Origin of the sequence: Streptomyces sp. HUAS 31, from assembly GCF_028198125.1 — a bacterium.
GTDB classification, from domain to species: domain Bacteria; phylum Actinomycetota; class Actinomycetes; order Streptomycetales; family Streptomycetaceae; genus Streptomyces; species Streptomyces chartreusis.
Window position 1 is genome coordinate 8,555,004 of the sequence record NZ_CP116353.1, and the last position, 57,671, is coordinate 8,612,674.

25 protein-coding genes and 1 pseudogene (2 of these 26 cut by a window edge) are annotated in these 57,671 nt (G+C 72.5%); 8 read left to right on the forward strand and 18 right to left on the reverse strand.

What is annotated here, in order from left to right; all coding sequences use genetic code 11:
* The 3 genes from PGH47_RS37895 to PGH47_RS37905 form a co-directional block, all read right to left on the reverse strand.
* On the reverse strand, positions 1 to 138 hold the beginning of the coding sequence (locus PGH47_RS37895) for an SPFH domain-containing protein (protein WP_126898971.1). 1,332 nt of this gene lie to the left of the window's left edge; 138 of the gene's 1,470 nt are visible here — the first part of the coding sequence; it begins with the start codon at positions 136 to 138; the stop codon falls past the left edge of the window.
* Positions 139 to 272: 134 nt separating this feature from the next.
* The gene (locus tag PGH47_RS37900) at positions 273 to 491 is read right to left on the reverse strand and encodes a hypothetical protein (RefSeq protein ID WP_030961567.1); all 219 of its coding nucleotides are present in this window, start codon (positions 489 to 491) and stop codon (positions 273 to 275) included.
* Positions 492 to 531: 40 nt separating this feature from the next.
* Entirely contained in the window at positions 532 to 1,956 is a 1,425-nt protein-coding gene (locus PGH47_RS37905) for an amidase (protein ID WP_271667196.1), read from the reverse strand.
* 258 nt (positions 1,957 to 2,214) lie between these two features.
* Between PGH47_RS37905 and PGH47_RS37910 the strand changes: the two genes are divergently transcribed.
* Entirely contained in the window at positions 2,215 to 3,603 is a 1,389-nt protein-coding gene (locus PGH47_RS37910; protein ID WP_271667197.1) for a glycoside hydrolase family 43 protein, read from the forward strand.
* Between the two features lie 32 nt (positions 3,604 to 3,635).
* On the opposite strand, the gene PGH47_RS37915 is transcribed toward PGH47_RS37910, so the two are convergent.
* The gene (locus PGH47_RS37915; RefSeq protein ID WP_271667198.1) at positions 3,636 to 4,637 is read right to left on the reverse strand and encodes an AraC family transcriptional regulator; all 1,002 of its coding nucleotides are present in this window, start codon (positions 4,635 to 4,637) and stop codon (positions 3,636 to 3,638) included.
* A 217-nt stretch (positions 4,638 to 4,854) separates the two neighbouring features.
* On the opposite strand from PGH47_RS37915, the gene PGH47_RS37920 reads away from it, so the two are divergent.
* From PGH47_RS37920 to PGH47_RS37930, 3 genes are all read left to right on the forward strand, one after another.
* The gene (locus PGH47_RS37920; RefSeq protein ID WP_271667199.1) at positions 4,855 to 5,688 is read left to right on the forward strand and encodes an oxidoreductase; all 834 of its coding nucleotides are present in this window, start codon (positions 4,855 to 4,857) and stop codon (positions 5,686 to 5,688) included.
* A gap of 193 nt (positions 5,689 to 5,881) precedes the next feature.
* Positions 5,882 to 7,552 (forward strand): stealth family protein, encoded by a 1,671-nt coding sequence (locus tag PGH47_RS37925; protein WP_271667200.1) that lies wholly within the window; start codon positions 5,882 to 5,884, stop codon positions 7,550 to 7,552.
* 30 nt (positions 7,553 to 7,582) lie between these two features.
* Entirely contained in the window at positions 7,583 to 9,379 is a 1,797-nt protein-coding gene (locus tag PGH47_RS37930; protein ID WP_271667201.1) for a stealth family protein, read from the forward strand.
* 20 nt (positions 9,380 to 9,399) lie between these two features.
* On the opposite strand, the gene PGH47_RS37935 is transcribed toward PGH47_RS37930, so the two are convergent.
* Positions 9,400 to 10,116: a sigma factor gene (locus PGH47_RS37935; RefSeq protein WP_271667202.1), complete on the reverse strand. Its 717-nt coding sequence runs from the start codon at positions 10,114 to 10,116 to the stop codon at positions 9,400 to 9,402.
* A gap of 204 nt (positions 10,117 to 10,320) precedes the next feature.
* Here PGH47_RS37935 and PGH47_RS37940 point away from each other — a divergent pair, with 204 nt between their 5' ends.
* Positions 10,321 to 10,584 carry a WhiB family transcriptional regulator gene (locus PGH47_RS37940; RefSeq protein WP_271667203.1) on the forward strand — a complete coding sequence of 88 codons (264 nt, stop codon included), beginning with the start codon at positions 10,321 to 10,323 and terminating at the stop codon, positions 10,582 to 10,584.
* A 91-nt stretch (positions 10,585 to 10,675) separates the two neighbouring features.
* Entirely contained in the window at positions 10,676 to 11,350 is a 675-nt protein-coding gene (locus tag PGH47_RS37945; protein ID WP_271667204.1) for a sigma-70 family RNA polymerase sigma factor, read from the forward strand.
* A 92-nt stretch (positions 11,351 to 11,442) separates the two neighbouring features.
* Here the strand turns inward: PGH47_RS37945 and PGH47_RS37950 are convergent, their stop codons facing one another.
* The 6 genes from PGH47_RS37950 to PGH47_RS37975 form a co-directional block, all read right to left on the reverse strand.
* Positions 11,443 to 12,189, reverse strand: coding sequence for an SDR family oxidoreductase (locus PGH47_RS37950; protein ID WP_271667205.1), 747 nt, complete (start codon positions 12,187 to 12,189; stop codon positions 11,443 to 11,445).
* A gap of 114 nt (positions 12,190 to 12,303) precedes the next feature.
* Positions 12,304 to 14,004 (reverse strand): FAD-dependent oxidoreductase, encoded by a 1,701-nt coding sequence (locus PGH47_RS37955; protein WP_271668248.1) that lies wholly within the window; start codon positions 14,002 to 14,004, stop codon positions 12,304 to 12,306.
* 131 nt (positions 14,005 to 14,135) lie between these two features.
* Complete coding sequence (locus tag PGH47_RS37960; RefSeq protein WP_271668249.1) at positions 14,136 to 15,377, reverse strand: NAD(P)/FAD-dependent oxidoreductase; 1,242 nt, start codon at positions 15,375 to 15,377, stop codon at positions 14,136 to 14,138.
* A 95-nt stretch (positions 15,378 to 15,472) separates the two neighbouring features.
* On the reverse strand, positions 15,473 to 15,967 hold the full coding sequence (locus tag PGH47_RS37965; protein ID WP_271667206.1) for an Ohr family peroxiredoxin: 495 nt from the start codon (positions 15,965 to 15,967) through the stop codon (positions 15,473 to 15,475).
* Between the two features lie 159 nt (positions 15,968 to 16,126).
* Complete coding sequence (locus PGH47_RS37970; protein ID WP_271667207.1) at positions 16,127 to 17,023, reverse strand: RNA polymerase sigma-70 factor; 897 nt, start codon at positions 17,021 to 17,023, stop codon at positions 16,127 to 16,129.
* A gap of 83 nt (positions 17,024 to 17,106) precedes the next feature.
* Positions 17,107 to 17,874: a class I SAM-dependent methyltransferase gene (locus PGH47_RS37975; protein WP_271667208.1), complete on the reverse strand. Its 768-nt coding sequence runs from the start codon at positions 17,872 to 17,874 to the stop codon at positions 17,107 to 17,109.
* A 147-nt stretch (positions 17,875 to 18,021) separates the two neighbouring features.
* Between PGH47_RS37975 and PGH47_RS37980 the strand changes: the two genes are divergently transcribed.
* Positions 18,022 to 18,921, forward strand: a complete 900-nt coding sequence (locus PGH47_RS37980; protein WP_107908724.1) for a UTP--glucose-1-phosphate uridylyltransferase — start codon at positions 18,022 to 18,024, stop codon at positions 18,919 to 18,921.
* Between the two features lie 8 nt (positions 18,922 to 18,929).
* Here the strand turns inward: PGH47_RS37980 and PGH47_RS37985 are convergent, their stop codons facing one another.
* The 7 genes and pseudogenes from PGH47_RS37985 to PGH47_RS38015 form a co-directional block, all read right to left on the reverse strand.
* On the reverse strand, positions 18,930 to 19,868 hold the full coding sequence (locus PGH47_RS37985; RefSeq protein WP_271667209.1) for a hypothetical protein: 939 nt from the start codon (positions 19,866 to 19,868) through the stop codon (positions 18,930 to 18,932).
* Entirely contained in the window at positions 19,865 to 20,350 is a 486-nt protein-coding gene (locus tag PGH47_RS37990; protein ID WP_271667210.1) for a hypothetical protein, read from the reverse strand. Before PGH47_RS37990 ends, PGH47_RS37985 begins: the two co-directional genes overlap by 4 nt.
* 3 nt (positions 20,351 to 20,353) lie before the next feature.
* Positions 20,354 to 21,577 (reverse strand): macrolide family glycosyltransferase, encoded by a 1,224-nt coding sequence (locus tag PGH47_RS37995; RefSeq protein ID WP_271667211.1) that lies wholly within the window; start codon positions 21,575 to 21,577, stop codon positions 20,354 to 20,356.
* A gap of 22 nt (positions 21,578 to 21,599) precedes the next feature.
* Positions 21,600 to 22,082, reverse strand: a complete 483-nt coding sequence (locus tag PGH47_RS38000) for a cupin domain-containing protein (protein WP_271667212.1) — start codon at positions 22,080 to 22,082, stop codon at positions 21,600 to 21,602.
* A 36-nt stretch (positions 22,083 to 22,118) separates the two neighbouring features.
* Positions 22,119 to 22,592, reverse strand: coding sequence for a carboxymuconolactone decarboxylase family protein (locus PGH47_RS38005; protein ID WP_107908714.1), 474 nt, complete (start codon positions 22,590 to 22,592; stop codon positions 22,119 to 22,121).
* Positions 22,593 to 22,684: 92 nt separating this feature from the next.
* Positions 22,685 to 22,942, reverse strand: a complete 258-nt coding sequence (locus PGH47_RS38010) for an MmyB family transcriptional regulator (protein WP_271668250.1) — start codon at positions 22,940 to 22,942, stop codon at positions 22,685 to 22,687.
* Positions 22,922 to 23,341, reverse strand: a pseudogene (locus tag PGH47_RS38015) (SDR family NAD(P)-dependent oxidoreductase); the annotation flags it as partial. The pseudogene PGH47_RS38015 and the gene PGH47_RS38010, both read right to left, overlap by 21 nt.
* Positions 23,342 to 23,811: 470 nt before the next feature.
* On the opposite strand from PGH47_RS38015, the gene PGH47_RS38020 reads away from it, so the two are divergent.
* Positions 23,812 to 57,671, forward strand: the 5' portion of a protein-coding gene (locus PGH47_RS38020; protein WP_271667213.1) for a type I polyketide synthase. Its footprint extends 5,122 nt past the window's final position; only the first 33,860 of its 38,982 coding nucleotides appear in the window; it begins with the start codon at positions 23,812 to 23,814; the stop codon falls past the right edge of the window.

Genomic DNA, 57,671 nt, shown 5'->3' on the forward strand with positions numbered 1-57,671 from the left:
CTCCGTGCGGTGCTTGGAACCGGAGATGACCAGAGCCTCGTTGGGTTCGGCGACCCGCCACATCATCTTGAACAGACCGATCAGAACGAGAACGGCGGCAACCGCCACCCCCGCCACGACGCCGACAACCATCGGCATACGCCCCCTTTGCATGGTGCCCTTTCGGCACCGAACGAATGGGAGTGTGCGCCTGCGCGGAGCGGAGGTACAGCCGTTGACGGATCCTTGTCGCAACCTTGACACACAGGTCTCTCACCTGCGACGGAGCGAGCTCAACTGTCGTATGCCGCCTGGACGTAGACCGTGCGCGGCGGCTGGTACTCCACCACCATCACCACCGTGCCGCGCTCGATCCGCTCGGTGCCGGTGGCCGGATAGGCGAGGAAGTGCTCGGCGCCGCCGCGCACGCGCACGATCACCTCGCCGACGAGTCCCGGCCCGACCGTCCCCGTGACCCGCCCCATGAGCCCGACCATCGACGCGTCGTCCATGGTCACAGAGTAGGGCCTCGGGGCCGGGACCTGTCCGGCCTCAGGCGACCGCGCTGGGCGCCGTCTCGTCCTGCTGCGGCGGCCACAGCTCGTGCCACCGCAGCTCCGTCTCCAGCTGCGCGGCCAGCGAGATCAGCAGCGGCTCGCTGTTCGCGGGCCCGAGCAACTGGCCGCCCACGGGCAGCCCGTCCGCGAATCCCGCGGGGACGTTGACGCCGGGCCAGCCCAGCACGTTCCACGGCCAGGCGTACGGGCAGGCGGCGATCATCGCCCGGTCGGTGGCGAAGCCGCCGAGGCCGAGCATCGCGCCGATCCGGGGCGGGGGAGCGGCCGTCGTGGGCGCGAGGACGACGTCGTACGACTCGTAGAACCTGCCGATACGGCGGTGCAGGACCGCCTCCGCGCGCCGGGCCGCCCGCAGCGGGGGCCCGCCGAGGAGACGGCCCAAGCGGGCGGCGCTCCTGGTGCGCGGGTCGAGCAGCGCGGGGGAGGGCACCTCGGCGGCCCACTCGGCGATTCCGGCCGTGGCGCGCGGGATGAACGTCAGCCCGATCTGGCCGTAGGGCGGGTCGGCCTCCTCGACGTGGTGTCCCAACGCGCTGAGTTTCTCGCCGAGTTCGACGATCCTGGCCCGCACCCGGGGGTCGAGCCGGGCGGGCAGGGCGGTGAACGGCGGCTTGAGGGCGAGCGCGATGCGCAGCCGGCCAGGGTCGCGGCCGACGGCCCGGGCGGCGTCGATGGACGGCGGCCGGTGCGGGTCGAGCTCGTGGTTGCCGGCGGCGGCGTCCAGCAGCAGGGCCGCGTCGGCGACCGTGCGGGCGAGGGTGCCGTTGACGGTGATGCCCTTGAAGGACTCGCCGCGCGGCCAGGTGGAGACCCGGCCGCGCTGTGGCTTGATGCCGATCAGGTTGGTCCACGACGCCGGGATCCGCACCGAGCCGGCGCCGTCCGAGCCGAGGGCCGCGGGGACGAGCCCGGCGGCGACGGCGGCGGCCGAACCGCCGGACGAGCCGCCCGGCGTGTGGTCCCGGTGCCAGGGGTTGCGGGTCGCGCCGAAGGCGGGCCCCTCGGTGAACGGCCACTGCCCGAGCTCGCAGGTGTTGGTCTTGCCGACGATCACGGCGCCGGCCGCGCGCAGCCGCCGTACCGCCTCGGCGTCCTTCGCGGCGGGCGGGAACTGGCCCGAACAGCCGAACGCCGTGGGCTCGCCCGCGACATCCGTGTCGTCCTTCACGGCGACCGGCACGCCGAGGAGCGGCAGGCGCACTCCGGTGGCCAGTTCCCGGTCGGCGGCCTCGGCCTCGGCGAGCGCGGCCTCGGCCCGCACCACCCGGAAGGCGTTGAGGGATCCCTGCGTCGCCTCGATCCGCGCGAGCGCCTCCTCGACCAGGGCCCTCGACGTCACCTCCCCGTCGGCCAGCGCACGGGCGGACTCGGCGAGGCCTGCGGCACGGTCGGGCGTCATTCGGGCACCTCCGGGACGACGTTGTCTACCGAACGGTAACCTCCGGTGGGCGGACGGCGGAACGTTTTCGCCCGGTGCGGCTCCGAGGTTCACCACAGGTTTCTCCCAGGTCCCGCCCCGGTGTGCGCAAACCATTGACGCGTCAGGACCCCACCCCTACCTTCTGATCGAATTTACGAACCACGTTCGAAATAGCGAACGTCATGGTGAGCATTCGTGGATTCGGAGTCGTCCCTTGAGCCGTAGGGAGAGCCGTACGTGACCAGACGCCCCCACACCCCGTCCCGCCGCACCCTGCTCCGCGCGATGACCGCCCTGCCCGCCTCGGCGCTCCTCCTGGGCGAGGTCCCCGGCCTGCTCGGCACGGCACTCGCGGCCGCGCCGCCGAGCGGCTCGGCGACCCGGTACACCATCGTGCCGTTCCTGAACAGCGACGACGGGACCGTGAACGTCTACCAGTCGGACGACGCGACCGACTTCCGCCTGGCCCGCGCCTCCGCCTACACACCGCCGAGCAACCGCATCCGCGACGCGAGCCTCTTCAAGCACACCAACGGCTACTACTACATCACCTATACGACCCACACCTGGCAGGACACCAGCACCACCATCGGCTTCGCGCGCAGCGCCGACCTGGTCAACTGGACGTTCCTGTACGACTACACAGTCCCGATCGCGGGCCTCTCCCGGGCCTGGGCGCCGGAGTGGTTCGTCGACAGCGACGGCAGCGTGAACGTGATCGTGTCCTGCTCCACCACCGACGACGAGTGGATCTTCACGCCGTACCTGCTGCGAGCCACCAACTCCGCGCTGAGCACCTGGAGTTCACCGGTCGCGCTGTCCGGCATCGGGAAGAACCACATCGACACGTTCCTCGTGAAAACCGGCTCCACCTACCACGCCTTCACCAAGAACGAGACGACGAAGTACATCGAGTACGCGACGGCCACTTCCCTGACCGGCCCCTACGCGATCTCCAGGACCGGCGACTGGGCGGGCTGGGGCAGCTACCGTGAGGGCCCCGCCCTCATCCAGCTCGACAACGGCGGCTGGCGGATCTTCTTCGACGGCTACGGCGACGGCACCTACTACTACAGCGACAGCCACGACACCTTCGCCACGTGGTCCGCCCCGGCCGCCCTGCCCGCCGTCTCCGGAACGGCCCGCCACTTCACGGTCGTCAAGGAGACCGTCTCCGGCGGTCCGACCCTGGCGAAGAACGTCACCCGCTCATTCCGGTCCGGCAACTACACCACCCGCTACTGGCAGACCCAGTCCTCCCTGCTCAACCTCCCCGTGGTGAGCGGCTCCAGCACCACGGCCGAGAAGCAGGCGTCGACCTTCACCGTCGTGGCCGGCCTCGCCGACGCGAACGGCCACTCCTTCCGCGACTCGTCCGGGAAGTACCTGCGCCACTACGACTTCCGCGCCCGCTTCGACACCGACGACGGCACGTCGACGTTCGCCAAGGACGCCACGTTCATCGCGCGCACGGGCACGACGACCGGCTCGATCCGCTGGGAGTCGTACAACTACCCCGGCCACTACCTGCGGCACTACAACTACCAACTACGGGTGGAGCGGGCGGACGGCACGGATCTGTTCCGGCAGGACAGTTCGTTCGTGCCGGTGACCTCCTGGGCGTGACCCGCACCGAACCGGGAGCGTCGGCGTTCCGGTCATGCAGGAGTGGGGTGGCCCTCGTTGCGTGCGGCTTCGGGGGTGAGTCCGGTCCAGCGGCGGAAGGCCCGGTAGAAGGAGTTGGTGTCGTCGTAGGCGAGGAGATAGGCGACCTGGGAGGTGGGCAGGGACCGGTCCGCGAGATAGCGGCGTGCCAGCTTTTCCCTGGTGTCGCTGAGGACGGCCTGGTAGTTGGTGTCCTCTGCCTGAAGCTGCCGCTGGAGAGTGCGGGGGCTGAGCATGAGCTGGCCGGCGATGGCGTTGATCGAGCTCTCGCCGGCGGGCAGGCGCTCGTGGAGTGCGGCACGCACCCGGTCGGTAGTGGTGGCGGAGGCTTCGAGTTCGGACAGGCGGCGGCGCAGTTCCGGTGCGAAGAACTTCCACATGGACTCGTCCTCGGTGAGAAACGGCAGCGAGGCGTCCTCGGCGGAGAAGGTGAGGGCGTCGGTCCCGCCCTCGCGGATCCGGGTGCCGAAGTAGGAGGCCGCCTCGGGTGTGGGCTGCGGAGGCCGGCGCATGGTGACGCGGGTCGGGTGCACCTCGCGCCGTGTGCCCATGCGTGCCAGCGCCGCCCAGAACGCGAGTTCGGCGGAGACCAGCAGCGGTGGCGGCGTCGGCCCCTCCGGCCAGTGGAACGCGATCGTCAGCCCGGTGCGGTCGTCCGTGATGTCGAGGTTCACCGGGCCGATGAGCGGCTTGAACGCGGCGATGCGCTCGGCCGCGGTGCGCAGGTCCGCGCTGCACAGTGCCGCGAAGATCGGCGGGTTGAACACCTCGACGGACAGGGCCCGCCCGATCCGCACCGCCAGGTCGGGATCCGCGGCCTCGGCGTCCAGCGCCTCCCAGAACCGGTAGTACTCCTCGGTCGTCATCGTGACCGCGCCATGGGCGAAGAGGCCGGCCGGGAGCTGCGCCCGCCGCAGTACGCGGGCGACGGAGATGCCGAGGTCGTGCAGGAGCGCACGGGCACCCGGGTCGAGGGTGAACTCCTTTGATGCCATCACTTCAGACTAGTTCCCCGCACGGGGCGGCGGGGATGCCGTATGCGCCATTCGACACGCAGAAGACGCCACCCCCCGATGGCGTGAACGGCAAGAAGGCAGGCGTCTTTCGCTAGTTCCCTGGCGGGATTCCCCACCTAGCGTGGAAGCCACGGCGCCACCGCTGCGGTGGACACGGTACCGACGGGACCCACCCCGTCCGACGATGAGGAATCCCATGACCACCACCAAGACCGCCCTCGTGACCGGAGCCTCCTCCGGCATCGGCGAGGCGACCGCCCTCAAACTGATCAGCCTCGGCTACACCGTCTACGGAGCGGCCCGCCGCACCGACCGGCTGCAGAAGCTCGCCGAACGCGGCCTGCGCCCGCTGGCGATGGACGTCACCGACGACGACTCCATGCGCAACGGCGTCGACCGCGTGGTCTCCGAGACCGGCCGCATCGACGTCCTCGTCAACAACGCCGGATACGGCTCGTACGGCGCCCTGGAGGACGTCTCGCAGGAAGAGGCCCGCCGCCAGTTCGACGTCAACGTCTTCGGCGCCGTCCGCCTGACCCAGATCGTCCTGCCCCACATGCGGGCCCGACGCGGCGGGACGGTCGTCAACATCACCTCCATGGGCGGGAAGATCTACACCCCGCTGGGCGGCTGGTACCACGGCACCAAGTTCGCACTCGAAGCCCTCAGCGACTGCCTGCGCATGGAGGTCAAGCCCTTCGGCATCGATGTCGTCGTCATCGAACCCGGCGGCATCCGCACCGAGTGGAGCGGCATCGCCGCCGACAACCTGGAGAAGTCCTCCGCCGCGGGCGCCTACACCGGCCAGGCCAAGGCCGTCGCCGCCTCGCTGCGTTCCGAGACCATGGCCAGGCGCATGTCCCCGCCCACCGTCATCGCCGACGCCATCGGCAAGGCCGTCACGGCGCGCCGGCCCAGGACCCGCTACGCCACCGGCTTCAGCGCACGTCCTCTCATCGGCCTGCGGCGCTTCCTGCCCGACCGTGCCTTCGACGCCCTGATCTCCCGGTCGATGGGCCTTCCCCGCTGAACCCCGCGCTACTTGACCGCGGCGCTACCACACGCAGATGTCGGGCTGTCGTGTCAACGGTCCTTCGATCGTTAATTCTCGGAGAACTCTTCTACAACCTTCTGTCGCATGCGTCTGTCTGGCTAACGCAGGGATGTTCAGGGGTTGATGAAGAGGAGCTCAGAACGTGACCGTGCGTTCCTTTGCCCGGCGGATGAGACCGCGAGTCGAGCGGAGAGCCGCCGAACAGGTCTGGCAACTGCGCACCATGCGGCGGCGCCGCAGGGCCGCGATCACGGACCCGGTGCTCCGCCCCGTGGCGGTACGCGGCCAGCAGCTCTACGGCCGGGTCGTGACCCGGTTCAGCGCCGCCGAGGCCGCCGCCGCCAACCTCGGCCTGGTCGTCGCCGCCCTGGAGCAGGCAGGCGTCCCGTACTTCCTGGTACCGGCCTCGCGCATCCGCCACACCGTCGGCGTGAACACCGTCGACCGGGAGCGCCTGCTCGCCACCCTGGAGGAACAGAACGCCGGCAGGGCGGTGTTCATCGGCAGACCGCTGCCCGGCGGCAAGCTCAAGAACCCCGCCCTGTTCATGGACGGCGTACTGCCGACCCCGCTGCGCACGGCACCCGTACTGCGGATCGGTGAGAACCACCTGGGCCCCTCGGGCCAGTTGCTCGCCGGGCCGGAACTCGCCTGCGACGTCGAGTTCTGGGACGACGGGGCACACCTCCTCGCCTCCGACGACGGGCCCCGCCGACTGGCCAAGGTGCAGCCGCAGGCGTCCGAGGACGTCTTCGCCGAGTCCCTCGTCGCGCCGCGGAACAACGGCATCACGGACGTACTGCCGGCGGCCGAGCAGCAGCCGGTCGCGGTACGGGTCGGCGAGCGGGAGCTGCCGAGCTTCGCCCCGCTCACCCTGCCCACCGTGAACGACGTGACCTTCCCCGTCGACATCGTCTACACCTGGGTGGACGGTGAGGAACCGCGGATGCGGGCCAAGCGGGCCCGCTACCAGGAGAACGGCATCGCCGAGATCCTGGACAAAGAGACCAACGCCTCGCGCTACACCAGCCACGACGAGCTGAAGTACTCGCTGCGTTCGCTCGCCATGTACGCCGACTTCGTCCGGCACATCTACCTCGTGACCGACGGCCAGAAGCCGCACTGGCTCGACGACACCGCCCCGGGAATCACCGTCGTCGACCACCGGGACATCTTTCCCGACGGCGTCCTGCCGGTGTTCAACTCGCACGCCATCGAGACCCGGCTGCACCACATCCCGGGCCTGTCGGAGCACTATCTGTACTTCAACGACGACGTGTTCGTCGGCCGCCGGGTCACCGCGGAGCACTTCTTCCACGGCAGCGGCCTGATGAAGGTCCCGGTGTCCCCGCTCAAGATAGGCGTCGGCAAGCCGCACGCCGAGGAGACGGCCACCAACTCCGCGAACAAGAACGTCCGTCGGCTGCTGCTGGAGAAGTTCGGGCGGATGACGACGAACAACTTCATGCACACCCCGCTGCCGCAGCAGCGAGAGACGCTTCAGACCCTGGAAGAGCTCTTCCGCGAGGACATCGCCCGCACCACGGCGTCCCGCTTCCGCTCCCCGCAGGACCTGGCCATGACGGCTCCGCTGCTCTACCAGTACGCACTGATGACCGGCCACGGCGTAACGGGGAAGTACAGCTTCCGGTACGTGAACATCAGCCGCCCGGACGCCGAAGGACGCCTGGCGGACCTGCGCCGCAACCGCCGTTTCGACTTCTTCTGCCTCAACGACGTCGATGTGCCGCCCGAGGAACGGGAGCGGGTCGGTGTCCGGATGAACGAGTTCCTCGAGGACTACTTCCCCTTCGCGAGTCCGTTCGAGAAGCAGAAGTGACGGGGGCTGGGGGGCATGGACATGGGGGGCATGGACATCCGGCACCGCGCTGCCGCGCTCGGGGGCGTGCGGGCAGTGCGGAACACTCTGGTACGCCTGGGGCTCTGGCTGTCGGCCCGGCTGTGGGCGCTGCGCGCGGCCCGGCCCCGACGGCGCCTGCGGGCCGCCGACCCGGGACTGCGCCGGGTCACCTTCGGACCGATGCGGCTGTACGGCCGTACCGTCGCCGGTTACACCGCCGCGGACGCCGTTGAAGCCGATCTCGACCGGGTGTGCGCCCTGCTGGAGGAGCTCGGCGTCCCGTACTTCCTCGTCCCCGCCGACCTCGGGCAGGGCGGGCCGCGGCAGATCGTCGGCGTCGCGGAGACGTACCGCGGCATGGTCCTGACGCAGGCCGCCCGGCGCTTCGCCGGCACCGTCGGGTATGTCGCCGCCGTCGGCCCCGACGGAGCGGTGACGAACGCGGCACTGTGGGCGGACCGGAAGCTGCCGCGAGCGCTGAAGCGGGCCGCGGTGCTCCGCACCGGAGTGGTGCGCCTCGGCCCGGGGAAGCAGGTGCTCACCGGCCTCGAAACGGGGTGCGACATCGAGTTCTGGCGGCACGGCCGGGACTTCGGCACCGCCTCGGGGGACCCGTCCTGGCTCACCGTGCCCGGCAGCCGGCTGCCGGACACCTACGGCACGGCGCTCGTCGCACCGCGCCGCAACCCCGTGTCGGAGGTGCTGCCGGTGGCGGCGCAGCAGCCGGCAGCGGTGGCGTCCCACGGCCGCAGCGTGCCGACGTTCGCCCCGTTCGCCGAGCCGGGCATCGACGAGGTGCGCTTCCCCGTCGACGCCGTGTACACCTGGGTCGACGGGGACGACCCCGCGATGGCCGCGAAGCGGCGCGCCCACCAGGCGCTCTCCGACAACGTCATCGCCCCGCGCGAGACCGGCGCCTCCCGCTACACCGACCACGACGAACTGAGGTACGCGCTGCGCTCGTTGGAGATGTACGCCGGGTTCGTGCGGCACGTTTACCTCGTGACCGACTCCCAGCTCCCCGCCTGGCTGGACCCGGACGCGGCGGGCCTGACGGTGGTCGATCACCGGGAGATCCTCCCGGCCGACGCGCTCCCCGTGTTCAACTCGCATGCCATAGAGAGCAGGCTGCACCACATCCGTGGCCTGTCGGACCACTACCTCTACTTCAACGACGACGTCTTCATCAACCGCCCGGTTCGGGCCGAGCACTTCTTCCACGGCAACGGCATCGCCCGGATCCCGCTGTCACCGCTGAAGCTCGGTGTGGGCGCCCCGCATCCGCTGGAGCCGGCCCCGAACTCCGCGGGCAAGAACGCCCGTGAGGTGATCAGACGCTTCCACGGCACGAACATCACCCACAAGTCGCTGCACACCCCGCATCCCCAACTGCTGTCGGTCATGCGGGAGATGGAGAGCCTCGGCATCGAGGAGCTCGAGCGGACCTCCTACTCGCGCTTCCGCTCCACCTCGGACGTCGCTCCGGCGTCCACGCTCCACCATCACTGGGCGATCATGAGCGGCCGTGCCGTCCCCGCCGACTACCGGTTCCGCTACGTCCAACTCGGCACACCGGACATGCGGCGCCGCCTGGCCCGCCTCGCGGCCGGCGAGGACATCGACTTCTTCTGCCTCAACGACGTGGACACCGACCCGGCCGCGCGATCGGCGGCGCAGGCCGTCATCCACGACTTCCTGGAACGGAAGTACCCGTTCCCCAGCCGATTCGAAGGGACGGCACCCGTGATCACCCCGCGCCCGGTCACACCGAGCGGTGAAGTGGCTCAGGAACGCCTGGCGCGGTAGAGGCCCCGGCCGGCCCGACGTCACGGGCCGACCGTGTGATTCCAGGTGCGGAGTTTGTCGGGGTTGAGGGTGACCCAGACCTGCACGACGTGCGGTCCTACGACGTCGAGGCCGATGACCGCGGCGACCTGACGTCCGTAGCGCACCACCAGCCCGGTCCGGCCGTTGACCGCATGGGTTGCCAGCGTGGTCCGCGGATGCCGCGCCAGCAGCGTCAGCAGGCTCCGCGCCACCGGCAACCTTCCCTCCACCGGCCCGATCAGCGCCCGGACCTTCCCGCCACCGTCGAAGAACGCCGCCGTGTCCGCCGCGAGCAACGACGCCAGCACCTCCTCGTCCTCACGCGCACACGCCTCACGCACCGCCCGTACCACCGTGTCGTGCTCTTCCACCGTCGTCGGCCGCCCCCGCCGTGCCCGCAGACTCCGGCGCGCCCGGTCCGCCGGGGACGACGAGTCCACCAGCACCCCACCGACCGCGTCCGCGCCCGCCCCGCACTGCCCCGGCGACGCCAGCCGGGACAGGCACGCGCCGCCCACCACCCGGCACAACCACGACCGCGGCTCCAAGATCCGGGTCCGCTCCGCCTCCGGCAGCCCGAACCACCGCCGGTACGCCTCGTCGATCACACGCTCGGCCTCGCGCCCGCTGCCCAGCATCCAGAACGCCACATCCAGCAGATGCCGCCGCTCGTCCACCAGCTCCACCAGCGACACCGCATCGTCCGCACCCGCCACAGCCCGACCTCCCTCGCGCGCAGCTCCCCAGGACGACCACCGCATCGTTCTCGTGATGCGTCCGCTCGTCAGGTGTGACCGGACAGGCCCGCGCCCTGTGACAGGGCCCGCCTGTCACGAAATCGGCGGCCATCCGGTCACAGCGGTGACGGACCGTGCCGCGCCTCTTGCGGCACCGGCAGTCGATCGCCGAGGAGGTCTTCCGTGGAATGGCGTGAAAGGGCGAGCTGCCAGGCCGAGGACCCAGATCTGTTCTTCCCCGTCGGGCACAGCGCCAGCGGTCCGACGCTGATCCAGACGGACGAGGCGAAAGCCGTGTGCCGACGCTGCCCGGTGCGTGAGCAGTGCCTCGCCTGGGCCCTAGACGCGGGGCCGATGGACGGCATCTGGGGCGGCACCACGGAACAGGAACGCCAGGCCATGACCCGGCGCCCGGTACCCGCTTCCCCGGGACGCGTCTCACCCTGACCCTGCCGCGAGGTGCGGTCGGTCGTCCGTGGCGAGATGTTGGAGTAGGCCGCTTTACGGGCCGCCGACCCACCGAGCCAGGGAGCCGGTCGTGGAGACGCATCTGGTCGAAGCCGGGCCGGGCCGCAAGGGGGCGGTCGGGACGGCCGCCCCGGCGATGGTCGTACCTGACGACGCCACATCGGTTTTCATGCAGGCCAGACCCGGTCTCTTCAAGATCGCCCACCGGATTGTCGGTGACACCAACGAGGCGGAGGACGTCATCCAGGAAGCCTGGCTGCGCTGGCAGCGGGCCGACCGCACCGTCGTCCGCAACCCTTCGGCGCTGCTCAGGACGACTACCGCCCGCCTCGCGATCAACCTCGTCCAGTCCGCCTGGAAGCGCCGGGAGTCCTGTGCCAGTCCCTGGCTCCCGGAGTCCACGGACCTCGACGCCACACCCGAAGCGGTGGCGGAACGGCACGACGTCGCCGAGGGAGCGGTCCGCCTGCTGATGCAGACGCTGACACCCAGGCAGCGTGCGGTGTACGTCCTGCGGGAGGGTTTCGACTACCCGTACGGCCGGATCGCCGAGCTCCTGGGCATCGGCGTCGACAACACCAGGCAGCAGGCGTCGAGGGCCCAGGAGCGGCTCGCCGCGGACCGTCCCCGGCAGCCCGTGGACTCCGTCGCGCACCGCCGGCTCGTCCAGGCGTTCCTCGCCGCGGCCCGGTACGGCGACCTCGCGCCTCTGGAAGCGGTCCTCTCGACGGACGCGCACGCATGACCGACCGGTCATGAAGGCGAGTCCAGAGTGGGAACGGCAAATGACGGGGAATGGCCCCTGCGCGTCGGCAGGAGCCACTTTCCGGCGGTGTTCTACCGCTGCCGTGCCATCCAGTCGGACAGCTTGGTCTCCGCGATGTGCGCGTCCGGACCCGGCAGGAGCGTCGTCTCCTGGAGCTGGGCACCGGAGTAGGGGGCCTTCGGGTCCGTGACGACCGTGCGGGGGTCGTTCGCGTCGGCGAGCGTCTTTCGGATCAGCTCGTCGAGCTGGAACACCTCGGGGCCCGCGATCTCCACCACGCCGTTGACGGGCGCGCCGACCGCGGTGCGGCCGACGGCCGCGGCCACGTCGTCGGAGTAGATCGGCTGGAACTTGGCCGACGACAGGTGCACGGTGTCACCGTCGGTCGAGATGTCCGCGATCCCCTTGACGAACTCGAAGAACTGGGTGGCGTGGACGATGGAGTAGGGCAAGCCGGACGCCTTGATCAGCTCTTCCTGCGCCTGCTTGGCGCGGAAGTACCCGCTCTCCTGGAGCCGGTCGGTGCCGACCACGGACAGCGCCACGTGGTGCGTCACACCGGCCTCGGCCTCCGCCCGGAGGAGGTTGGCCGTGGAGGTCCGGAAGAAGGTCAGGACGGCCTCGTCCTCCCACGACGGGGAGTTGGACACGTCGACCACGACCGACGCGCCCTTCAGCACCTCCGCGAGACCCTCTCCCGTGAGGGTGTTGACGCCGGTGTTGGGCGCGGCCGCGACCGCCTCGTGCCCGTGCTCGTTCAGCTTGCCGACCAGCTTCGAGCCGATGAGCCCGGTTCCACCGATCACTACGACCTTCATGACGGATTCCTCTCGGAGAAAATTCGTTCTGCACCAGAAGAGACAGGGCAGGGGTTCTGCCTGTGACAGGCCCCGGGCGGAAATCCGGAAGATTTTCCGCCCGGCGCCATCGGCTCATTCGACAAGCTTTCCTTCGGTCGAGACTTCCTGCATCAGCGCGGAAATCTCGTCCGGAACATCCGGGATGCTCTCGCGGGTCACACCGGTCGCCGGGGACCACACGAGATTGATCCGCAGAGCCGGATCCTGCTCCGGGTGATCGCTGCGGTTGTGGCAGCCACGCGTCTCGCGACGTTCCAGCGCCGATTCGAGCGTGGCCCGCGCGGCCATGGCCGCCGACTTCAGATCGAAGGCGTGCGCGAGGTCCTGATAGCCGGCGATGTCCGGGTGCACGCCGACGTCCGCCATCCGCTTCTCGATCGCCGAGAGCTCCGCGAGGCCCGCCCGCAGGCCCTCCTCGTCGCGTACGACACCGGCGTGCTCCGTCATGGTGTTGCGGATGGCGCGCTGCAGCGCGCGCACGTTCTCAGGACCGTCCGCGGCGAGCAGATCGTCGACCTCCGCACGGGCCTCGGCGACGGCCTCCGCCGAACGCCGCTGCGCGGTCAGGGACTGCGAGTAGGCGGCCGCCGCCTGCCCCGTGATCCGGCCGAAGACCAGCAGCTCGATGAGGCTGTTCCCGCCGAGCCGGTTCGCTCCGTGCAGCCCGCTCGACGCCTCACCGATGGCGTACAGCCCCGTAACGTCCGTGCTGTGGTCCTCGGGACGCACCCACACCCCGCCCATCGAGTAGTGCGCGGTCGGCGCGATCTCGATGGGCTCGCGGGTGATGTCCAGCATCTGCAGGTCGAGCAGAGTCTGGTAGACGCGGGGGAGCCGCGTCATGATCGTCTGCCGGGGCAGATGGGAGACGTCGAGCCACACCGCGCCGTTGGGCGTGCCCCGCCCTTCCTTGATCTCCGTGTACGAGGCCAGGGCCACCCGGTCGCGGGTGGACAGCTCCATCCGGTCGGGGTCGTAGCGGGCCATGAACCGCTCCCCGAGGGCGTTGCGCAGGATCCCGCCCTCGCCGCGGGCGGCCTCGCTGACCAGGGTCCCGGCCGCGTTCTCCGGCTCGATGATCCCGGAGGGGTGGAACTGCACCAGCTCGGCGTCGCGCAGCCGCGCGCCCGCCTCCACGGCCAGCCGGAAGGAGTCGCCGGTGTTCTCGTCGCGCCGTGAGGAGGTGCGCCGCCAGATCCGCGTGTGGCCACCCGCGGCGAGGATCACCGCGTCCGCGTGGATCAGGTAGCGCCGCCCGCTCGCGAGGTCGAAGCCGTAGGCACCGAAGACGGCGCCGTCGTGCACCAGCAGCCGGGTGATGTAGACACCGTCGAGGACGGGGATGTCGAGCTGCTGGGCTCGCCTGATGAGCGTGCGCTGGATCTCCAGACCGGTGTAGTCGCCGGCGAACGCGGTCCGCCGGAACCTGTGCGCGCCGAAGAACCGCTGGGAGATACGGCCGTCCTCCTCACGGGCGAAGGCCATGCCGTACCGCTCCAGGTCGTCGATGCCGCGGGCGGCCCCCTGGGTGACGATCTCGACGGTGCGGGGATCGGCGAGCAGATAGCTCTCCTTGATCGTGTCCGCCGCGTGCTGCTGCCAGCTGTCCTCGGGATCCATCGTGGCCAGGGCCGCGTTGATGCCGCCGGCGGCCAACGCCGTGTGGGCGTCCTCCTTGGGGCGCTTGCCGACCGCGAGGACGTCGACACCGGCCTCGGCCAGTTCGATCGCCGCGCGCAGGCCCGCACCGCCGGTGCCGATCACCAGCACCATGGTGGAAAGACGTTGTTCGGTGATAGCCACGGTCTTCTCCGATCGGGGGATGTCACCAGTTACGACCGGACCGGCGGCTCATCTGTGACAGTGTCCCGGCGCCCGGGCACCCCTTCCGCGTGTGTTCGTCGTCACCTGTCGTGTCCGGACAGGACGCCGTCCAGGGGGACGTCGGGATCGGCGAGGAGCTTGTCGTCGACGTCCGCGCCGGAGGTGATGAGCGTGCGGATCGGGTCGACGACGTCCCACACGTTGACGTTCATCCCGGCCAGCACGCGACGGCCCGCCATCCAGAACGCGATGAACCGGCGCTCGGACGGCTCGCCACGGAAGACGACACGGTCGTAGCCACCCGGCTCCACATAGCCCGTGTACTCCATGCCGAGGTCGTACTGATCGGTGAAGAAGTACGGCAGCCGGTCGTACACGGCGTCCTTGCCGAGCATGCTCAGCGCGGCGACTTCCGGCTGGTGCAGGGCGTTGGCCCAGTGCTCGACCCGCAGGTGACGGCCCAGCAGCGGGTGGCGGGCGTTGGCGACGTCACCGGCGGCGAGGATGCCGTCCACCGAGGTCCGCAGGTGCTCGTCGGTCACGATGCCGTTGCTCACCTCCAGGCCCGCGTCCTCGGCGAGCCCCACGTTCGGGGTGATGCCGATGCCGACGACCACGGCGTCCGCGGGCAGGTGCCGCCCGTCGGCGAGCCGCACCCCGCTCACCCTGCCGTCGGTCCCGGTGAGCGACTCCACCCCCGCGTTCGGCAGGAGCTCGACGCCGTGGTCGGCGTGCAGCGCGGCGAAGACCTCGGCCGCCTCACGCCCCAGCACCTTCAGCAGCGGCAGCTCCGAGTGTTCGAGGACGGTCACGTCGGCGCCGGCCGTCCGGGCGGCCGCCGCGGTCTCGAGGCCGATCCATCCGCCGCCGATCACGACGATGTTCCGGCCCGCCCGGAAGGCGGACTTGAGCCGTTCGCTGTCCTCCACCCGGCGCAGGTACAGGACGTTGTCGAGGTCGGCCCCCGGGACGGCCAGCCGCCGCGGCGACGATCCGGTCGCCAGCAGGAGCTGGTCGTAGGAGAGCAGACGGCCGTCCTCCAGGGCCACCTGCCGGGCGCTCGGCTCGATGGCGCTCGCGCGGGTGCCGAGCAGCAGCTCGACGTCGTTGTCCGGGTACCAGTCGTCGGGATGCACGAAGATCGAATCGCGTTCCTCCGTGCCCAGCAGATAGCCCTTCGACAGCGGCGGCCGCACATACGGCTTCTCACGCTCGTCACCGACGATGACGATCCGGCCGCTGTGGCCGTGCTCCCGCAGCTTCTCCGCGGCCTTGCCCGCGGCAAGGCCGCCGCCGACGATCACAAAGGTGTTCACGGGGATTCCTCGTCTCAGATGTCGCACGCGGCGAGTCGGGTGTGTCCGGCGGGTCACCTCGTCAGACCGCGCAGCTCCCCGATCCGTGACACAGAGATCTCCTACGCCAGAGTGATCGTCGTCGGCGTTCCCCGCCAGGCCATCCGTGCGTACGGGCACAGTGAGTCGGCCTTCGCCAGGAGTGGGGCGGCGATCTCCGGGTCGATGTCCGGCCAGCCGACCAGCAGGTCGATGTGCAGCAGGTAGCCGCCGTCGCCGGGGTCGCGGCCGAAGGCCACGGTGGCCTCGACGGTGATCGGGGCCGGGTCGAGTTCCTCCTGGCGTGCCACCAGGCTCAGGACGCCGTGGAAGCAGGCGGCGAACCCGGCCGCGAACAGCTGCTCGGGGTTCGTGCCCCGGCCGTCGCCGCCCAGTTCGGCGGGCATGCGCAGCTCGATGTCGAGGACCCCGTCGGACGAGCGCGCCCTGCCGGAGGCCCGTCCGTGACTCGACGGGCCGCCGTTCACCGTCACGGTGGTGGTGTAGATGGGGGCGAAGGACTCACCGGCGTAGTCCTTGTCGGTGGACAGGCCGGGCAACTCGAACGGCTCGCTCATCGGGCGCCTCCCGCCCGGCAGCGGGGCGGGACCCCCGCACCGGTCACTCCACATGCCATCTTCGCCGCACCTCAGCCTGGTCGAGGGTGTGGCAGGTTGACCGACCAGTCACCGAACCTGTGACACCCGTCGGCGCGAGCAGGGGCGCGGCCGTCGGCCTCAGTCGGTCAGCGACGCCACGTAGGGAGCGAGCTTGGCCGGGTTCATGACCCACATGATGCGTTCGATGCCCCGCTCGGAGACGTCGACGCAGAGCAGCGCCACCGGGTTTCCCTCGGCCGACACGAGGACCGCCGGGCGGCCGTTGGCCTCGACCCAGCGGACCTCCGCCGGGGGCCAGAACCGAGGGGCGAAGGCGGCGAGGTACTTGGAGACGTGCAGCCGGCCGACGACCGGGATCTTGGACGCCCCGCGGATGCCGCCGCCGTCGGCGTAGCTGACCACGTCCTCCGCGAGGACGTTCTCCAGCCCTGACAGGCTGCCCGTCCGGGCCGCGTCGAGGAACACCTCCAGCAGGCGCTTGTGCGCGGTCGAACTGACCGGCTCCTTGCGCTCCGCCGCCATGTGCTTGCGGGCCCGGGTCACCAGCTGGCGGGTGTGCGCCTCGTTCGTCTCCAGGATCTCCGCGATCCGCTTGTACGGGTAGTCGAAGGCCTCCCGCAGCACATACGCGGCCCGTTCCACGGGGTTGAGCTTCTCCAGGAGCAGGAGCACCGCCATGTCGAGCGCCTCGGCCCGCTCGGCACCCAGCTGTGGATCCGCCTTGGTGTCGACCGGCTCCGGCAGCCAGGGCCCGGTGTAGGACTCACGCCGCATCCTGGCGGACTGGGCGACGTTGATCGCCAGCCGGGCGGTGACGGTCGCGAGGAACGCGGCCGGCTCCTTGATCTCGCCGCGGTCGGTCTTCTGCCACCGCAGCCACGCGTCCTGGACGACGTCCTCGGCCTCCGCGGCGGTGCCGAGGATCCGGTAGGCGATACCGAAGAGCTGGGGGCGCGCCGCCATGAACTGCTGTGCTGCCCGGTCGAGGGAGTCGGTGCCGTCCTCGGCGCGCATGGAATGTCCTCCAGTCCTGGACGACCAGGCTACAAGCGGGTATGGCCGGACGCGCGGCCGGGGCCGCCCGCGCCGGACGGCCGTCAACGCGCGAGCCGTACGGCCAGCACGGCGGGATCGGCCCGTCGGGGCAGCGGCACGAACCCGGAGCCCGCGAGCTCCGCGATCACCTCCGTCCGGGAGGCCGGCCACATCCAGAACGTCTCCGTGTACTCGCGCAGGACACCCCGCGCGCCGCCCACCCAGTAGTCGAAGCGGGTACGGATCCGGTCCGCGTCGGCCGACATCACCATGCGCCCTCCGTACACGTGCTGGCCCACCTTCTGGGCCGGCAGGACGTGCGTGACCTCGTCACGGGGGAGGCGGTCGGGCGGGAGGTGGACGAGGAGCACTCCGCCGGGCACGAGCGCTCCGGCCACGGCCGGCCACAGCGCGCGGCGCGCGTCGGGCGGGAGACAGCCGATCGTGTTGTGGCATATCGCCACGTCCGCGACCTCCCGCAGCCCGGCCTCGCCGAGCCCCTGGGGGTGCACGGTGACCCGCGTCCTCATGTCGGCGGGCAGGGCCGCAAGGCGGGTCATCAGCAGCGACCGCATGGAGCGCGTCGGCTCGACCGCGTGCACGGGAACCCGCGACTCGGCGAGGCTCATGAGCGTGACCCGCCCGGTCCCGGCACCGACGTCCAGCACGCCCCCGCGGGCGGTACGCACGTCGCGGGCGTAGAACCGGTGCACCCGGGCCCTGTCCCGGTCCGCCTGAAGGATGTCGTAGAACTCGGCACTGACCTCGTAGGCGTCCCGTGGCTCCGGGCTCGGCGGATCAACGGTGACATCTGGCAGAAAAGGGAGCATACAGAGATAGACAGGCCGGACGCCCCATCTGTGACAGCGGGCTCGACGGACAGCGCACCGGCGCCGGGCAGGGCCGTGACAGGCGTTGGTAGCGTCGATCGTGCCGCGCCTGCCGGTGCGACGCGCCGACCGACCGAGAGAGATGCGATGTCCCCGACGATCCGCAGGGCTGTGATCCCCGCCGCCGGACTCGGCTCCCGACTGCTGCCCCTGACGAAGGCGACACCCAAGGAGATGCTCCCGGTCGGCGACAAGCCGGTCATCGAGCACACCGTGCGCGAGCTGGTGGACTCCGGAATCACCGACATCACCATCGTGGTCTCCGGCGGCAAGAGCCTCATCCAGGACCACTTCCGCCCCAACCCCGCCCTCGTCGAACAGCTTCGCGCCGACGGCAAGACGGCCTACGCCGACGCCGTCGAGGAGGTCGCCGAGCTGGCCCGCAAGGGCCACATCACCTACCTCGACCAGTACGGCCCGTACGGCAACGGCACCCCGGTCCTGAACGCCGCCCGCTCCTTCGGCGACGAACCCGTGCTCGTGCTGTGGCCCGACGACGTCTTCGTGGCCGAGGTGCCCCGCGCCCAGCAGCTGATCCGCGCCTACGAGCAGACCGGCTGCCCGGTGCTGGCCCTGCTGCCCATGGACCCGACCGAGTCCCAGCGCTACGGCGTGCCCATCGTCAAGGAGGACCTCGGGGACGGCCAGCTGCGTATCACCGGCCTCGTCGAGAAGCCCGAGCCCGCCTCCGCCCCGTCCTCGTACGCGGCCATCGGCGGCTACGTCGTCACCCCCGGCATCATCGACGAACTTCGCGAGCAGACCCGCCGCTGGTACGAGCACCGCACCGGCGAGGTCTATCTCACCGACGCCATCAACGCCTACGCCGCCACCCGCGCGGTGTACGGGCAGGTCATCAAGGGCCGCTGGTACGACACCGGCAACCCGGCCGACTACCTGGTCGCCCAGATGGCGTCCGCCCTCGCCCACCCCGAGTACGGGCCTCTCCTGCGCGGCCTGGTCGCCGGACTCGACGACGCCGGCTGACCGGGCGCTCACGGCACGGGCCGGTCCGTCGCCGCCGGCGCGTCCTGCCGGGCGCGGATGAGGGAGATCACCGTGTCGGCCGTGCGGTCGAGAAGGCTGCGCCCGTCGGGCAGCCTCCGGTCCCGGCTGATGTAGCTGCCGGGGCCGAGGTGGGTCGCCGGATCGAGCCGATGCACGGTGATCTTCCCGGCGCGCCGGGCCCGGTTCCAGCCGCTCCCGCGGAACAGGGGCCAGCGCTGCGGGAACATCCAGGTGCCGACCCGCTCGATCCGGTCGTACGCACTGGTGAGGCGGTGCAGCCGCTCGACCTGTGAGAGGTCGTTGGCGCCGTTGTGGAACCCGCCGAGCGTGATCACCACGAGCGGGCAGCGCAGCCGGGCGTGCAGTTCGCCGACCGCGCCGGTGGCGACCTGCGCCCCGCCGCTGTAGCTGAGCAGCACGACCGGCACCCCGCTGTCGGGCCGGTAGCCGGCCAGCCGCAGCTGCGTGGCGATCTGGGAGCCGACGGCCCGGTTGTACAGGGGGCGGTAGCGGTGGTCGGCGGCGACGAAGATCTGCATGACGTTGTGCAGGAACAGCAGCAGACCGATGTGCCGGCGCAGCCACGCCCACACCGGACGGTCGGCGAGCGGGTCGGCCAGCGGCGAGTAGGGCTGCACCTGGCCCAGCACCCGCAGCTCGGGCGCCCCGGCGAGCACCGCCTTGACCAGCTGCCCGCCGTCCCGGGTGTCCCGGACGCGGCGTTTGCCGATGCCGTCCAGGTAGACCAGGTACCCCGCCGGGGGAGCGTCGGCGGCCGCGCCCCGGGCGTAGGGCATGCCCTCGGGCAGCTCGGTGGTGGGTGACCGGAAGCCGGCGCTGTAGGCCAGCACCTCGTAGCGTGCCAGCAGCCCCTCGGCGAGCAGGACGGGCCCGAGCACACAGGCCCAGAGCAGGAAGTCGTTCATGGGATCGGCTCCGGTGTACGAGGCGTACTGAGCCGCACGACCAGCCGCCGTACGGCTTCGACGGCGAGGCCGAGTCCCACCCCGGCGACGGCCACGCAGCCGGCGGCCTCCCACCAGCCGAGATCGGTCGCCGCCGCGAGCGGTCCGGCCAGACCGGCGCCGACCCCCACGAACAGCAGCAGGTGGAGCAGCGGTCCGAGCAGCGGGAACGCGAGCACGGCGCACAGCAGCAACGGGGCTGCCAGGCCCGGCGTCCACTCCAGGGCTTCGCCCGCCGGCGGGGAGGACGTCGGCAGCTCGGCCAGGGTCCACGCGGTCAGCGGCCACAGCGTGAATACGGCGGCCTCGACCAGACCCGCGCCGATCAGCAGCCCGACCACCAGGGTCCGGGGCATGCCGGGCCGGCGCGCCAGCAGCGGCAGGATGCGCCCGGCGGCCTCCGACAGCCCGGCGAACAGCAGCAGCACGATGACGAGGGACATGGCTCAGCACCGCCGTCCCGGATCGGCGGTGACCGGCCGACGGGCAGCGCCGGCCACTTGCGTGTACCGCTCCAGTTCGTCGGCAGCCCTCCGGTAGCCGCCCGCGTCGTGCTGGGCGGCCTTCAGGGTGGTCGCCGCATCCCGGAAGGCGGGCTCGTGCAGCAGACGTCGGGCGAGAGCGCGCACCGAGCCCTTGTCGACGTCCTCGGTACGGATCGACAGACCCGCGCCGAGCTCGACCACACGAGCCGCCGTCATCGGCTGGTCGGCGCCCTGCGGGACCACCAGCATCGGTACCCCCGCGTGCATGGCCTCGTTGACACTGTTCATCCCACCGTGGGTGACGAACAGCGCCGCCCGGTCCAGAACCTCCAACTGCGGTACGAACCGCAGCGGAACCACATTGGAGGGCAGCGGCCCGAGGGCCTCGGGTTCCGTCTGCCCGGTGGACACGATCACCGTGCCGCCCAGCGGGGCGAGCGCGACGGCGAACGTACGCAGCAGCTTCGGATCGGCGCCGAACACCGTGCCGAGCGAGGCGTACAGCACCGGACTCCGGAGCCGGCCGGCGTCGAACGACGGATCGGCCGGGCGGGCACCGATGCTCGGGCCGACGAAACGGTAGGACTCGTCGAAGTGCTCGACGGCGGGCTGGAACGCCCGTGAGGTGTACACCAGATTGAGCCCCTGGCGGATGTTCAGCAGGTCGAGCCGCGGCAGCCCGCGCGCGTCGAAACGGCGGCGCAGCTCTCCTCGGGCCCGCAAGTAGCCCCGTACGCTGCCGAGTTGACCACGAGCCGCCGCCAGCAGTTCCCACGAGGCGTGAGTGGGGCTCGGCACCTGCCGGTTGAAGGCGAACGTGGTGAACGACGAGGCCGCCGGCACCCCCAGTTCGCGTGCCGCCACCGCGCCCCACAGACAGGAACTGTCGTGGACGATCAGGTCGGGCCCGTCGCGGCGCAGGTCGTCCAGCACGGTGGGCAGCAGATGCAGACTCGTGGTCGCGAGCGACTCCAGCAGGGTGAGAGGCGTCGGCGGATCGGGCAACGGCTGCTCGCCGCCGGGGTAGAGACGCACGGACGCGCCGGTGGCCTCGATCTCCTGACGGAACGCCGGCGAGGTGTGGTACGTGACCGTGTGCCCGCGCCGGACGAGCTCGGCCACCACCGGCAGCGTCGGGTTGATGTGCCCGTGCATGCCGATGTTGAGGAACGCGATGGTGCTCACAGCCCTGTCTCCCGTTTCCCGCCTACTCCACGAAGTACGAGTCGTGTTCGTCGAAGAACCTCGCCCGCTCCTCGTCCGTGAGGTGAGCCAGTTCCGACAGCCCCTCGAAGTACTTCTCACGCGGCGCCCCGGGCGTGAACAGCAGAAGCATCTCGGCCGGGGCGTCGGAGTCGTTGCGGAAGGCGTGCAGCCCGCCCTGCGGGACGTGCAGGAAGTCGCCCTGCCGGGCGTCGACCCACTGTTCGCCGTCGAAGAGCCGCACGGTGCCGCCGAGGATGAAGAAGGACTCCGAGATGGTGCGGTGGAAGTGGGTCTTCGGGCCGCCCGCCCGCGCGCTCATCTCGACCCGGTAGAGCCCGAATTCGCCGCGCGTGGTGGTCGTGGTCGCCAGGTAGTGGATGGCGTCCGCGCCCGCGGTGCCGACGTTCGGCAGGGTGTCCGCCGGCCGGAAGTCCGCGTTGATCTCGCCGCCGTCACCGTCGTAGACCCGCTTCGGATACGACATGCCGACCGCTCCTTTCGTACGGGGGTGGCGTGCCGGTCAGCCGAACTGGCCGGGCTGGTAGTCCCCGGCGGGCTGCTGGTTGATGACGTTGATGCGGTTGTAGGCGTTGATGACGCCGAGCAGCGAGATCAGCGCCACGAGCTGCTCCTCGTCGAAGTGCTTCGCCGCGTCGGCCCAGGCCTCGTCGGTGACGCCGCCGGCCGCGTCGGCGATACGGGTGCCCTGCTCCGCCAGCTCCAGGGCGGCGCGCTCGGCCTCCGTGAAGACCTTGGCCTCCCGCCAGGCGGCGACCAGGTTCAGACGCTGCGCGGTCTCACCGGCCTCGGCGGCGTCCTTGGTGTGCATGTCCGTGCAGAAGCCGCAGCCGTTGATCTGGCTGGCGCGGATCTTCACCAGTTCCTGGATCGTGATCGGCAGGGACGAGTCCGCGAGCAGCTTGCTCGCCGAGTTGATGTGCCGCAGCACCTTTCCCGCGAGGGGGTTTCCGAAGTAGTCGAGACGCGGTTCCACGGTGATGTTCTCCTTGCCGTTCGGGATGGCCTGCACAGCACTGACCGAACGGGGCCGCAAGGTGTGACAGCACGGCATGTGTGAACCACGTCTCACCACTGTTCGCCGAGGACCGTCAACAGGCGCAGCCTCTCGTGGCTCTCGGTGCCCGGCACCGCCGTGAACACCTGGAGCCGCTGCGACTGGTCGGGGTCGACGAGGGTCTGGCAGTGCAGCTCCAGCGGCCCGAGCCGCGGGTGACGGAACCGCTTGGGGCCGCAGTACGGGCCGAGAACGGGATGCGTACGCCAGAGCGCCGCGAACTCGCCGCCGGCCGACCGCAGTGCGTCTGCCCGGCCCGCCCGCAGCAACGGCAGCAGCCGCCCGGTCAGCGCCACATGCCCGAGATGGTTGGTACCGAACTGGAGCTCGTACCCGTCGGCCGTGGTGTGCCGGGTGGCCGGCGCCATCACGCCCGCGTTGTTGATCAGCAGGTCGATCGGCCGGCCCTGCGCCCGCAGGGTCTCGGCGAGATCCTCGACCGAGGCCAGCGACGCCAGGTCGAGGACGCGCGTGGAGACCTTCGCCGCCGGGGCGACGGCCCGGATCCGTTCCAGGGCAGCGGCACCCTTGGCCGCGTCGCGGACCGGCAGCACCAGCTCCGCGCCGGCCCGGGCCAGCCGCTCGGCCAGCCCCAGCCCGACCCCGTCGCTCGCACCGGTCACCACGGCGAGCCGGCCGTGCAGATCGGGGACGGTGACTTCCTTCATCGCATGCTCCTGGCGTGCACTCGTGAACACTGTCGAGTACGAGCGTCGGCCGATCGGACTTCCTGATCCATGCGGTGCTCAACCATGGTCCGGCAGTACATGGCTGAGCCCTCCGGGGCCGCCGCCGGCCGGCATCGGCGAGGGCCGCACCTCGGGGTCGCGGCGGCGCCCGAGGCGCCCTCGGCGTTACTAGGGTTTTTCCCGTACTCGCCGACCGAGACTCTCACCGTGCCGCATCCGAGAGAACCCGCAGAACACGCCGTCTGACCTGAGCCGACGCCCCGCGTCCCGGCGGGTCCCGGCCCAGGTCGTTCCGACGGGGCGGCCGCCCATCCCCCGGGGCGGCCGCCCTCTGCGTGCACTCGCGCGCCCGCGCCCCCGCGCCGGGCAGACGCCCGGTCCGTGACCGCACCGGCCCGGGCCGGGTCCACGACATCCCGCATCGGTAACCGCTGTCGAGGTGACTTGAGATGGACAACGAAGACAAGCTCAGGGACTACCTGAAGCGGGCCACCGCCGACCTGCGGCACAGCCGGCAGCGCGTCCAGGACCTCGAGGCCGCCGCCCACGAACCCATCGCCGTCATCGGCATGGCCTGCCGCTACCCGGGCGGCGTGAACGACCCCGACGGACTCTGGGACCTCCTCGTCGACGGCCGACACGGCATCGGACCCTTTCCCGACGACCGAGGCTGGGACCTCGAAGCGGTCTCGGCCGCCGCATCCGGCGGAGGCTTCCTCCACGACGCCACCGACTTCGACGCCGAGTTCTTCGGCATCAGCGCGCGCGAAGCCGTCGCCATGGACCCCCAGCAGCGGATCGTGCTCGAATCCGCCTGGGAGGCCATCGAGTCCGCCCGGCTCGACCCCACCGCACTGCGCGGCAGCGAGACCGCCGTGTTCATGGGCGCCATGGCCCAGGAGTACCGCGCCGGCGCCGAGGACGGCGCCCGCGGCCTGCACCTGACCGGAAACGCCGGCAGCGTCCTGTCCGGCCGGATCGCCTACACCCTCGGCCTGACCGGCCCCGCCCTGACGGTGGACACCGCCTGCTCCTCATCCCTCGTCGCCCTCCACCTCGCCTCCCACGCCCTGCGCACCGGGGAGTGCACCCTCGCCCTCGCCGGCGGCGTCACCGTCATGTCGACCCCCTCCACCCACCTGGAGTTCGGCCGCCAGGGCGGCCTGTCGGCCGACGGACTGTGCCGCTCCTTCGACGATGCCGCCGACGGCACCGGATGGTCCGAGGGCGTCGGCGTACTGCTGCTGGAGCGCCTGTCCGACGCCCGCCGCAACGGCCACCGTGTCCTCGCCGTCGTCCGCGGCTCCGCCGTCAACCAGGACGGCGCCAGCAACGGCCTCACCGCACCCAACGGCCCCTCCCAGCAGCGCGTCATCGAACAGGCCCTGATCAACGCCCGCCTCTCCGCCGACCAGATCGACGCCGTCGAGGCCCACGGCACCGCCACGTCCCTCGGCGACCCCGTCGAGGCCCAGGCCCTCCTCGCCACCTACGGCCGCGCCCGCACCGCCGAACGCCCGCTGCTGCTCGGCTCGGTGAAGTCCAACCTCAGCCACACCCAGGCCGCGGCGGGCGTGGCGGGCGTCATCAAAATGGTGCAGGCCATACGCCACGGCATCCTGCCCCGCACCCTGCACGTCGCCGAGCCCAACTCCCACGTCGACTGGTCGGACGGCACCGTACGCCTGATCACCGGCAACACACCCTGGCCCGACACCGGGCAGCCCCGCCGCGCCGCCGTCTCCTCCTTCGGCATCAGCGGCACCAACGCCCATGCCGTCATCGAGCAGGCACCCGCCGAGCCGTCCGACGAGGCCATACCCGCCCCCGCACCCGGCACCCCCGTACCGCTCGTGCTGTCGGGCCGTACACCGCAGGCCCTCGCCGCCCAGGCGGCCCGGCTGCGCACCGCCCTGGACCGCCCCGGAGAGCCGCCTCGACTGGACGCCCTGACCCGCGCCCTCGCCACCACCCGCACCGCGTTCGAGCACCGCGCGGCCCTCGTCACCTCCGACCCCGCCACCGTCACCGCCGGCCTCACCGCCCTAGCGGACGGAACCCCGGCCCCCGGCCTGCTGCGCCACACCGCGACCGACGCCCCCAGCGCGTACCTCTTCTCCGGCCAGGGCGCCCAACGCCTGGGAATGGGCCGCGAGTTGTACCACGCCCACCCCACCTTCCGCGCGGCCCTGGACGAGACCCTCGCCCTCCTCCCGCCCGCCGTACGGGACGCGATGTGGGGCACCGACGCCTCCGCCCTGAACCACACCGGCACCGCCCAGCCCGCCCTGTTCGCGGTGGAGGTGGCCCTCTTCCGCCTCCTCGAATCCTGGGGCGCACGGCCCGACTTCGTGGCCGGGCACTCCATCGGCGAAGTCACCGCCGCCCATGTCGCGGGCGTACTGTCCCTCGCGGACGCCTGCACCCTCGTCACCGCCCGCGCCACGCTGATGGCCGACCTCCCCGAGGGCGGCGCCATGACGGCCGTACGGGTCTCCGAGGAACAGATACGCCCGTACCTCACCGCCGACATCGCCGTGGCCGCCGTCAACGGCCCGGCCTCCGTGGTCCTCTCCGGCCCCGCCGACGCGGTCGCCGACGCCGCCGCACGACTCGCCGCCGACGGCCACCGCACCACACCCCTGCGGGTCTCGCACGCCTTCCATTCCCCGCTGATGGACCCGATGCTGGCCGACTTCGCGCAGGCCCTGTCCGGCATCGCCTTCCAACCACCACGCATCCCGCTCGTCTCCAACCTCACCGGCACCCTCGCCACCCCGGAGGACGTGTGCGACCCGGAGTACTGGGTCCGCCACGTCCGGGAGACCGTCCGCTTCGGCGACTGCCTGCGCACCCTGGACGCGCAGGGCGTGCGCACCTTCCTCGAACTCGGCCCCGACGGCGTCCTCACCGGGCTGGTCCCCGAGACGGCACCCGAGGACAGCGTCGCCCTCGCGGCCCTCCGCAAGGACACCCCCGAGACCACCGCCCTCACCACGGCACTCGCCGCCCTGCACAGCACCGGCATCCCCGTCGACTGGACGCGCTACTTCGCCGACACCCCCGCCCAACCCGTCGATCTCCCCACCTACGCCTTCCAGCGCCGCCGGCACTGGCCGGCCGCGGGCGTCGGCGGCGCCGGGGACGTCCGCGCCGTCGGCCTCGCCCCCGCCGAACACGGCCTCCTCGGTGCCGCCGTGTCCCTCGCCGACTCCGACGGCGCCCTCCTCTCCGGCCGCCTCTCGTTCGCCACCCACCACTGGCTGGCCGACCACCGCATCGGCGGCCGCGTCCTCCTGCCCGGGGCCGCCTTCGTCGAACTCGCCCTGCGCGCCGGCGACGAGTTCGGCTGCGACCGCGTCACGGAACTCGCCCTCCCCGTCCCGCTCGAACTCCCCGAGCAGGGCGCCGTCCAGATCCAGACGTTCGTCGGCGCCGCCGACGCCAACGGCCAACGACCGGTGACCATCTACGCCCGCCCCGACGTCCGGCACGGCGAGCAGGGGTACAGCGAGCAGGGGTACGGCCACCACGCGCAGGACGTGTACGCCTGGACGCTGCACGCCACCGGTCGACTCGGGCACGGCACGGACGCCGCCGCACCCGCCGTACCGGACGCCACGCAGTGGCCCCCGGCCGGCGCCGAACCCGTCCCGGTCGACGGCGCCTACGAGGCCCTCGCCGAGCACGACTTCGCCTACGGGCCCGCGTTCCGCGGCCTCAGCGCCGTCTGGCGCCGGGACAGCCACCTCTACGTCGAGGCCGAACTCCCCGAGGGAACCCGTACCGCGGGCTTCGCCCTCCACCCCGTACTGCTCGACGCCCTCCTCCACGCCGTCGCCCACGCGGGAGACGGCCGCCTCGGTGTGCCGTTCGCCTGGGAAGGCGTCAGCCTGCACGCCACCGGCGCCACCAGGATCCGCGCCCGCCTCACCGCGCAGGGCGAGGACACCGTCGCCATCGACGTCGTGGACACCATGGGCGCACCCGTCCTGTCCGTGGACGCGCTCACCACACGCCCCCTCGACGCCGCGCGCGCCGGCACCTCGAAGGCCGCCGACACGCTGTACCGCGTCGACTGGGTCCCGGCCCCCGAGACGACGCCCTACGAGGGCCCCCTCGCCCTGCTCGCCGACGGCCCGTTCGCCCAGGAGATCAGCGACGCCCTCGGCGACACACCCGTACACGCCCACACCGACCTTGCGCAGATGGGCGCTGTCCCGGACGTGATCCTGGCTCCGCTCACGGCCGACAACCCCGACGCGACGAACCCGGTCGATGAACTGCACACGCTGACCGCCCGCGCCCTCGAACTGGTCCGCCACTGGCAGCACGACGAGCGCCTGCGCGGCACCCGCCTGGTCATCGTCCTCCGTGACGACCGGCCCGCGACCGCCGCCGTGCGCGGCCTGCTGCGCGCCGCAGAGTCCGAACACCCGGGCGCCATCGGCCTGTTGACCCTCGGCGCCGAACCCGTGGACGGGCCTCTCCTCCGCAAGGCCCTCACCGTCGGCGAACGCGAGGCCGCCCTCGTGGAGGGCCACGTCCGTGTTCCTCGGCTGGTGCGTGCCGGTGGTTCGCGTGGTGTGGGGGTGGAGTGGGCCGGTGGTCCGGGTGCCGTGGTGGTGACGGGTGGCTCGGGTGGTCTGGGTGGGGTGGTGGCTCGGCATCTGGTGCGGGTGCACGGGGTGCGGGAGTTGGTGTTGCTGTCGCGGCGGGGTGCGGATGCGCCCGGGGCGGGTGAACTCGTCGCCGAGCTGGGCGAGTTGGGTGCCCAGGTTGACGTGGTCGCGTGTGATGTGGCGGATCGTGAGGCGCTGGCCGGTGTGCTGGCGGGGCGGTCCGTACGGGGTGTCGTGCATGCCGCGGGCGTCCTGGACGACGGACTCGTCGGCGGACTGACCCCGGAGCGCCTGCACGCCGTACTCGCTCCGAAGGCGGATGCCGCCTGGCACCTCCATGAACTCCTCCCCGACGTCCAGGCCTTCGTCCTCGTCTCCTCCGCCGCCGGCACCTTCGGCACCGTGGGCCAGGCCGCCTACGCAGCGGCCAACGCCTACCTCGACGCCCTCGCCGCGCACCGCCGCGCAGAGGGCATGCACGCGATCTCCCTGGCCTGGGGGCCGTGGCAGCTCGACGGCGCCGGCATGGCGGCCGGACAGCCACCCACGGAGTCGCACGACAAGTCCGCGCTCATCAGGCCGGTGTCCGTGAAGGAGGGGCTGACACTGTTCGACGCGGCCCTCACGAGCGCCGACGACGTCGTGCTCCCGGTCCCGCTGGACCTGCGGTCTGCCCGCGCCCGCACCGAGATCCCGGCGCTCCTCCGTGGACTCGTGCGACCCCGCCGCCGCACCGCGAGCAGCGGGACCGGTGCCCCCGATCTGGTACGGCGACTAGCGCCGCTGGACGAGGTGGAGCGACACGAGGTGCTGCTCGATCTCGTGCGGGGGCAGGTGTCGTTGGTGCTCGGGCACGAGGGCGCCCTGGGCGAGGACGCCTCTCGGTCGTTCCGGGATCTGGGCTTCGATTCGCTGCTGGCGGTCGAGCTGCGCAATGGCTTGCAGTCGGTGACGGGGTTGCGGTTGCCGGCGACGTTGGTGTTCGACTATCCGACGGTGGCCGTCCTGGCGGACTTCCTGCTGGGGGAGGTGCTGGGGGCGCAGGCTCCGGTGCCGTCGTCGCCGGTGGCGACCGTGGCCGACGATCCGGTCGTGGTCGTGGGGATGGCCTGCCGGTTCCCCGGTGGTGTCTCGTCGCCGGAGGATCTGTGGCGGGTGGTGTCGGAGGGTGTGGACGCGGTCGGGGAGTTCCCGTCCGACCGTGGCTGGGACCTGGAGCGGCTGTACCACCCGGACGCGGAGCACACCGGTACGTCGTCCACGCGGGCCGGTGGCTTCCTCACCGATGCCGGCGGGTTCGATCCGGAGTTCTTCGGGATGAGTCCGCGTGAGGCGTTGGCGACGGATGCGCAGCAGCGGTTGCTGCTGGAGTCGGTGTGGGAGGCGATCGAGCGGGCGGGCATCGACCCGACGTCCCTGCGCGGCAGCCAGACCGGGGTCTTCGCCGGAGTCATGTACAACGACTACGGACTCCTCCTCGACGGCCGCGAGTTCGAGGGCCTGCGCGGCAACGGGAGCGCGATGAGCATCGCCTCCGGCCGGGTCGCCTACTCCTTCGGCTTCGAAGGACCGACCGTGTCGATCGATACGGCGTGTTCGTCGTCGTTGGTGGCTCTGCATCTGGCTGCGCAGGCGTTGCGTGGTGGTGAGTGCTCGCTGGCGGTGGCGGGTGGTGTGACGGTGATGTCGACGCCGACGACCTTCGTGGAGTTCTCGCGTCAGGGTGGGTTGGCGCCGGACGGGCGGTGCAAGGCGTTCTCGGATGCGGCTGACGGTGTCGGTTGGGCCGAGGGTGTGGGCGTACTGCTGTTGGAGCGGCAGTCGGATGCAGTGCGTAATGGGCATCGGATCCTCGCTGTGGTGCGGGGTAGCGCGGTGAATCAGGACGGTGCGTCGAATGGGCTGACCGCGCCGAATGGGCCTTCGCAGCAGCGTGTGATCCGGCAGGCGCTGGCGTCGGCCGGGTTGTCGGCCGGTGAGGTGGATGCGGTCGAGGCGCACGGCACCGGGACCACACTCGGTGACCCGATCGAGGCGCAGGCGTTGCTGGCGACGTACGGCCAGGATCGTGAACGGCCGCTGCTGCTGGGGTCGGTGAAGTCGAACCTGGGTCACACGCAGGCCGCCGCCGGTGTCGCCGGCGTCATCAAGTCGGTCATGGCGATGCGGCACGGTGTCCTCCCGCGCACCCTGCACGTCGACGCACCGTCCTCGCACGTGGACTGGTCGGCCGGTGCGGTGGAGCTGGTCCGGGAGCAGGTGGCCTGGCCGCAGACCGGGCGCCCGCGTCGCGTCGGTGTGTCTTCCTTCGGGCTGAGCGGCACCAACGCGCACGTCATTCTGGAGGCGGGGCCGGAGGCCGAACCGGTCTCGGTGGGCGCCGAGTTCGACGTACTGCCGCTCGTGGTGTCGGCCCGGTCCGAGCAGGCCCTGGATGCGCAGATCGAGTTGCTGCGGGCGGTCGAACCGTCGGCGGACGTCGCCTACACACTGGCGGTGGGACGAGCCACGTTCGGGCACCGGGCAGTGTTGCTGGCCTCCGCGGACGGCGTCGCCGAGGTCTCCAGACGCACCTCGGTCGAGAAACCGCTGGCGTTCGTGTTCTCGGGGCAGGGTGCCCAACGGGTGGGAATGGGACTGGAGTTGTACGCCCGGTACCCCGTGTTCGCCCGTGCGCTGGACGAGGTGCTCGCCGAGCTCGACCCCGCCCTGCGTGGCGTGATCTGGGGCGAGGACGAGGAGGCTCTGAACCGGACGGAGTTCGCTCAGCCCGCCCTCTTCGCGATCGAGGTCGCGCTGTTCCGGCTGGTGACCTCGCTCGGCGTCACGCCGAAGTACCTCGCGGGTCACTCCGTCGGTGAGATCGCGGCTGCCCATGTCGCGGGCGTGCTGTCGCTCGCGGACGCCTGCGCGCTGGTCTCGGCGCGTGCGCGGTTGATGCAGGCCCTGCCGGAAGGCGGGCTCATGATGGCGGTCGAGGCAGCCGAGGACGAGGTCGCTCCGCACCTCGTCGAGGGCGTGTCCATCGCGGCGGTGAACGGGCCGTCCTCAGTGGTGCTCTCGGGCACGGAAGAGGCCGTACTCGCCGTGGCCGCCGCCCTGCCGGATCGACGCACGACACGCCTGCGGGTCTCGCACGCCTTCCACTCCCCGCTCATGGAACCGATGCTGGAGGAGTTCCGAGCGGCGATCGCCGGTCTGCACTTCGACGAGCCGCGCATCCCTGTCGTCTCGAACCTCACCGGCGCTCTCCTCGACGCGCGGAACACGGCGGACTACTGGGTCCGGCACGTGCGCGGCACAGTGCGGTTCGCCGACGGCATCCGCACCCTCACCGAGCACGGCGTCACGCGCTTCCTGGAGATCGGCCCCGACGGTGTGCTGTCCGCGCTGATACGGCAGTCCGTGGCGGACGAGGCGCTCGTCGTGCCCGTACTGCGCAAGGACCGGCCCGAACCGACAGCCGCGCTCACCGCACTCGCGCAGCTCTACGCGCACGGCGTGCCCGTGGACTGGCCGGCCCTGTTCAACCACACGGGCGCCCGGCTTGCGGATGCCCCGACCTACCGCTTCCAGCGCCAGAACTACTGGCCGGCGGGGGCGTACGCGATGGGTGCCGGGGACGTGCGGGCCGCTGGCCTCGCCGCCGCCGACCATCCGTTGCTCCGGGCCGCCGTGTCGTTGGCCGACTCCGAGGACGTGGTGCTGTCCGGGCGGCTGTCGTCGGCCACGCACCCGTGGCTGGCCGACCACATGGTCCTCGGCCGGGTGGTCGTCCCGGGCACGGCCTTCGTGGAACTGGCGCTGCGCGCCGGCGACGAGGTCGGGTTCGGCACCCTGGACGACCTCACCGTGTCGACGCCCCTCGTCGTTCCGGACACGGGCGCCGTCCAGATCCAGGTCCGGGTCGCGGAGACCGATGACGCCGGTCGCCGCACGGTGACGGTGCACGCACGCCCCGACGAGACGGGCGGCGACGCACCGTGGACGCAGCACGCCGCGGGCTCTCTCTCCGATGAACCACCACTGCGGACGGACTGGGCCGATGCCGGCGCACAGTGGCCGCCCGTCGGCGCGGAGCGTGTCGGGACGGACGACCTCTACGACGACCTGGCAGACGCCGGCCTCGCCTACGGTCCGCTCTTCCGGAGGCTGCGCGGCGTCTGGCGGCGCGGTGACGAGACGTTCGCCGAGGTGACGCTGCCGACCGGTGCCGACGCCGGCGGGTTCGGGCTGCACCCGGCGTTGCTCGACGCGACGCTGCACGCCATCGCCGCGTCCGCCGCCGGAGGGACGGGCGGCCCCGCGCTGCCCTTCGCCTGGGAGGGCGTCACGCTGTACGCGTCCGGCGCGAGCGAGGTACGCGCCCGACTGGTCCGGCGGGACGACCGGGACGCGATCGCCGTCGACCTCGCCGATGTCGAGGGCGGCCCGGTGGCACGGGTGTCCGGGCTTGTCGTCCGGCCCGTGACGAGTGACCAGCTGGGTGGGTCCGGTACGGCGACAGGGTCTCTGTTCCGGGTCGACTGGACCGAGGCGGCGGAGACGGCTGTGGACCTTCCGGCCGTGGCGTTGATCGGGGGCGGGGAGGCGCTCGCGGAGGTGATGCGGGGCGCCGTGGCCGAAGCGCGGAGCTACGCCGACCTGGACGAGTTGGCGGCGGACGGCGATACCGATTCCGACCTGAGCCGGTCGGTGCCGGGGCTGGTCGTGGCCGCACTGGAGTTCGCCGACGACAGCGGACCGGACCTGGCCGGACAGACGCACACCGCCGTCGCGAAGGCACTGGCCCTCGTGCAGGAGTGGGTCGCGCACGAGAGGTTCAGGGACGCGCGGCTGGTGGTGCTCACGCAGGGCGGCTCGACCGTGGTCTCTGCCGCCGTGCGTGGGCTCGTGCGAGCTGCGGGCGCCGAGTATCCGGGCCGCTTCGCGACGCTGGACATCGCGGATGCGGATGCCGTTGGCGACCAACTCGGTACTGCGTTGCGCGCGTTGGCCGCCGATGAAGTCGACGTCGCCGTGCGTGGCGGGACCGTGTGTGTTCCTCGGCTGGTGCGTGCCGGTGGTTCGCGTGGTGTGGGGGTGGAGTGGGCCGGTGGTCCGGGTGCCGTGGTGGTGACGGGCGGTTCCGGTGGTCTGGGTGGGGTGGTGGCTCGGCATCTGGTGCGGGTGCACGGGGTGCGGGAGCTGGTGTTGTTGTCGCGGCGGGGTGCGGATGCTCCCGGGGCGGGTGAACTCGTCGCCGAGCTGGGCGAGTTGGGTGCCCAGGTTGACGTGGTCGCGTGTGATGTGGCGGATCGTGAGGCGCTGGCCGGTGTGCTGGCGGGGCGGTCGGTGCGGGGTGTCGTGCATGCCGCGGGTGTCCTGGACGACGGGCTGATCGGCAGCCTGACCCCCGAGCGTGTCGAAGCCGTACTGCGCCCCAAGGTCGACGCGGCCTGGCACCTGCACGAACTCCTCCCCGACGAGACACCGCTCGTCGTCTTCTCCTCCGTCGCCGGCGTGCTCGGCAGCGTCGGCCAGGCCGCCTACTCCGCCGCCAACGCCTACCTCGACGCCCTGATGATCTTGCGCCGGGACATGGGCCTGCCCGCGGTGTCCCTCGTGTGGGGCCCGTGGCAGGAGGAGGCCGGAGGCATGACGGCCGACCCGCAGCGGACGGCCCGCACCGGCATTCCCGTGATCACGGTCGACCAGGGCCTGGCGCTCTTCGACGCGGCGCTGCGGACGCCCGAACAGGTCGTCGTACCGGTTCCCCTCGATCTGCGTGCCATCCGGGAGATGGGCGAAGTGCCCCCTCTCTTGCGCGCGTTGGTGCGTCCGCGTCGTCGGGTGGTCGCTGCGGGCGGTCTGCTTCGGCGGCTCACCGGGCTCGACGAGGTGGAGCGGAGCGAGGTGCTGCTGGACCTCGTGCGGGGGCAGGTGGCGCTGGTCCTGGGCCACGAGAGTGCCGCGCGTGTCGATGACTCTCGGTCGTTCCGGGATCTGGGCTTCGACTCGCTGCTGGCGGTCGAGCTGCGCAATGGCTTGCAGTCGGTGACGGGGTTGCGGTTGCCTGCGACGTTGGTGTTCGACTATCCGACCGTCGCGGTACTGGCCGACTTCCTGCTGGGTGAGGTGCTGGGAGCGCAGGCAGCGACTCCGGTGGCGTCGCCGGTGGCGGTGGTGGCCGACGATCCGGTGGTGATCGTCGGGATGGCCTGCCGCTATCCCGGTGGTGTCTCGTCGCCGGAGGATCTGTGGCGGCTGGTGTCGGAGGGTGTGGACGCGGTCGGGGAGTTCCCGTCCGACCGTGGCTGGGACCTGGAGCGGCTGTACCACCCGGACGCGGAGCACACCGGTACGTCGTCCACGCGGGCCGGTGGCTTCCTCACCGATGCCGGCGGGTTCGATCCGGAGTTCTTCGGGATGAGTCCGCGTGAGGCGTTGGCGACGGATGCGCAGCAGCGGTTGCTGCTGGAGTCGGTGTGGGAGGCGATCGAGCGGGCGGGCATCGACCCGACGTCCCTGCGCGGCAGCCAGACCGGGGTCTTCGCCGGAGTCATGTACAACGACTACGGCGTCCTCCTGTCCGGCGACGAGTTCGAGGGCTTCAGGGGGAGCGGCAGTTCACCGAGCATCGCGTCCGGTCGTGTTGCGTATGCGCTGGGCCTTGAGGGTCCGACGGTGACGATCGATACGGCGTGCTCGTCGTCGCTGGTGGCTCTGCATCTGGCTGCGCAGGCGTTGCGGGGTGGTGAGTGCTCGCTTGCGGTTGCCGGTGGTGTGACGGTGATGTCTACGCCGACGACCTTCGTGGAGTTTTCCCGTCAGGGTGGGTTGGCGCCGGACGGGCGGTGCAAGGCGTTCTCGGATGCGGCTGACGGTGTCGGTTGGGCCGAGGGTGTGGGCGTACTTCTGCTGGAGCGGCAGTCGGATGCAGTGCGCAACGGTCATCGGATCCTCGCCGTGGTGCGGGGTAGTGCGGTGAATCAGGACGGTGCGTCGAATGGGCTCACGGCGCCGAACGGCCCGTCGCAGCAGCGTGTGATCCGGCAGGCGCTGGCGTCGGCGGGGCTGAGTGCCGGGGATGTTGATGTCGTCGAGGCGCACGGCACCGGCACCGCACTCGGTGACCCGATCGAGGCGCAGGCGTTGCTGGCGACGTATGGCCGGGATCGTGAACGGCCGCTGTTGCTGGGCTCGGTGAAGTCGAACCTGGGTCATACGCAGGCCGCCGCTGGCGTGGCCGGTGTGATCAAGAGTGTGCTGGCGATGCGGCACGGTGTCGTCCCGCGCACCCTGCATGTCGACGCACCGTCCTCGCACGTGGACTGGTCGGCCGGTGCGGTGGAGCTGGTCCGGGAGCCGATTGCGTGGCCGGAGAACGACCGCCCGCGCCGTTCCGCCGTCTCCTCCTTCGGCCTCAGCGGCACCAATGCGCACGTGATTCTCGAACTGCCCATGGACGCGACGGAGTCGAGCCCCGCTCAGCCGCTGCCCGTGCTGCCGTTGGTGGTGTCGGCTCGGTCGGAGCAAGCGTTGGATGCCCAGATCGAGGAATTGCGGGCGGCTGAGTCGTCGGTGGATCTGGCGTTCACGTTGGCCGGTGGTCGTGCTCGCTTCGCGCACCGCGCGGTGCTGCTGGCGTCGGCGGAGGGTGTCTCCGAGGCGGCCAGGGGAGTGGTGGCCGAGGGGCCGCTGGCGTTCGTGTTCTCCGGTCAGGGCGCTCAGCGTCTGGGGATGGGACGCGAGCTGTACGGCCGTTTCCCGGTGTTCGCCCAGGCTCTGGACGAGGCCCTGACTGAACTGGGTCCGGGTCTGCGCGAGGTGATCTGGGGCGACGACGAATCCGCCCTGAACCGCACCGAGTTCACTCAGCCCGCGCTGTTCGCCATCGAGGTGGCGCTCTACCGTCTCGCCGAATCACTGGGCGTACGGCCGGATTTCGTGGCCGGTCACTCCGTCGGCGAGATCGCCGCCGCCCATGTCGCGGGCGTCCTCTCACTCACGGACGCCTGCGTGCTGGTGTCCGCGCGGGCCCGGTTGATGCAGGCCCTGCCCGAGGGCGGGCTCATGCTCGCGGTCGAGGCCACCGAGGACGAGGTCACCCCGTACCTCACCGACGAGGTGAGCATCGCCGCGATCAACGGCCCGATGTCTCTGGTGCTGTCCGGCACGGAAGAGGCCGTCCTCGCGGTCGCAGCCACCCTCCCCGACCGCCGCACCACCCGTCTCCGCGTATCGCACGCCTTCCACTCCCCGCTCATGGACCCGATGCTGGAGGACTTCCGGGCCGCCATCGCCGACCTCCGCTTCACCGAGCCCGGCATCCCCTTCGTCTCCAGGACCAGCCCGACCACGCCCGACTACTGGGTCCAGCACGTCCGCGACACCGTCCGCTTCGCGGACAACATCCGCACCCTGACCGACCACGGCGTCACCCGCTTCCTCGAAATCGGCCCCGACGGCACCCTCACCGCCCTCATCGAACAGACCACCCCCGAGGACGCCCTCATCGTCCCGGCGCTTCGCAAGAACATGGCCGAAGAAGCAGCCGCTCTCACGGCGCTGTCCCGGCTCTTCGCGCACGGCGTCCCCGTGAACTGGCCCGTCCTCTTCGCCGGTACCGGCGCCCGTCTCACCGACGCCCCCACCTACCCCTTCCAACGGCAGCACTACTGGCCCGCAGTCACCGCGTCCCTTCAGGACGCCGTGGCCCTGGGCCTGGAACCCGTCGGGCATCCGCTGCTGGGTGCGGTCGTGCCGTTGGTGGAATCCGACGGCGTGGTTCTCGCCGGGCGTCTCTCGGCAGATACGCAGACCTGGCTCGCCGATCACGCGGTGCACGGCCATGTGCTGCTGCCGGCGACGGCGTTCCTCGACCTGGTCCTGCGTGCGGGGGACGAGGTCGGATGCGGGCTGGTCGAGGAGCTGTCCCTCGGTGTGCCCTTGATCCTCGGCCCACGTGAGGCCGTGCGGATCCAGATCGCCGTCGGTGCTCCGGACGAGGACGGCCGCCGTTCCGTCGGCGTCCACTCCCGCCCTGACACATTCGACGACGACCTGCCCTGGACACAGCACGCCTCCGGCACGCTCAGCACGCAGGACGGCCCGCCGCGGACGCTCGACGTCACGACATGGCCGCCCACCGACGCGCGGCTCCTGGACCTGGACGGCTTCTATGAGGGACGCGCGGAGGACGGGTTCGCGTACGGCCCGGTGTTCCAGGGCCTGCGTGCTGCCTGGCGGCGCGGCGACGAGGTGTTCGTGGAGGCCGAGCTTCCCGAGCACGTGCAGACGGGCGGCTTCGGTCTGCACCCGGCTCTACTCGACGCCGTGCTCCACGCGGCCGCATTCACCGGGGGCGAGACCCAGGAGCCGGGCGGACTGCTGCCGTTCGCCTGGGAGGGGGTGTCGCTGCACGCGACCGGAGCCTCCACGGTGAGGGCGAGACTCGTGCGCACCGGCCCCGCAAACGCGGCCGGCACCGGCAACATCGCCGTGACCGTGTCCGACCAGGACGGGAACCCGGTCGCATCGGTGGACCGACTCGTCGTCCGTCCGGCCGACGACCGTCTCTCGGCGAGCCGCACGAGCAGCGACCTCTACCGCATCGAGTGGACACGGACCACCGCCAAGGAGCCCTACGGCGGCCCGATCGCCGTCATCGGCGCGGACGCCGCTCAGTCCGCCGAGGCCTGGGGCGCCACCGCACACCCCGATCTCGCCTCCCTCGCCGACCCGTCACCCGGCGTCGTCCTCGCTCTCATCGAGGGCGTCACCGATGACCTCATATCCGCGGTGCACGACACAACAGCCAACGTTCTGCGCCTCGTTCAGGAGTGGCTCGACCAGGACAGGTACCCCGACAATCGCCTCGTCGTGACCACCACAGGCATGCCCGAACCCGTCCTCGGCGCCGTGCGCGGCCTGCTCCGAACGGTGCAGAACGAACACCCGGGACGAGTCGGCCTGCTGTCCTGGCCGACGGTGGACGACGTCGCCCCCGACCTGGTGCGCCGGGCACTCGCCGCCGCCCTCGAAGAGCCCGAGATCGCCGTACGCGAAGGCCGGCTGGAAGCCCCGAGGGTCGTACGGGCCGCCGTACCCGCCGACTCGGCCGATCAATGGACCGGCCACGGCCCAGTCCTGGTGACCGGCGGCACCGGTGGTCTCGGTGCCGTCCTGGCCAGGCATCTCGTTCGCACTCACGGCGTGCGCGAGCTCGTGCTGCTGTCGCGGAGGGGTGCGGACGCGCCCGGCGTTGAGCAACTCGTTTCCGAACTGACGGAGTTGGGGGCACAGGGCGTCGATGTGATGGCCTGCGACGTCTCCGACCGTGACGCGCTGGCCGACGCCCTCACCGGGCGGTCCTTCTCCGCCGTCGTCCACGCCGCCGGGGTACTCGACGACGGGCTGGTCGGCAGCCTCACCCCCGACCGACTGCACACCGTGCTGCGGCCCAAGGCCGACGCGGCCTGGCATCTGCACGAACTCCTCCCCGACGTGGGGGCCTTCGTCCTCGTCTCCTCCGCCGCCGGTATCTTCGGCGGCACCGGACAGGCCAACTACGCCGCCGCCAACGCCTTCCTCGACGCCCTCGCGGAGCACCGCCGCGCCCTCGGCCTGCCCGCCACGTCCCTCGTATGGGGACCCTGGGACCTCGACGGCACAGGGATGACCGGCGACCTCACCCCCGCCGAACGTGAACGCCTCGCCCGGACCGGCTTCCCCGCCGTGACCGAGGAGCAAGGGCTCACGCTGTTCGACGCCGCCATGGGCTTGGACCACGCTGCCGTCGTCCTTCCCGTCCCGCTCGACCTGCGCACGATCCGCGACCGCGGTGATGTGCCCGCCGTGCTGCGCGGGCTGGTGCGTTCGCGCCGTCGGGCGGTCGCGGCGGGCGGTCTGCTCCAGCGGCTCACCGGACTGGACGAGGTGGAGCGGCGCGAGGTGCTGCTGGACCTCGTGCGCGGCCAGGTGGCGCTCGTACTGGGCCATGACAGCCCGGCCGGCCTCGACGACTCGCGGTCCTTCCGCGACCTGGGCTTCGACTCGCTACTCGCCGTCGAACTGCGCAACGGCCTGCAGTCGGTGACCGGGTTGCGGCTGCCCGCGACATTGGTGTTCGACTATCCGACGGTCAGCGCGCTCGCCGGATTCCTGCTGGACGAGGTGCTCGGTTCGCGTACGGCCGCCCCGGCGACCTCGGCGTCCGCGGTGGCCGACGATCCGGTGGTCGTCGTGGGCATGGCCTGCCGGTTCCCGGGGGACGTCGCCTCGCCGGAGGATCTGTGGCGGCTGGTGTCCGAGGGCGGGGACGCCGTGTCCGGATTCCCCGAGGACCGTGGCTGGGACCTGGAACGGCTCTACCACCCGGACCCCGAGCACACCGGCACCTCGTCCGCCCGGGAGGGCGGCTTCCTCAACGGCGTCGGCGGCTTCGACCCCGAGTTCTTCGGGATGAGTCCGCGTGAAGCGTTGGCGACGGATGCGCAGCAGCGGTTGCTGCTGGAGTCGGTGTGGGAGGCGATCGAGCGGGCGGGTATCGACCCGACGTCCCTGCGCGGCAGCCAGACCGGAGTCTTCGCCGGCGTCATGTACAGCGACTACGCCCACCTGCTTGCCGGCCCCGAGTTCGAGGGCTTCCGCGGCAACGCCAGCTCCCAGAGCGTCGTCTCCGGCCGTGTCGCGTACACCCTCGGCCTGGAAGGCCCGTCCGTCTCCATCGACACGGCCTGCTCGTCGTCGCTGGTGGCGGTGCATCTGGCCGCGCAGGCGCTGCGGAGCGGCGAATGCTCCCTTGCGGTGGCGGGTGGTGTGACGGTGATGTCGACGCCGACGACCTTCGTGGAGTTCTCCCGGCAGGGCGGACTGGCGCCGGACGGGCGGTGCAAGGCGTTCTCCGACTCCGCTGACGGTGTCGGCTGGGCCGAGGGAGTCGGCGTACTCCTGCTGGAGCGGCAGTCCGACGCCGTGCGCAACGGACACCGGATCCTCGCCGTGGTGCGGGGTAGTGCGGTGAATCAGGACGGTGCGTCGAATGGGCTGACCGCGCCGAATGGGCCTTCGCAGCAGCGGGTGATCCGGCAGGCCCTCGCGTCGGCGGGGCTGCGCACCGCGGACGTCGATGTGGTCGAGGCGCATGGCACCGGCACCGCACTCGGTGACCCGATCGAGGCGCAGGCGTTGCTGGCGACGTATGGCCAGGATCGTGAACGGCCTCTGCTGCTCGGCTCGGTGAAGTCCAACCTCGGCCACACCCAGGCCGCCGCCGGCGCCGCCGGACTCATCAAGTCGATCCTGGCGATGCGGCACGGCACAGTCGCCCCGACCCTGCACGCGGATGCTCCGTCGTCCCACGTGGACTGGTTGGCCGGTGCGGTGGAGCTGGTCCGGGAGCCGGTTGCATGGCCGGACAGCGGCCGACCGCGCCGCGTCGGTGTCTCGTCCTTCGGCCTCAGTGGCACCAACGCCCACGTGATCCTCGAACTGCCGGTGGATGTCCCTGAAACGAGCCCCGCTCAGCAGCAGCCGCCCGTGCTGCCGTTGGTCGTGTCGGCCCGGACGGAGCAGGCTCTGGACGCGCAGATCGAGGTGCTGCGGGCGGTCGAGCCGTCGGTGGATGTCGCATACACGCTGGCAGGCGGGCGAGCTCGGTTCGCGCACCGCGCGGTGCTGCTGGCGTCGGCGGAGGGTGTCACCGAGGCGGCAAGGGGAGTGGTGGTCGAAGGGCCGCCGGCCTTCGTGTTCTCCGGCCAGGGCGCCCAGCGTCCCGGCATGGGCCGGGAACTGTACGGCCGTTTCCCGGTGTTCGCCCAGGCTCTGGACGAGGTGCTTGCCCAGCTCGACCCTGCCCTCCGTGACCTGATCTGGGGGGACGACGAACAGGCCCTGAACCGCACGGAGTTCACCCAGCCCGCGCTCTTCGCCATCGAAGTGGCCCTGTTCCGGCTGGTGACGTCCCTTGGCGTGCGGCCGAAATATCTCGCGGGTCACTCCGTCGGTGAGATCGCCGCCGCCCATGTTGCCGGCGTGCTCTCGCTCACGGACGCGTGCACGCTGGTGTCCGCACGGGCAAGGTTGATGCAGGGCCTGCCCGAGGGCGGGTTGATGCTCGCGGTCGAAGCGACCGAGGACGAGGTCGTCCCGTATCTCACCGATGAGGTGAGCATCGCCGCGCTCAACGGCCCGACCTCCATCGTGCTCTCGGGTGTGGAGGAGGCTGTCCTCGCGGTCGCCGCCGCGCTGCCCGGGCGTCGAACCAGCCGTCTCCGTGTCTCTCACGCCTTCCACTCGCCGCTCATGGACCCGATGCTGGAGGACTTCCGGGCCGCCATCGCCGATCTCCGCTTCGGCGAGCCGAGCATCCCCTTCGTCTCCAGCCTCACCGGCAACCTGACCAGCCCGGACACCATCGACTACTGGGTCCAGCACGTCCGTGAGACCGTCCGTTTCGCCGACAGCATCCGCACCCTCGCCGACGACCAGGGCGTCACCCGTTTCCTCGAAATCGGCCCCGACGGCACGCTCACCGCCCTCATCGAGGACAGCACGGCCGACGAAGCCGTCGTGGCGCCGGTGCTTCGCAAGAACCGTCCCGAGGAGTCGGCCGTCCTCACGGCCCTGTCGCGGCTCTTCGCGCACGGCGTCTCCGTGGACTGGCCCGCCCTCTTCGCCGGTACCGGCGCCCGTCTCACCGACGCCCCCACCTATCCCTTCCAGCGGCAGAACTACTGGCCCGAGTCCGGCGCCGCCGCCGCGCTGTCGGCGTCCGCCGGCGGTGCCGCCGACGCCGCCGAGGCAGAGTTCTGGGCGGCCGTGGACGATGCGGACGTCGAAGGTCTCGCGGCGCAACTGCACGTCGACACCGAGGCGTTGAACGACGTCGTGCCGGCGCTGTCCGCATGGCGCGGGCGGCGGCGGATGAGGTCGGCCGTGGACAGGCTGAGGTTCAGGGAGACGTGGCAGGCCCTCGGGGACGGTGTCGCGCGGGTCGGCGGGGGCCGTGAGGCCGGGCGGCCGTGGCTCGCCGTGGTGCCGTTCGGGCGGGGCGAGGACCCATGGGCCAGGTCCGTCGTGGCAGCGCTGGGCGGGCGGACCGTGGTTGTGGAGGTCGGTGCCGAGGAGGCGGCGTCCGACCTCGCGCTGCGGCTGCGCGAGAGCCTCGCCGGGCTCGACGACGGTGTCGGGATCGCCGGTGTGGTGTCGCTGCCGGCCGCCGCAGCCGACGTACGGGACTCCGGGGTACCGGTGGCCGTGACCGCAACGGCCGTTCTGGTGCGGGCCCTTGAGGAAGCCGGGCTCGACGGCCGGGTGTGGGCCGTGACATGCGGTGCGGTGAGTGTGCCGGCCGCGGACGACGCCGCGCGCGGGCTGCCCGAGCCGCGGGCCGCCGCCGTGTGGGGGCTCGGCCGGGTCGTCGCGCTGGAGCACCCGGAGCGCTGGGGCGGGCTCGTCGATCTCCCCGCGGAGCTGGACGAGCGGACCCTGGGACGGTTCCTGGGCGTGCTCGCGCGCACCGACGGCGAGGACCAGGTCGCCGTACGGGAAGCGGGTTCGTACGGCCGACGGCTCGTCGCGGCGCCCGCTGAGGAGCGACCTGCCGACAGCCACTCCGACCAGGTTCACCATCCTGCCGCATGGCGTCCCTCCGGGACCGTCCTCGTCACCGGCGGCACCGGCGCCCTCGGCGCCCACGTCGCGCGCTGGCTCGCCGGCAACGGGGCCGAGCGCCTGCTGCTGGTGAGCCGGCGTGGGCCGCAGGCGCCCGGTGCCGCGGAGTTGGAGGAGGAGCTGACGGCGCTCGGAGTCGGCGTCACCGTCGCGGCCTGTGACGTCGCCGACCGGGACGGGCTCGGTGAACTGCTGGCCGCGATCCCGGACGAGGCGCCGCTGACGGCGGTGGTGCACACGGCCGGTGTCCTGGACGACGGTGTGCTGCACGCGCTGACGCCGGAGCGGTTCGACGCCGTGTTCCGGGCCAAGGTCGCGGCCGCCGAGGTCCTCGACGAGCTGACCCGGGACCTGGTCCCGGACCTGGACGCCTTCGTGCTGTTCTCGTCGCTCGCCGGCGCCGTCGGCAACCCCGGCCAGGCCAACTACGCCGCCGCGAACGCCGCGTTGGACGCCCTGGCCCGTCGACGGGTCGCGGCGGGGCTGCCCGCCACCTCCGTCGCCTGGGGCGCCTGGCGCGGAGCCGGCATGGCCGCCGAGGGGCGGCTCGGCCGGCATGCCTCCGGGCGTCCCCTGGAGCCGGAGCTCGCGCTGGCGGCCATGGCCGAACTGGTTGCCGAGAGCGCGCCGGACACGGTCGTCGCCGACCTCGCCGACGCCGACCTGCTGGACGGCATGTTCGCACTGCGGCACACCGCGTCCCTCACCTCGCTGCCCGGCGCCCGCCAGATCGCGGCCGCCGCCCAGCAGGCCCGGCAGGAACGCGCCGGTGCCGCGGCCGAGTTGCGCACGCGTCTGCTGGCGACCCGCGAGGACGACAGGCTGCCGTTCGTCCTCGATGTGGTCCGCACCCACGCGGCGGCCGTGCTCGGGCATCCCGGGCCGGACGCCGTCAAGCCCGAGCGGGCCTTCCAGGAGCACGGGTTCGACTCGCTGATGGCCGTCGAGCTGCGTAAACGGCTCACCGCGGCCGTCGGTCTGCCGCTGCCGGCCACCATGGTCTTCGACCGTCCGACCCCGCTCGCGCTGGCCCGCCATCTGCTCGGGGAGATCCTCGCCGAGGGCGCCGGGGCCGACGTCGTCGTGACCGCCGCCGACGTGTCCGACGAACCGATCGCCATCATCGGCATGAGCTGCCGCTTCCCCGGCGGAGTCGACTCCCCGGAGGCCTTCTGGCAGCTGATCGCCTCCGGCACGGACGCCATCGGGGAGTTCCCCGCCGACCGTGGCTGGGACGTGTCCGGGCTGTACGACCCGGACGCCGACCGGAGCGGGACCACGTACTCCACACAGGGCGGATTCCTCGACGCGGCGGGCGATTTCGACCCCGCGTTCTTCGGGATCTCGCCGCGTGAGGCGCTCGTCATGGACCCGCAGCAGCGGCTGCTGCTGGAGACCGCGTGGGAGGCCGTCGAGCGGGCCGGCATCGACCCGGGCACGCTGCGCGCCAGCCGCACGGGCGCGTTCATCGGCTCCAGCTACCAGGACTACGGGCGTGGCGCCGGCGAGGGCACCGAGGGCCACATGGTCACCGGGTCCAGCCCGAGCGTGCTGTCGGGCCGGCTGTCGTACGTCCTCGGGCTCGAAGGGCCCGCCGTCACCGTCGACACGGCCTGCTCGTCCTCCCTCGTCGCGCTGCATCTGGCGTGCCAGTCGCTGCGGGGCGGCGAAAGCACCCTCGCGCTGGCCGGCGGTGCGACGGTCATGACGACGCCGGACTCGTTCGTGGCGTTCAGCCGGCAGCGGGCACTCGCCTCCGACGGCCGGTGCAAGGCGTTCGGCGACGAGGCCGACGGCATGACCCTCGGCGAGGGCGTCGGGCTGCTGCTCGTGGAACGCCTCTCCGACGCCCAGCGACTCGGCCACCCGATCCTCGCCGTGATCCGCGGCAGCGCCGTCAACCAGGACGGCGCCTCCAACGGGCTCACCGCCCCCAACGGGCCCTCCCAGCAGCGCGTCATCCGGCAGGCCCTCGCCAACGCGCACGTCGCCCCGGACGACATCGACGCCGTCGAGGCGCACGGCACCGGCACCGCGCTCGGCGACCCCATCGAGGCGCAGGCACTGGTCGCGACGTACGGCAGGGACCGGGACCCGGAGCATCCGGTGTGGCTCGGCTCGGTGAAGTCCAACATCGGGCACGCGCAGTCCGCCGCCGGTGTCGCCGGTGTCATGAAGATGGTGCTGGCGCTGCGGCACCGCGTCCTGCCGCCCACCCTGCACGTCGACACGCCGTCCCGGCACATCGACTGGACCTCGGGAGTGCTGCGGCTGCTCGACGAGGAGCGGCAGTGGCCCGCGAACGGGCGTCCGCGCCGGTGCGCCGTGTCCTCCTTCGGTATCAGCGGCACCAACGCGCACACCGTCCTGGAGGAGGCACCGGACGCACTGCCGGCGGCCCCCGAGCCGTCGTTGCCCACCGCGCCTCCCGTGTCCGGCACCCTCCCCTGGGTGCTGTCCGCCCGTGCCCGTGCCGCGCTGCGGGACCAGGCCACCGCGCTCGCCGCCCACGCGGCGGCACGGCCCGGTGACGACCCGGCCGACACCGGCCACGCTCTCGTGACCACCCGCTCGCTGCTCGACCACCGCGCGGTCGCCCTCGGCGCCGATGCCGGTGAACTCGTCGTCGCACTGGGCGCGTTCGCCGGACAGGAACCCGCCGCCCCGGTCGTGCACGGCGAGGCCGATGTCGACGGCCGTACGGTGTTCGTCTTCCCCGGCCAGGGCACCCAGTGGGACGGCATGGGTGCGCGCCTGCTCGACCTGTCGCCCGTGTTCGCGGAGCGCGTCGCCGCCTGCGCCCTCGCCCTCGAACCGTTCGTCGACTGGTCCCTGACCGCCGTGCTCCGCCAGGAACCCGGCGCGCCCGGACTCGACCGGGTGGACGTCGTCCAGCCCGTGACCTGGGCCGTGATGGTGTCCCTTGCCGCCGTGTGGGAGGCGTACGGCGTCCGCGCCGACGCCGTGATCGGGCACTCGCAGGGCGAGATCGCCGCGGCCGTCGTCGCGGGCGCGCTCTCCCTGGAGGACGGCGCCCGGGTCGTGGCGCTGCGCAGCCAGGCCATCGGCCGCACCCTCGCCGGGCGCGGCGGCATGATGTCGGTGCCGCTGCCCGCCGCCGAGGCCGCCGCACGGCTGGAGCCGTGGGAGGAACGGCTGACCGTCGCCGCCGTCAACGGGCCCGGCGCGGTCGTGGTCTGCGGCGACCCCGAGGCCCTGGACGCCCTGCACGACGAGCTCACCGCCGAGGGCGTACGGGCCCGCAGGATCCCCGTGGACTACGCCTCGCACTCCGCGCATGTGACGGACCTGCACGACGAACTCCTCGACGTGCTCGCCCCGGTGACCCCGCGCGAGCCTCGCATCCCGATGCTGTCCACCGTGACGGGGGAGTGGCTGGGCGACCCGGTCGCGGGCGGCGGCGGCACGGACGCCGCGTACTGGTACCGCAACCTGCGACAGACGGTCCGCTTCGGCCCGGCCGTCGAACGGCTCCTCGCCGGGCAGCACCGGGCGTTCATCGAGATCAGCGCCCACCCCGTGCTCACCCTGGGCATCCAGGGCGCCGTCGACGAGGCGGGCGTCGCCGCTTACATCGGCGGCACCCTGCGACGCGGCGAGGACGACGCGCGGCGCGTGCTCACCTCCCTCGCCGAGGCGTTCGTGCGCGGCGTGCGCGTCGACTGGAACGCGGCGTACGGCGACGGGGCGCGAAGCCGGGTCGACCTGCCCACCTACCGCTTCCAGCACCAGCGGCTCTGGGTGCCGCCCGTGACACCCGGCGCGGGCGGGGGCGCCGGCGGGACGGAGGACGCCGCCTTCTGGAGCGCCGTGGAGGAGGCCGACCTGCCGGGACTCTCCCGGGACCTCGACGTCGCCGAGGACGCGCTGGCCGCCGTACTGCCCGGCCTCACCGCCTGGCGCAGGCGCCGCAGCGAGCAGTCCACGCTGGACGACTGGCGGTACAAGGTGCGCTGGGTGCCGCTGTCCGTGCCGTCCGGTGCGGCCGGCGGGCGGTGGCTCGTCGTCACCGCCGACGGCAGCGGTGGTACGGATGTCGCGGAAGCTCTCGCCGCGCACGGAGCCGAAGCAGTGCGGGTCGTGCTCGACGACACCCACCTCGACCGCGAGACGGTCGCCGAGCTGCTGCGGGACGAGGGCGTGTCGGGCGACACGACCCCCGTCACCGGCATCGTCTCCCTGCTGGCCGAAGCCGAACAGGACTGCCCCGGCCACCCGGGTGCCGCCCTCGGCACCGCCCTCAACGTCGTCCTCGTCCAGGCCCTCGGCGACCTCGACGCGGACTGCCCGCTGTGGCTGCTGACCCGGGGAGCCGTCGCCACCGGCCGGGCCGACCGGGTCACCCGGCCCGTGCAGGCGCAGTCGGTCGGCATCGGCTGGACGGCGGCGCTGGAGCACCCAGGCTTCTGGGGCGGGACGATCGACCTGCCCGAGACCCTGGACGAGCGGGCCGCGCGCAGGCTCGCCGCGCTCCTGACGGGCGGCGCGCACGACGCCGAGGACCAGGTCGCGTTGCGTACCTCCGGGGCGTTCGCTCGCCGCGTCGTGCGCCTGCCCCAGCATGATGGGCAACGGCACGGCAGCGCCCTGAAGGGGCGCGGGGAACTGCGCGAACAGCCACGACGGCGCAGCAGTCAAACGACGGCCGATCGCGGCACGGCCGGCTGGACCCCCCGCGGCACCACCCTCGTCACCGGCGGCACCGGCACCCTCGGCCCCCACATCGCCCGCTGGCTGGCCGCCCAAGGCGCGGAGCGCATCGTGCTGGTCAGCCGCCGCGGCCCGGACGCGCCCGGTGCCACCGAACTCGTCGCCGAACTGGCCGAGTCGGACACCGAGGTCACCGTCGCCGCCTGCGACATCACCGACCGGGCCGCCCTCGGCGCACTCCTGGACGGGCTGCGCGCCGACGGGCACACCCTGCGCACGGTGATCCACGCCGCCGCCGTCATCGAGCTGCACTCCCTCGCCGCCACCGACCTCGCCGCCCTCTCCCGCGTCCTGCACGCCAAGGTCGACGGCGCCCGGAACCTCGACGCGCTCCTCGCCGACGACGACCTCGACGCGTTTGTCCTGTTCTCCTCCGTCGCCGGACTGTGGGGCAGCGGACAGCACGCCGCGTACGTCGCCGGCAACGCCCACCTGGCCGCGATCGCCGCCGAACGCCGCGCCCGGGGTCTCAAAGCGACCTCCGTGCACTGGGGCATCTGGGCCAACGAACTCGGCGTCGGCCGAGTCGCGCCCGACCAAGTGCGCCGCACCGGCCTCGTGTTCATGAACGCCGACCTCGCGCTCGCCGGGATGCGCCGCGCCCTGGACGACGACGAGGCGGTCCTCGCCGTCGCCGACGTCGACTGGGACCGCTACTACCCCGTCTTCACCTCCGTCCGCGAGACCCGGCTCTTCGACGAGGTGCCCGACACCCGCCGGGCCGTCGAGAGCACCGAGCGGCAACAGGGCGCCGCCGAAGGCGAGTTCGCCGCCCGGCTGGCCGCACTGCCGGTCGCCGAACGGGACCGGCTGCTGCTGGACACCGTGCGCGGGCAGGCCGCCGCCGTCCTCGGCCTCGCCGGGCCCGACGACCTGTCCGAACGGCGCGCGTTCCGCGACATCGGCTTCGACTCGATCACCGCCGTCGACCTGCGCAACCGGATCGCCTCCGCCACCGGGCTCACCCTGCCCGCCACCCTCGTCTTCGACCACCCGACGCCCGCCGCGCTCGCGGCGTTCCTGCGCACCCTCCTCGACGACACCGGCCCCGGCACCTCCGGCCCCGCCGCGCCCGTCGCCGTCACCGCCGACGACCCGATCGCCGTCATCGGCATGAGCTGCCGCTACCCCGGCGGCGTCGACTCGCCCGAGGCCCTGTGGGACCTCGTCATGTCCGGCACCGACGCCATCGGCGGCTTCCCCGCCGACCGCGGCTGGCCCGTCGACGCGCTGTACGACCCCGACCCCGACACCCCGGGCCGCACCTACGCCGTGCAGGGCGGATTCCTGCGCGACGCCGCCGGCTTCGACCCGCTCTTCTTCGGCATCTCGCCCCGCGAGGCCCTCACCATGGACCCGCAGCAGCGCCTGCTCCTCGAGACGTCCTGGGAAGCCTTCGAACGCGCCGGGATCGTGCCCGAGACGATCCGCGGCAGCCGTACCGGCGCGTTCATCGGCGCCAGCTACCACGACTACCCCGCCGCCCTCGGCGAGGGCGCCGACGGGCACGCCGTGACCGGCTCCCTCACCAGCGTCCTGTCCGGCCGCGTCGCGTACCTGCTCGGCCTGGAGGGCCCGGCCGTCACCCTCGACACCGCCTGCTCCTCCTCCCTCACCGCGCTCCACCTGGCCTGCCAGTCGCTGCGCAACGGCGAGAGCGACCTCGCCCTCGCGGGCGGCGTCAGCCTCATGGCGACCCCGAACACCTTCATCGGCTTCAGCAGCCAGCGCGCCCTCGCCCCCGACGGCCGCTGCAAGGCGTACGGCGACGGCGCCGACGGCATGGCGCTCGCCGAGGGCGTCGGCATGGTCCTCGTGGAGCGGCTCTCCGACGCCGTCCGCAACGGTCACCCCGTGCTGGCCGTCGTCCGCGGGTCGGCCGTGAACCAGGACGGCGCCTCCAACGGGCTCACCGCGCCCAACGGGCCCGCCCAGCAACGCGTCATCCGCGCCGCCCTCGCGGGCGCCCGTCTGGAGCCGGCCGATGTGGACGCCGTCGAGGGCCACGGCACCGGCACCGCCCTCGGCGACCCGATCGAGGCGCAGGCCCTGCTCGCCACGTACGGCCGGGACCGCGAACGCCCGCTGCTGCTCGGCTCGGTGAAGTCCAACATCGGACACAGCCAGGCCGCCTCCGGTGTCGCCGGCGTCATCAAGATGATCACCGCGCTGCGGCACGGCGTCCTCCCACCGACCCTGCACGCCGACACACCCTCCACACACGTCGACTGGTCCGCGGGCGAGGTACGGCTGCTGACCGAGGCCACCGACTGGCCGGAGACGGGCCGGCCCCGACGCGCCGCGGTGTCGTCGTTCGGCATCAGCGGCACCAACGTGCACACGGTGCTGGAAGAGGCTCCGGAGGGGGCCGGGGGGCGCCGGGACGAGGAGCCGGGGCGGCCGGATGCGGGCGCCGCCGAGGCCGTACAGCAGCGTTCTTCGTGCACACCCGATACCCAAGAGCCGCCCGTATCCGAGGGCTCGGCGGCGTCGAACCCGCTCCCCGTACTCCTCTCCGCCCGCGGAGAGGACGCCCTGCGCGCCCAGGCCGGCCGCCTCCTCGCGTTCGCCGAGGATCTGCCGGATCTGCCGGTCGACCGGCTCGCCGCCGCGCTCGCCCTGCACCGCTCGGCGTTCGAGCGACGAGCCGCCGTGGTCGCACACGGCAGGGACGACCTGCTGCGCGGCCTGCACGCGCTCGTCGACGGACAGCCCGACCACGCCGTGATCCGCCCGGCCGCGCCCGGCGCCGGACGCGGCCGGGTCGCCTTCCTCTTCACCGGGCAGGGCGGCCAGCGCCTCGGCATGGGCCGTGAACTGTACGACCGCCACCCGGTGTTCGCCGACGCGCTCGACGCCGCCCTCGCCCACCTCGACACGGATCTCGACGTACCGCTGCGGGACGTGATGTTCGCGGCCGAGGGCACCCCCGAGGCCGCGCTGCTGGACCGCACCGGATACACGCAGCCCGCCCTGTTCGCCTTCGAGGTCGCGCTGTACCGCCTCGTCGAGTCCTGGGGCATCACACCGGACTACGTCGCCGGGCACTCCGTCGGTGAGATCGCCGCCGCCCACGCGGCCGGAGTGCTCGAACTCGCCGACGCCTGCGCCCTGGTGGCCGCCCGCGCCCGCCTGATGGCCCTGCTGCCCGAGGGCGGCGCGATGGTGTCCGTGACGGCGACCGAGGACGAAGTGACGCCGTTGCTGGGCGAGCGGGTGTCCGTCGCCGCCGTCAACGGGCCCGCCTCACTGGTGCTTTCCGGTGACGAGGACGCCGTCGAGGCCGTCGCCGCCGCGCTCGCCGCCCGCGGCCACCGCACCCGCCGACTGCGCGTCAGCCACGCCTTCCACTCGCCCCGCATGGACGCCGTGCTCGACGCGTTCGCCGACGCCGTCGCCGGCATCGAGTCGGCGCCCGCCGTGCTCCCGCTCGTGTCCACCCGCACCGGCGACGTCATCACCGACGACGAACTCGCCGCCCCCGACCACTGGGTGCGGCACCTGCGCGACACCGTACGGTTCGCCGACGCCGTGACGACCCTGACCGCTCGCGGAGTGCGGACGTTCATTGAGGTCGGGCCCGACGCCGTCCTCAGCGGCATGACCCGCGCCGCCCTCGACGCCGACCCCGCCACAGGCGCCGCCGCGGCCGTCGTCCCGCTGCTGCGCGGCGACCGCGCCGAGGCCCCGCAGCTCACCACCGCCGTCGCGGCCGCCCATGTGCACGGCGTGACCGTGGACTGGGCCGCCTTCCTCGCCGCCACGGACGTGCCCGACCACCACCTCGACCTGCCCACCTACGCCTTCCAGCGGCAGCGCTACTGGCCCGAACCCGGCACCGGAACACCGGCGGCCACCGCGGACCCCGCCGACGCCGCCTTCTGGTCCGCCGTGGAACGCGAGGACACCACCGCCCTCGCGGACCAGCTCGGCCTCGACAAGGACGCCGCCGGCTCCCTCACGCCCGCCCTCGCCGCCTGGCGCCGGCGCCGCCACGACCGGGCCCGCCTCGACGCCCTGCGCCACCATGTCGTCTGGCGTCCGGCCCAGCCCGCCACGGCCACCCTCACCGGCACCTGGCTGGCCCTGCTGCCCGAGGACATGGGCGACTCCGAGTGGTCCGAGTGGGCGGAGGACACCCTCGCCGCCCTCGGCACACCCGTCGTACGCGTCACCGTGACCGGCGACCGCGCCCGGACCGCTGATCAACTCCGTGCCCTGGAAGGGACGTTCAGCGGCGTGCTTTCCCTGCTGGCCCTCTTGGGCGAGGACGCCGCCGCGCTCACCGCCACCGCCGCCCAGGCCCTCGGCGACGCCGAACTCGACGCCCCCTTGTGGTGCGTGACCAGTGGTGCCGTCTCCGTCCTCGGTGCCGGCGAGCCCGTCCGGGATCCCGCCCAGGCCGCGGTGTGGGGACTGGGCCGGGTCGTCGCACTCGAACAACCCGGGCGACTGGGCGGGTCGGTGGACCTGCCGGAGCGGATCGACGCCGCTGCCGGGCGGCGACTGCGGGCCGTGCTGGCCGGCAGCGACGCCGAGACCGCCGTACGTGACTCGGGTGTGTACGTCCGCAGGCTCGTGCGGGCCCCGCACCGGGAGAACCCGGCGGCGCCGGCCCATGGCCTCGCCGACCCGCGCAGCACCGTCCTCGTCACGGGCGGCACCGGCGCCCTCGGCGCCCACGCCGCGCGGCGCCTCGCCCGTGAGGGTGCCGGGCATCTGCTGCTCCTCAGCCGCCGCGGACCCGACGCGCCCGGTGCCGCCGAGCTGCGGGACGAACTGACCGCGCTGGGCGCCCGCGTCACCCTGGCCGCCTGCGACGCCGCCGACCGGGACGCCCTCGCGGCCGTCCTGGCCGAACTGCCCGCCGACGCACCGCTGACCGCCGTACTCCACACGGCCGGCGTCGTCGAGGACCGCGTCCTGGACGCCCTCACGCCGGACGACTTCACGGCCGTACTACGGGCCAAGGTCACCACGGCGGAGAACCTCGACGCGCTCACCCGCGAACTGCCGCTGACCGCCTTCGTGCTGTACTCCTCGACCGCCGGAGTCCTCGGCGCCGCCGGACAGGGCAACTACGCCGCCGCCAACGCCCGGCTCGACGCGCTCGCCGCCCGCCGCCGCGCCGACGGACTGCCCGCCACCGCCATCGCCTGGGGACCGTGGGCCGGATCCGGCATGGCCGCCGGTGAGGACATCGACCGCCGACTGCGCCGAGCCGGACTCACCCCGCTCGACCCCGAAGCCGGCGTCGACGCCCTGCTGGACGCCGTCGCCCACGAAGACACCGCCGTCACCGTCGCCGACGTCGACTGGCCCCGCCTCGCCGCGCTCCAGCCCGCCACGGCCGCACTGCTCACCGAACTCGCCGGACTCACGGCGGCCGAGGAACACTCCGGTGACCCCGGCGGGGACGACCTGCGGTCCCGACTGGCCGGGCTGCCCGCCGCCGAACGCGGACGGACGCTGCTCGACCTGCTGCGCGCCGGCATCGCCGCAGTCCTCGGCCACGCCGACCCACGGACCGTCGAGGCCGACTGGACCTTCCGCGACCTCGGCTTCGACTCGCTGACCACCCTCGAACTCCGCAACGGCATCGCCGCCGCCACCGGCCTCACCCTGCCCGCCTCCCTGGTCTACGACCACCCCACCCCGCAGCACCTCGCCGACTTCCTCCTCGGCGAACTCCTCGGTGACACCGCCGAGTCCGCGCCCGGGAACTCGGTGCCGCAGGCGCGGGCGGTCGCCGACGACCCGATCGCCGTCGTCGGCATCGGCTGCCGCTTCCCCGGCGGCGTCACCGGACCCGACGACCTGTGGCGGCTGCTCGCCGACGGCCACGACGCCATCGGCCCGTTCCCCGGCGACCGCGGCTGGGACCTCGCAGCGCTCGCCGAGGGCGCCTCCACCACCCGCGAGGGCGGATTCCTCGACGGTGTCGCCGACTTCGACGCCGACTTCTTCGGCATCAGCCCGCGCGAGGCCCTCGCCATGGACCCGCAGCAGCGGCTCCTGCTCGAAACCAGCTGGGAGGCCCTGGAGCGTGCCGGGATCGACCCGACCGGCCTGCGCGCCACGCCCACCGGCGTCTTCGTCGGCACCAACGGTCAGGACTACGCCACCGTCCTGCGGCGCGGCACCGCCGACGTCCAGGGCTACGCCGCCACCGGCAACACGGCCAGCGTGCTCTCCGGCCGACTCGCCTACGTCCTCGGCCTGGAAGGACCGGCCGTCACCGTCGACACCGCCTGCTCCGCCTCGCTCGTCGCCCTGCACTGGGCCGTACGGGCGCTGCGCGACGGCGACTGCGGCCTCGCCCTGGCCGGCGGTGTGTCGGTGATGTCGGCACCCGACGCGTTCGTCGAGTTCAGCGCCCAGGGCGGACTCGCCTCCGACGGCCGCTGCAAGGCGTTCTCCGCCGGGGCCGACGGCACCTCCTGGTCCGAGGGCGTCGGCGTCCTCGTCCTCGAACGGCTCTCCGACGCCCGCCGCAACGGACACCACGTCCTCGGCCTCATCCGCGGCTCCGCCGTCAACCAGGACGGCGCCTCCAACGGCCTCACCGCCCCCAACGGCCCCTCCCAGCAGCGCGTCATCCGGCACGCCCTCGCCGACGCGGGGCTGCGGCCCGCCGACGTCCAGGCGGTCGAGGCCCACGGCACCGGCACGACCCTCGGCGACCCGATCGAGGCCGAGGCCCTCCTCGCCGCCTACGGACGAGAGCGTGAACGGCCCCTGCTGCTCGGCACGTTGAAGTCCAACCTCGGCCACACGCAGGCCGCCGCCGGTGTCGCCGGTGTCATCAAGATGCTCCTCGCCATGCACCACGGCGTCCTGCCGCGCACCCTGCACGCCGACGAGCCCTCCCCGCACATCGGCTGGACACCCGGCGGCCTCACCCTGCTCACCGAGCCGACCGAATGGCCCACCGACCACGGCCCACGCCGTGCCGGAGTCTCGGCGTTCGGCATGAGCGGCACCAACGCGCACGTGGTTGTGGAGGAGGCGCCCGAGGAATCGGTCGCCGCTGAGCGATCGGTTGAGGCCGGTGGGGAGCCCTCCGTTCCGTGGCCGTGGGTCGTCTCCGCCCGTACCGCCGCCGCTCTCGACGCGCAGCTCGACCGGCTGCGCACCGCGGACCCGGACGGTTCCGCCGCCGACGTGGCGCTCACCCTGGCCACCGCCCGCGCCGCCCTCCCGCACCGTGCCGTACTGCTCGCCGGACCCGACGGTACGACCGAGGTCGCACGCGGCCGGGCCCGGGGCAGCCGCGGCCCGCTCGCCGTCCTGTTCTCCGGGCAGGGCAGCCAACGCCTCGGCATGGGCCGCGAACTGCACGCCCGCTTCCCGGCGTTCGCCGACGCGCTCGACGCCGTACTGGCCCGCCTCGACCTGGAACTCGGCCGCCCGCTGCGCCCCCTGATGTGGGGTGACGACACGGTCGCCCTCGACCGCACCGGCACCGCGCAACCCGCCCTGTTCGCCGTCGAGGTCGCCCTGTTCCGGCTGCTGGAGTCCTGGGGTGTCGCACCCGAGTACGTCGCCGGCCACTCCGTCGGCGAGATCACGGCCGCCCACGTCGCGGGCGTCCTCACCCTCGACGACGCCTGCGCCCTGGTCGCGGCCCGGGCCCGGCTCATGGACGCCCTGCCGTCCGGCGGTGCCATGGCCGCGGTGCGGGCGAGCGAGGAGTTCGTACGGCCGCTGCTCGGTGACGGCGTCGCCGTCGCCGCCGTCAACGCGCCCGACGCGGTGGTGCTGTCCGGCGAGGAGGGCGCGCTGAACGCCGTCCTCGACCGGCTCGACGCCGCGCAGGTCACCCGGCTGCGGGTCAGCCACGCCTTCCACTCGCCGCTGATGGAGCCGATGCTCGGCGAGTTCCGCGCCGCGCTCGACCGGCTGGAGTTCCACCCGCCGAAGCTCACCGTCGTCTCCAACCTCACCGGCAGGCCCGCCACGGACGGCGAACTCGGCAACCCCGACCACTGGGTGCGGCACGTCCGCGAGACCGTGCGGTTCGCCGACTGCGTCGCCGCGCTGCGGGAGGCCGGTGTCGGCGCGTTCGTCGAGGCGGGGCCGGACGCCGTGCTCTCCGGCGCCGTAGGCTCCCAACTCGACGACGCCACGCCCGTGGTGCCGATGCTGCGCCGGGACGGCGACGAACCGACCGCCGCGCTGACCGCGCTCGCCCGGCTGCACGCCGACGGCGTCCCGGTGGACTGGGCCGCCTTCTTCGCCGGCACCGGCGCCCGCCTGGTCGACCTGCCCACCTACGCCTTCCAGCACCGCCGCTACTGGCCCGAGACCGCGCCCATGGCCCCGACCGACCCCGTGGAGGCGGAGTTCTGGAAGGCGGTCGAGGCGTCCGACCCGGCGGCACTCGCCGCCACCCTGGGGGCCGACCTCGGCCCCGAGGCGACGGCCGCCCTGGCGACCTGGCGCCGCAGGCGCCGCGCCCGCGCCACCGCGGACGACCTGCTCTACCGCACCGAGTGGGTGACGACCACGCTGCCGGAGGACTCCGGCACCGGGCGTTGGCTGCTGCTGACCGGGGAGGGGGACGGGGCGTGGGCCGAGGCGGCCGTGGCCGCGCTGGGTGCCGATCGCGTTGAGCTGGTCGACGCTGCCGTGGCGGAGCTGGGTGCCGATGGTGTTGAGCGGGTAGACGCCGCTGTGCCGGAGCTGGGTGCCGATGGTGTTGAGCGGGTAGACGCCGCTGTGCCGGAGCTGGGTGCCGATGGTGTTGAGCGGGTAGACGCCGCCGTGCCGGAGCTGGGTGCCGATGGTGTTGAGCGGGTCGACGTCGCTGTACCGGAGCTGGGTGCCGATCGCGTCGAGCGGGTCGACGCCGCTGTGCCGGAACTTGATGACGATCGTCTGCATCGGGCCGTCGCCGTCCCGGAATTGGGCGTCGATCGCCCTCAGGCGGCCGACAGCGACGCGCTCGCCGATGTCGCCGTCGAGCCGGCCGGCGTGCTTGCCCTTCCCGGCGCGGTGCGTGCGCACGGTCCGGATGGCCTGCTGCTCCTGTTGGAGCGGGCGGGTCTCACGGCGCCGCTGTGGTGCGCGACCCGTCAGGGGGTCAAGGCCGATGTCACCGACCCCGCGCCGGAGCCGGCGTCCGCCGCCGCCTGGGGCGCCGGGCGCGTCTCGGCACTGGAGCATGCGGGCCGTTGGGGCGGTCTGCTCGACCTCGGCGCCATCCCCGACTCACGGCTGGGCGCCCTGCTCACCCTCGCCGAGACGTCGGCCGAACGCGAACTGGCGCTGCGCGCCGACGGCTTGCGCGCCCGCCGCATCGTCCGCGTACGCCCGGATGCCCACGGCGCCGCCTGGACGCCGCGCGGCACCGTGCTCGTCGTCGGCACCGGTCCGATGGCGATGGCCGTCGCCCGTCACGCCGCACTTGGCGGCGCCGACCACGTCCTGCTCGTGGGGCGCGACCCGGATCCGGAGACTGCCGCTCGCGTTCTCCCCGACGCGGACACAGCCGCTCGCGTCCTCCCCGGCACGGACACTGCCGAAGGGGTTCTCCCCGACGCGCACCCCGCCGACCAAGTCCCGCTGGGCGGCGCCGACCCCGTCCTGCTCGTGGGGCGCGACCCGGATCCGGAGACTGCCGCTCGCGTTCTCCCCGGCGCCGACACCACCGCCCGCGTCCTGCCCGACGCGCATCCCTCTGATCACCCCCTGCCCAGCAGCCCCACACCCACAGCCCGCCTCACAGTCCACCCCTGCGACATCGCCGACCGCACCTCCCTGACCGCGCTCCTCGACGGCCCGGACGCCGCCGCGCTCACCGCCGTCGTCCACGCGGAGGAATCCGAAGCCGGGAGCCCCCTCGACGAGGCGCTCGCCGGAGTGCTCGCGCTGGACGAACTCCTTGCCGACCGCGACCTGGACGCCTTCGTGCTGTTCGGCTCGATCGCCGCCACCTGGGGTGCCCGGGGCCGTGCCGCCGAGGCCGCTGCCGGTGCCGCTCTGGAGGCCGTGGCCGAGCGTGGCCGGGAACGGGGCAGGGCTGTCGTAGCCGTCGCCTGGAACGCCTGGGCCGACACCGTGGAGCCGTCCCTCGCCGGGCATCTGCGGCTCAGCGGGCTCCCGGCCCTCGCCCCGGACACCGCGCTCGCCGCCCTCGACCGGGCCGTCGGCCTAGGCCTGCCCGCCGTCACCGCCGCCGATGTCGACTGGGCGACGTTCGCCCCCGCGAGCGGCGCCCCCGCAACCCTGTTCGCGGCCCTGCCCGAGGCCCGCGACGCACTGACCGCCCCAACCGCAACCGAACCCGGCGACGA

What these genes read in the sequence shown, in the direction of transcription:
- PGH47_RS37990 (WP_271667210.1), bottom strand. Translation starts at nt 20,350, where the DNA reads ATGTCCCTCGTCATCGTGCTGCTGCTGTTCGCCGGGCTGTCGGAGGCC.
- PGH47_RS37925 (WP_271667200.1), top strand. Translation starts at nt 5,882, where the DNA reads ATGAGACCGCGAGTCGAGCGGAGAGCCGCCGAACAGGTCTGGCAACTG.
- PGH47_RS37975 (WP_271667208.1), bottom strand. Translation starts at nt 17,874, where the DNA reads ATGCTCCCTTTTCTGCCAGATGTCACCGTTGATCCGCCGAGCCCGGAG.
- PGH47_RS37920 (WP_271667199.1), top strand. Translation starts at nt 4,855, where the DNA reads ATGACCACCACCAAGACCGCCCTCGTGACCGGAGCCTCCTCCGGCATC.
- PGH47_RS37930 (WP_271667201.1), top strand. Translation starts at nt 7,583, where the DNA reads ATGGACATCCGGCACCGCGCTGCCGCGCTCGGGGGCGTGCGGGCAGTG.
- PGH47_RS37955 (WP_271668248.1), bottom strand. Translation starts at nt 14,004, where the DNA reads ATGGTGCTGGTGATCGGCACCGGCGGTGCGGGCCTGCGCGCGGCGATC.
- PGH47_RS37915 (WP_271667198.1), bottom strand. Translation starts at nt 4,637, where the DNA reads ATGGCATCAAAGGAGTTCACCCTCGACCCGGGTGCCCGTGCGCTCCTG.
- PGH47_RS37985 (WP_271667209.1), bottom strand. Translation starts at nt 19,868, where the DNA reads ATGAACGACTTCCTGCTCTGGGCCTGTGTGCTCGGGCCCGTCCTGCTC.
- PGH47_RS37980 (WP_107908724.1), top strand. Translation starts at nt 18,022, where the DNA reads ATGTCCCCGACGATCCGCAGGGCTGTGATCCCCGCCGCCGGACTCGGC.
- PGH47_RS38000 (WP_271667212.1), bottom strand. Translation starts at nt 22,082, where the DNA reads ATGTCGTATCCGAAGCGGGTCTACGACGGTGACGGCGGCGAGATCAAC.
- PGH47_RS37970 (WP_271667207.1), bottom strand. Translation starts at nt 17,023, where the DNA reads ATGCGCGCCGAGGACGGCACCGACTCCCTCGACCGGGCAGCACAGCAG.
- PGH47_RS37965 (WP_271667206.1), bottom strand. Translation starts at nt 15,967, where the DNA reads ATGAGCGAGCCGTTCGAGTTGCCCGGCCTGTCCACCGACAAGGACTAC.
- PGH47_RS37950 (WP_271667205.1), bottom strand. Translation starts at nt 12,189, where the DNA reads ATGAAGGTCGTAGTGATCGGTGGAACCGGGCTCATCGGCTCGAAGCTG.
- PGH47_RS37905 (WP_271667196.1), bottom strand. Translation starts at nt 1,956, where the DNA reads ATGACGCCCGACCGTGCCGCAGGCCTCGCCGAGTCCGCCCGTGCGCTG.
- PGH47_RS37900 (WP_030961567.1), bottom strand. Translation starts at nt 491, where the DNA reads ATGGACGACGCGTCGATGGTCGGGCTCATGGGGCGGGTCACGGGGACG.